Below are 56,997 nucleotides of genomic sequence, written 5' to 3' on the forward strand. Positions count from 1 at the left end.
GCTCGGCGCGCGGCTGGTGCTGGCGATCGTCGACGCCCGACGGCCGGAACAGATGATGCTCTCCACCTACATCGGGGCGTGGCTCAGTGGCGAGGTGCGGATCTGGGATTCCCAGCTCTGTCGGCGAAACTTCAGCGGCACGTCCTGCGAGGGTTTCTACACCCTCACCTGGAGACCGTCGCTGGTGGTGCTGCTCGTGGTCGCCGGCGGGTTGACCGTGTTGGCCTTCGCCGCCTTCCGCCGTCGTGATCTGAACTGAGGGGGCAGCGGCCGCCCGGTGGCGAGAGCTTGCAGCCGGGCGTCCAGCGGTGAAATATTCCTTCACATGACCGCCGCAGCGGGCTCAGCCGACGGTGGAGCCGAACACCTCGTCACGGACGGCGTTCAAGGCGGTACGCAGGGCACCACGCAGGATCGGCTCCTCGGTGAGGCCGGTGGGCACCACCCGCGGCCGGACCAGGGTGATCGCGGCGACCTCCCGCTGCACCCGGTCGGCGAGCGCCGTGCCGCCGGCCTGGCCGACCTCGCCGGCCAGCACGACCAACGGCGGGTCGAGCACCACGCAGGTGCTGGCCACACCGAGCGCGAGCCGGCGGGCCAACTCGTCGAGCATCGGGCCACCTTCGGCGCCGGCCGCGACCGCCGCACGCACCGCGCCGGCGGCGTCCGACGCGGAGAAGCCGTGCTCACGGGCCACCGAGCGCACCGAGTCACCGCCGATCACCTGCTGGAAGGCGGGCTTCGCGCGCCGCGAGACATCGCGTGGGATGGGCGCGCCGGGCACCGGCAGGTAGCCGATCTCGCCCGCCGCTCCGCTGCTGCCGTGGTGCAGCCGCCCACCCAACATGATCGCCAGGCCGACACCGGCACCCACCCACACCAGGACGAAGTCCGCCACGCCCTGTGCGGCGCCGGACTGCGCCTCGGCCACCGCGGCCAGGTTGACGTCGTTCTCGAAGACCACCGGGGTGTGCAGGTCGTCCCGCAGCGCGGCCAGCAGACCGCTGTGCCAGCGCGGCAGGTTGAAGGCGAAGGTGATGTCGCCGGTCTGCGGATCGACCAGGCCCGGCGTGCCGAGCACGATCCGTCGGACGCTGCTGAGCTGCGCCTGGGCGCTGCTGGCGGCCTGCACCACGGCGTTGTGCACCACGCCCACCGGATCGTCGGTGTCCCGCGTCGACTGCTCCACCCGGCCGATGACGGCGCCGGTGATGTCGGCGCACGCGGCCACCACCCGGTCCGGCCCGACGTCCACCCCGACGACGTGCGCGCTGCTCGCGCGTACGGCGTAGAGCTGGGCGTTCGGCCCCCGCCCGCCGGCCTGCTCGCCGACCCGGCTCACCAGGCCACGCTCCTCCAGGCGCTCGACGAGCTGCGAGGCGGTGACCTTGGACAGGCCGGTCAGCTCACCGAGCCGGGCGCGGGTGAGCGGCCCCCGCTCGAGGAGCAGTTCCAGCGCCGCACGGTCGTTGAGCGCCCGCAACAGGCGGGGGGTGCCGGGCAGCCGGGTCGCACTCATGCCACGTCCTCTAGTTTTAGTAAACTTTGCTAACTGTAAACCGACCTGCGAACGGGTAGCCGTAGCGTAACGGTCACCCGGAGGCAGAGTGCTCGGCCAACCCGGCAGGGCGACGACCACCGCGGGTACACGTTCGTATCCACGGGAAGCGAAGGGGGAAATCTCGTGGGGCTCGATCCAGGACTGCGCCGGCTCGCGCTGGGCACGTTGCTCGCCGCGTACCCGGGAGCGGTCCCGCCGCGGTGGGCGGTCGACCTCGTGGCCGACGGCCTGGCCGGGCACACCCTGTTCGGCACGAACGTGCACGACCCCGCGCAGGTGGCGGCGAGCACGGCGGCGCTGCGCGCCGGCCGGTCGGACGTGCTGATCGCCATCGACGAGGAGGGTGGCGACGTGACCCGGCTGGCCCACGCCACCGGCAGCCCCTACCCCGGTAACGCCGCCCTCGGCGCGGTGGGCGACGTGGCGCTCACCCGCCGGGTCTACCAGTCGATCGGCGCAGAGCTGGCCGCGCTGGGCGTCACCGTCAACCTGGCCCCCACGGTCGACGTGAACACCGCCGACGACAACCCGGTGATCGGCACCCGCTCGTTCGGCGCCGACCCGCTGCGGGTCGCCGCACACTCGGCCGCCGCCGTCAGCGGCCTCCAGGCCGCCGGTGTCGCCGCCTGCGCCAAGCACTTCCCTGGACACGGCGCGACGGTCACCGACTCCCACCACGAGCTGCCCACGGTGGACGTACCGCTGGAACTGCTCCGCCAGCGCGACCTGCCGCCGTTCGCCGCGGTCGTCGCGGCTGGCACGCAGGCCGTGATGACCGCCCACATCCGGGTGCCGGCGCTGACCGGCGACGGGCCGGCGACCTTCAGCCGGGCCGTCCTGGTCGACCTGCTGCGCACCGAGTACGGCTTCACCGGCACGGTGATCACCGACGCCCTGGAGATGAAGGGCGCGGCGGTGGCCGCCGGGGGCGTCGGGCCGGCCGCCGTACGGGCGCTGTCGGCCGGCGCCGACCTGCTCTGCATCGGCGCACAGGTCGACGCCGACCTGGTCGAGCGGGTCGCTGCCGAGATCGTCGAGGCGACCGCCGACGGTCGGCTGCCGGTCGCGCGGGTGGAGGAGGCGGCCGGCCGCGCCGCCGCGCTCGCCGCCTGGACCCGGGCCGCCGGCCGGTCGTCGGCCACCCCCGACCCCGATCTGGGGTACGCGGTGGCACGCCGGGCGGTGCGGGTGGAGGGACTGCTCACCGACCTGGACCAGCCGCTGGTGGTGCAGTTGCACACCGAGTCCACGATGGCCGAGGGCCGGGTGCCGTGGGGCCTCGGCCCGCACCTCGACGGTGGACGCGAGATCCGCGTCGTGGCCAGCGAGACCGATCAGGCGGCCGTCCGCGAGCTGGCCGGGGACCGGCCGATCGTGGTGGTCGGGCGGCACCTTCATCGGCTGGCCGGCGGCCCGGAACTGATCGACGCGCTGACCGCCGCGCATCCGGTGACCGTCGTGGAGATGGGCTGGCCGGGAACGTGGCGACCGTCCGGCGCGCGGGCGTTCGTCACCACGTACGGCGCGAGCCACGCCAATGGACGGGCGGCGGCCGAGGCGCTCGGCCTGGCGGGTTGACCCTGCGTTACTGATCGGCTCGCCAACGTCACCGCGCTTCGTCGCAGGTCAAGTCCACTATTCGACACTCCGACCCGACTGCTCGCATCTTGCAGCTTGCAGTTTCGATACGTAGCGTGATCGATATCGGATCGGCGCGTCAGTGACACGGCCGATCGGAGAGAACCGGGGCCTGGGGGCAGGTTGCGGACCGTGGATCCGGCCCGGGATCCACGGTCCGCGCACTGAGCCCGCTCAGCGCGGATACACCCCGTACGACCGCCAACCCCGGTCCGGGAAGCCCGCCGCCTCCGCGACCCGGGCCGAGGCGAGGTTGTCCCTCTCGTGCAGGTAGGTCGGTACCGCGCCCTCGTCGAGGACCCGTCGCGCCGCCTGCGCCACCAGCCGACGTGCGAGGCCACGGCCGCGGGCTGCCGGCACGGTGCCGACGGCAAGCTCGTGCCCGTACGCGTCGTGGCGCTTGATGGCGGCGCCCGCCAGGTAGGCGCCGTCGGCATCGCGCACCACGAGCACCGGCCGGTCGAACAGCCGCAGCCAGGGCGGCAGCCCAGGGATCGTCGAGGCGACCCACTCGCCCGCGTCGGGCAGGGGCGCGGGCGAGAGAGTCCAGCGGAAGGGGCCGTCGTGCACGCAGAAGGCGGGGTGTCCGACAGCGTCGGGCAGTGCGGCGAGCATCCGTTCCGGCGCGCGCTCGATCAGCGCCCGGATCGCGGCTACCCGGTCCGGCGCGACGGAGAGCACCGTGCTCCGGCCGGTGTCCACCGCGAGGGCCGGGCGCAGCCGGCCGTCCCAGGCCGGCAGTGCCCGCCGGTGCGAGGCGACCACATGCAGCCCGGGCCCGGCTGGCCACTGGCCGAGCCAGGAGGCGAGGTGCAGCTGCAACCGCCGGTCGAGCATGCGTACCTCCTGTCGCCCCACACGTCGTGATCACCGTACGCCTGGGCGGCTCGACCGGGCGGACCATCGCGCCAGCGTGGGACACTGCCCGAGATCCGGGAATCAGGTCGCCAGATCGACCGTCATAGGTATTTCCATACCTGGACACCTTTCTCTGCCACGGTATGGGGCATGCCGATTCAGCCGAACGACCGTTTCCACCAGCACACGGCTCGACTCTGGCGAGCGCGGGGCACCGCCGAGGGCACCTTCACCCAGGCGGGGTACCGGGTGGTCCATGCGACGGGAGGACTGCCCTGGGCGGCGCTGAACGAACTGCCCGCCAGCTCCGGCGGGCACGGCCTCAACCGGCGCTGAACACACCGACGCGGCACCTGCGACGAACAGCGTCGGGGACGACACACCGCAGGAGGACCAGCGACGGCATTCGCACACCTGTCGGGTAATTTCTTCGGAGTCCGGCACCCCGGCCTACGACAGGAGAAGCTCCGCGCATGGGCAAGAAGACGATCCACGTCTCCGACTTCACCGGAACCGTTCTGCAGCAGGACGACGAGGTGGTTCGTATCGTCGTCCTGGAGCACCCGGACCTGGTCGCCGGGCCCGTGCAGCTCGACGCCACCCCGGGCGAGGTGGAGAACATCGACGACGCCGCGCTGGACGTGGCGGTGGTCGAGATCCACGACCGGCACGGCGGGGGCGAGCCCCGACGGGTCGTCCTCACCGCGAGCGAGTTCGACGCGATGGCCACCGACGTTCCGATGGCGCAGTTGTTGAAGACTGCCGAGCGGGTCCGCCCGCCCAAGGCCCGCAAGAGCGCCGAAAAGATCGACTACGGCACGTTGGAGCACGCCGGCAAGCCGCACCGGGGCCGCGTCACCGAGGAGGAGGCCCGGCTGGTCCGCGAGCAGCTCGACGAGGTCAACAAGCGGCTCGCGGACGCGGGCGTACGCCAGATCGACCCGACCGATCCGGAGCACGCCCTGCGCTACGGCTTCCCCGAGGCGTCCTGACCCCGGTTCCTACTGCTGAGCGACGGCGGCGGCGAGGGCGGCGGAGAGATCACCTTCGACGGATTCCTTGGTCAGGCCGAGGTCGGTGAGCACTCCGGCGCCGTCCTCCTGCTCCAGCAGGGCGAGCAGGATGTGCTCGGTGCCGATGTAGTTGTGCCCGAGGCGCAGCGCCTCCCGGAAGGTCAGCTCCAACGCCTTCTTGCCGTCGGCGTTGTAGGGGATCAGGGCGGGGACGTCGCCGGTGGCGGGCGGGAGGACGGCGCCGACGGCCTCGCGCACCGCCTCGGGGGTCGCGCCCCGACCGACCAGCACCCGGACGGCCAGGCCCTCCGGCTCGGCCAGCAGCCCGAGCACCAGGTGCGCGGGGCCGATCTCGGGGTTTCCGGCGGCGCGGGCCTCCTCCTGGGAGGCCATCACCACGTTGCGGGCGCGGGGGGTGAACCTCCCGAAGCCGGCGTTGGGATCGAGCGCCCCCGCGTCGCTGGAGCCCTTGGCCACGAAGCGCTTCTGGGCGGCCTGCTTACTGACCCCCATGCTGCGGCCGATGTCGGTCCACGACGCACCCGAACGCCGGGCCTGGTCGACGAAGTGCCCGATCAGGTGGTCGGCGACCTCACCGAGATGGTCGGCGGCGATCACCGCGTCGGTGAGCTGGTCGAGCGCGTCGGTGTGCGTCTTCTTGATCGCCTGGATCAGGTCGTCGAGCTTGACGGGGTTGCTCATCTGGAAAGGTTCGGTCATGCGTCAACCATAGGTTGACGTGCATCTCGTCAACCACTGGTTGACGACATCAGTCGCCGAGATGCCCGCTAGGGTGGGCGCGGCCGCACAGCGGAGGAGGGGCCGGCATGCGTCTGCACGTGGGGTGCGCCATGTGGAGTCACCGGTCGTGGCCGGGGCACTCGCTGCCGTCCGGAGAGCGCCTCCGGCACTACGCCAGTTGGTGCGATGCCGTGGAGGGCAACACCACCTTCTACGCGACCCCGACCCGGGACACCGTGGCATCCTGGGCGGCGCAGACCGGGGCCGGCTTCCGATTCGTCCTCAAGCTGCCCAAGGTCGTCACGCACGAACGTCGGCTCACCGACGCCGACGAGCCGCTGCACGCCTTCCTGGACGCGATCGAGCCCCTCGGCCCACGCGTTCACGCCCTCTGGATTCAACTGCCGGGGTCGTTCGCGCCGGCCGACGTACCCACGCTCGGCCGGTTCCTCGCGCAACTCCCGGCTTCCCATCGCTACGCCGTGGAGGTCCGCCATCCCGCGTTCTTCACCGAGCCCCGCGCGACCCGGCTGCTCGAAGAGACCCTGACCGGGGCGTCGGCCGAATGGATCCCCTTCGACACCACCGCGTTCTTCAGCCGCCCTCCGACAAGTGATGCCGAACGCGACGCCTGGATGAAGAAACCCCGGGTGCCGCTGCGGTCCGTCGCGCTGACCGACCGCCCGATCGTGCGTTACCTGGGCCGCGACGACGACACCCGGACCGTGCAGGGATGGCAGCGTTGGGTCGAGGTCACCGCCGACTGGCTGCGCGAGGGGCGCTCCCCCACCATGTTCGTCCACACGCCGGACAACGCCGACGCGCCGCGGCTCGCCCGGCGGTTCCACGACGAGGTACGCGCCCACGTGCCCGGCCTCGACCCGCTGCCCGAGCCGGTATCCGTCGAACCCCTGACCCTCTTCTGACCGCTGAGGATCACAGCTGACGGTCGAGGAGCGCGTTCAGGTGATGGGCCGTGCTGATCAGCGACAGGTGACTGAACGCCTGCGGGAAGTTGCCGATCTGCTCGCCGGTGGGCGCGATCTCCTCCGAGTAGAGCCCCAACGGCGTGCTGTACGTCAGCATCTTCTCGAACGTCAACTGGGCGTCATCGATCCGCCCGGCCTGGGCGAGGGCCTGGACGTACCAGAAGGTGCACATGCTGAAGGTGCCCTCGGAGCCGACGAGCCCGTCGGGTGAGGCTTTCGGGTCGTAGCGGTAGACGAGGCTGTCCGAGACCAGTTCGTTGTCCATCGCCCGCAACGTCGACAGCCACATCGGGTCGTTCGGCGCGATGAAGCCGACGCCGGGCATCGCGAGCAGCGACGCGTCGGTGATGTCGGTGCGGTAGTGCTGCACGAACGCCTGCCGTCCCGGATGGAACCCCCGAGCCATGACCTGCTCGTAGATGGCGCTACGTTCGGCCGCCCAGCGGGCGGTGTTGGCGGGCCGCCCTCGTGCCCGTGCGAGGCGGATGGCGCGGTCCAGCGCCAGCCAGCACATCATCCGCCCGTAGGTGAAGTCCTGCCGGCCGGAGCGGGTCTCCCAGATGCCGTCCTCGGGCTGGTCCCAGTGGCCGCAGAGCCAGTCCATCAGGCTGGCGGTCTTGCGCCACCCGTCGTACGACGTCATCAGCCCGCTCTGGTCGGCGAGGTGCAGTGAGTTGAGGGCCTCTCCGTAGATGTCCAGTTGCAACTGGCCCGCCGCGCCGTTGCCGATCCGGACCGGCGCCGAGCGCCGGTAACCCTCCAGGTGGCCCAACACCTCCTCGGGGAGGTCCGGCGAGCCGTCGATGCGGTACATGATCTGGAGGGGCACGTCCGCGTCGTGGGCGTCCTGAATGCGCGCTTCGAGCCAGGACAGATACTGCTGCGCCTCGTCGGTGAAACCAACGCTGAGCAACGCGTGCACCGAGAACGAGGCATCCCGGATCCAGGTGTAGCGGTAGTCCCAGTTCCGTGGTCCCCCGATCTGCTCCGGCAACCCCGCCGTCGGCGCGGCCACCAGGGCGCCCGTCGGGGCGTACGTCATGAGCTTGAGCGTCATCGCCGACCGGTCGACCATCTCCCGCCAGCGTCCCCGGTACGAGGAACGGCCGATCCACCGACGCCAGTAGTCGCGGGTCTCGGCGAGCAGTTCGCAGGCCTCCTCGGTGGTGAGTGCCCGGGGTGCGTGGGGGCAGGCCGTCTCCAACAGGACCCCGCCGATGTCGCCGGCGTGCAGCTCGTAGCGGACCGAGACGCCTCCCGCGTCGCGCTGGATCTTTCGCCCGTCGATGAGCCGTTTCGCGTCCTTGAAGGGGGACAGGGTGAGGCTGAGCGTGGAACTGCGAAAAACGTCGCCCTCCGGGTGTACCTCCAGCTCGTACGGATCCCGGCCGTAGTTGAACCGCGGCCGGCAGTCGAAGCGGAACGGCATGGTTCCCCGGACCATCCGGACCAGCCGGATCAGCCGGTGCTGGTCGGTGGCCTGTTCGCCCGTGACGGGCATGAAGTCCAACAGCTCACCCACCCCGTCGGCACTGTGGAAGCGGGTGATCAGGATCGGCGTGCCGGGTAGGTAGAGCTGTTTGCTCGAATACTCGATGCCGTCTGGTGAGAGCTGGAAGTGCCCACCCTTGTCGCGGTCCAGCAGGGCGGCGAAGACGCTGGGCGAGTCGAACCGTGGCGCGCAGAACCAGTCGACAGTTCCGTCCTTGCTGATCAGCGCGGCGGTCTGGAGGTCACCGACCAGGCCGTGCTCCTCGACCCCCGGATATCGCGTGTGCACACTGACCCCCCTCGTCAGGTTGACGGCGACTACCCGGGAAACCGCCCGCTACACGAACGCCGTCTCGACATCCGGACGACGGCGTCGGTGGCCGCCGATAGCGTGACTATTCGACGACATCGATGAGAGGGACCCCGTCGGCAACGTGCTGGGCGTCATGACCAACCCGCACTACCTCGACATTCTCGCCTCACTCCGGGCAGCCTGAGCTCGGCGTCCCCGTTTCCGCCTTGGTACGCCACGAACCAGGCGATCGCCGCGGCGATGCCGGCCTGCACCGCGAGCAGCCCGAACAGACGCAGCCGCCAGGCGCGCGTGCGCAGCGCCCGTTGTACCCGCGCCCGTAGGCGGTCGAACCGGGCCTCCCGGTGGTCCGCCGGCTCGCCGGCGGCCGCCGACTCCTGGTGGGCACACATCCGCGCCGCTTACCCGGCGCGCGGAAACCTATCCCGGCCGCGCCTGTCGCTTGGTACCCATGCTTGTCGACGTCTGCTGTACTCGACAGCGAGGACTGCCTACCGATGAAGGAGGCCCACCATGTCCACCTCCGAGTTCAGCCCCGACGCCCTCCGTACGCTGATCCGCGCCGGCGCCTGGATCGACCGTCCGGACACCAGGAAGGCGGCGGTGCACCTGCTGACCTTCACCAAACTGCCGGACCAACCCGGCTTCGCGGACCTGGTCGAGGTCGTGCAGATCCCCGAGTACGACGACGGCCACGACATCCAGGTCGCGGTGATCCGCGACTGGGCGGCGCTGCTCGCGCTACCGGCGGTCGAGCACCTGTCCGCCGACGATCAACGGCTGCTCGCCCTGGCCGGCAGCCTCGCCACCGGGCAACCGGTCGACCTGGCCGCCAACGCCGCCGTCAAGGACCACGAGCATGCGGCGAAGGTCGCCGAGGCGATGGTGATCGCCGCCGGCTACCACCTGAAGTACGAGGTCACAGCCACCGAGCGACTCACCACGAGGTTCGCCAAGGCCTGACGATCTTCGGGGAAAGGTTCGGCCCCGTCAGGTCTCCCCAGTCTGCCGTGGGTCAATCTCAGACGGCTGTTGGGAACCTGTGCGTCGAGTGGGCCAGCCGAGGAACCGGTCGAACATGTCGCTGGCACACCCAGTGGTGGTGGGGTTGAGCTTGTGCAGGTCATCGATGGCGTCATGTAACAGCCTGGCCAGGTAGAGGAACAGGCTGACCGGGTTTCCGTCGTACTCGGCAACAAGAGCAAGCTTTGCCCGGCCGCACGGCCACGGTTGGCCGCACGCACGGCAGAGCCAGATCGGGCGCAACGGGACGTGCGCTCTTTGCCCGGCGTCGGGGCGTTGGGACTGCGTGGGGCACGGCGACTCATCGCTCATCACGCCTGCTCTCTCGGGCGTGCCGTGTTACTCCGCGACTCTTGCTCTCGAATGTTCCGACCATGTGTCCACACAAACCCCGGTAGGCGCTGGATCCCAGCGCGTCGATGGCGCAGAACTGGCGCATCCCCATTGCGTCACAGAGGGTGAGCTGGATGAATGGTTTAGTGAGGGTCGCGGTGAAGGGAGGCTGCGCATGACGGACAGACGTCGACGCCGGCTGGCCCAGCGCCGCAAGGCGACGGGGCTCAGCCAGGAACGCCTCGCCGAGGCGCTCGGCGTCGACCGCTCCACCGTCGTCCGGTGGGAACGGGCGGAGACCGACCCGCAGCCCTGGCACCGGCCGCGCCTGGCCGCAGCACTCAACCTGTCGATCGACGAATTGGCCGATCTCCTGGCTGATGTTGGCCAGGCACCAGCACCGCCCGATGAGCGTCTCGGCTACGTTCTGCGCAACCCCGGCCGTGTCGATCTGATCGCGGTGGCCTACCCACGGGAGTGCGTGCAGCGCCTCGACGAGCGCTATGACCGAGTGCCTTCGACGCTCCTGCTCGCCGAGACCGGCGAACTACACGGGCAGGCGACCTTCCTACGCCAACACGGCGGCCACGGGCCGGTTCAGCGCGAACTGGCGGCAGCAGTTGCCGAGTCTGCGACGTTGATGGGTCAACTCGTCTGGGACGCCTCACAGCGGCGCGATCATGTCGCCAGCGCCGCCTACTTCGACCAAGCGATCAGCGCGGCGCAGGTAACACGAGACGCGGTCGCCGAGGCCAACGCTCTGCTTCGCAAGAGCTACCTCGCTCTCTACGGCACCAAGCAGCCCAAAGCCGGTATTGCCCTGACCACTCGCGCGGCGTCCGTCAGCAGCAGCGCCAGTCACGTCGTCGCCGGCCTCGCCCAACTACATCGCGCCGAGGCCCACGCGATGTTGAGCCAGGCCAAGGAGTGCTCAGACGCCCTCGGTGCCGCTGAAGCGCACTTCACCGCCCTGGACGCCCGAGATCCCGCCGCCAACATCTTCTGCCCCAGCCATTACGCGAGGCTCGCGGGCTCCTGCTGGCTGTCCCTGAACAAGCCGAACCAAGCAATGCTCGCGCTGGAGGACGCCCGACAACTGGTCGCGGCACGCCGCAAGTCCACCGCCGTCATCCTCGGCAACCTCGCCCTTGGCCAGCATTCTGCGACGCGATGTCGACGCCGCAGCGTCCTACCTGCACCAGGCCATCGAAGTGATCGAGAAGACGCGGGCCGGCGGTGGACTCAACCTCGCTTTCGCCGCCGGCCGAGGACTACGTCCCTGGCGCCACGAGCCCATGGTCCAGGACGTGAACGACCGACTCCTCACCCTCATGAGTTCGTAGGAGCACCGACATGACCGACATCGACCGCGCCAAAGAGGCCGTACGACAACATGTGTGGGATCTCCTCGAACGTGACGGCGCGGCCCCACCCGGAGTGCACGGACATATCCCTGACTTCGTCGGCAAGGAGGAGGCCGCAGCCCGCCTCGGAGATTCCGATGTTTGGAAAAAGGCCCGAGTCATCAAGTGCAACCCGGACCGCGCCCAACTTCCCGTTCGGATACGAGCCCTGCGGGAAGGCAAGCTGCTCCACATGGCGGTCCCGAAGCTCGCTACTCGCCAGCCTTTCTACCTGCTCGATCCGACCCTCCTTGCAGCTCCGATCGAGATTGCGGCCACGAGTACCGGTGCGCCGCAGGTCGCTCCCACCGTCGGCCCCGAAGACATGCTTCCGGTGGACCTCATCGTCTGCGGCAGTGTCGCCGTCAGCCGCCGAGGCGGCGTTCGGGTCGGCAAGGGCGCGGGCTATTCCGACCTGGAGATCGCCCTCCTTACCGACGCCGGACTCGTCACCACCGACACGGCCATAGCCACCACGATCCACCAGACCCAACTACTGGAATTCGAGCTGCCCCACGCCGGCCACGACTTCAGCGTCGACCTCGCCATCACGCCAACCGAGGTGGTCGCATGCGAGCCCGGGCGAGCGAAACCGTCCGGCATCATCGAATCGAGCCTCCGTAAAGATCAGATCGACAGCATCCCCATACTGCGTGCCTGAACGCGTCGACGCGCCCGCTCGACAGGTACGACCCGGCGCGCCAAGGTAGTGACATTGCCTCCAGATGTCATCTGGCCGTCACTGGTTGCTCCTGGGCCTGGGTGAGGCTCTGCCGGTGCTCCAGTGCCTCAGGGATCTCCTCGTATTGAAGCAGGCTGCCGGTCAACTTCAGCAGGTGTTCCTTCGCCTCTTCCGGCGTGGCATAGAAGAACTCACGCCTTTGATTGACCAGATTGACACGCCGGTCGGCCAGCCTCGCGTGCATCTGCGCTTCGATGCCGACAGCGTCTTCGGAGAAGAACAGGGCGTGAACGTCGAAGTTGAACGGCACTGAGGCGTCACTGAGTTCGCGCACCCGGTCCAGTGGATCCAAGCGACGCGTCATCCCGACCTTGACCATCTTCTCGCCGAACGCACCGAGATTGGAGATGACATATACGTAGCCGGCCCTAACGTTGGCTGCCCGCCGGTCGACATCCTGGATCGCACTGTCGATCTGGGACAACCGGCCCTGCATCTGGGCTGCGCCATCGGCATCGCCCTTGGCCTCCAAGGCCGCCATGGCGTTGGCATAGTGCTGACGTTCCTTGTCGAGCCGGGCGCGTTCGCGTTCGATCTCCTGCTGAGCACGTCGTTCTTCGCGGAGCCGAGCCTTCTCCTCGCGTTCCCGCTCCTTCTCCTCCGCCAACTTCTCCTGGTAGTCAGCGGTGAGCTCCAACTCCTCCACCCTCAGCCGGTGGTACCCCTCGGCGATTCGGATGTCCATAGTCTTGCCGAGTTTGGCGATGGTCGCCGCCACCTTCCCCAACCGGTCGACGGCCGAGGCGAGTTTGTACGGCTTCAACCCCCGCACCAGGTTGTCCGCCTCCGCGTTGTAGGCGCGGAGCATGAGCTTCGAGAAGTCCCGAATCATCGCCCTGCCTTCAGCAGCCGAGCCGTTCACCGTCCACCCGGTAGCGGCCTTGACCGCACCGCCGTCCTTCCTGTTCATCGCCTTAATCCGGTCCTGGAGGCGGCTGAGCTGGGGTTGGTATGCAACAGCATCCGACAGGGGATGCCGGTACTGATAGATGCCCGCCTCCTGCAGCAGTGCGGTCTCCTCGGTGACCACGATTTGCTGACGGAGACCGCGCAAGCGCCGATCGAGTTCAGCCTTCTGAGCCTCGCCCTGCGCAGCCTGGTCGGCGACCTCCCGGCCAAGCCGAGCCCGGTGCTGCTCAAGCTCGATCGCAGACAGCACGCCAAGCCGTGTCATCTCCGCGCGAAGAGATGCCACCTCCACTCTGACCTGGTCTAATTCGCGGCGAAGATGCTCATTCTCCGCTGCCAGTTCACGCGCCTTGCCTCGCGCACCGAACAGCGGAATGTCTGGGCTCTCCGCGCTCTGCTGCGAGGCGACTCGGGAAGGCGTAGCAACCTGCGGCACGGCCGGAACCGGGGCAGCCGGAACCGGAGCTGGCAGATCCGGAATCCACAACTGCCACCCGGGCGGAGGAGGACCCCAGGCGGGTTCCGGTTTCCAGCCCGATGGCGGGAGCCACCCAACAGGCGGAGTCGGCCAGTTCGGCGGTGCGTTGAAGCGGTATCCCACTACTACCTCCAGGCTTCACCACGGCCCGACGAAGGTAGCGCCGCAGCCCGCATCGGAAAATCGACGACTCGGGTCGGCAGTTTGAACCATCCAGGTATCCATCGTTAGCCGAGTGGAGATTTAAGTCCGCTTGCCGACAGGAAGAGAGCTTTAGCTGCTTTGGAAGGCGAAGCATCGAGGAAGTTCCCTCGTTCGGCGCACTGCAATGCCCGATAATCCGATCTGCTCGTCAAGCGCAGAGACCTACCGTTGCCCGCACTGTCGGCGACGATGCGAGGTCACTTATGGGCTTCTACCTACGGACCACCCTTAAGGCGGGTCCCTTCCGATTCAACCTGTCACCGTCGGGCGTCGGTGTCTCCGCCGGCGTCCCTGGTTTCCGGGTCGGCACTGGACCTCGCGGCAACTACATCCGCGTCGCGGGTTTCGGCACGAGCTACTTCGGTGGCGGGGCGCCCACTGGGCCCCCGTCCCAGTTACCACCGGCGTTACCGCCCACGGCCCAAGCTGCCGAGATTACGATGCGGGATTTGTCCAGCACGCCAGTGCAGCATCTGATCGCAGCACACCCCTCTGAGTTGATCCATCAAATCCGAAAAGCGGCGCAACGGCGACCACTGTGGCCGTGGGTCGCAGCCGCTGTGGCAATCTTGGCGTTGCTCTCCGCGCCGTATGGCCTTGTACTGCTCGTTCCCGGCCTGCCCCTCACGTGGTGGCTCCGGCAGCGGGATATTGCTCGCCGTTCGGTCGTTGTCTTCTACCAGGTCGACGACGCGCCGGCAGCGAAGTACTCTGATTTCACCGCCAGCAACGGCTTCATAAGCCGTATTCAGCGGGTTTGGCATGTCGAAGCCCAGGGCACCCTAAGCAATCCGTACCAGCGGAAGGTTAACGCCGGAGCCGGAGCTTTGATCCGCCGCAGTACGGGTTCATTGGACTTGGCCGGGCCGCCCGTGCTCGTGACGAACATCGCCGTCCCGAGCTTGCACGGAAAAGAGCGCTCCGTCTACTTCCTGCCGGACCGGCTGATTGTCCGTCACGGCAGACAGTATGCCGATCTCCCCTATTCTGCGGTGAATGCCCATGCACTGCCACAGCGTTTCATTGAAACGGAAGCTCCACCAACCGACGCCCACTGCGTCGGAACTACCTGGCAGTACGCCAACAAATCAGGCGGCCCCGATCGCCGCTTTAAAAACAATAGGCAACTACCGGTCATGCTTTATGGAAGGCTCACGCTCACCGGCCCAGAAGGACTGCTGATGGTTTGGGACTTCTCTCGCCCAGATGTCGCGGCATCGCTGGCCGAAGCGCTCAACCGAATGCGGTAGCCCGCCGAACTGCCCTAGGGAAAGGGGATATTCGGACGAGGGTCGTCGTCGCATCCGGTCTGGGGTAGCCCGGACGCAGCGACGATGGCCTCGACAGCCTCGTCCAGGCTGGTCGTCTCGGGCAGGACGAGTTCGTCAGGCCAGCCCAGGACGTCGTGGGCGGCATACCAGCCGCTCATGTGCTCGGCGGTGAACTCAGTGGCCTGCGGGCGGGTGAGATGCCGGCGCAGGGTCTCGGCCAGCGACACGTCGAGGTAGCAGAACAGCGACCGACCGCGGTGGTCGTCCCGCAACGCGGTCAGCATTCCTCGGTAGAGGCTGGTGTGCATGATGCCTTCCATGACCACGTGGTAGCCGTGGTCCAGCGCGAACCGCACGGTCTGCCCGATCAACGCCGGCGCGGCGCCGCCGGGCTTGTCCCGCTCGCGCAGCAGGATGCGGCGCAGGTAGTCCTGCTCGACGAGTGCACAGCCCCGGCCGTGCCGGCGGCGTAGCTCACGAGCGATGCTGCTCTTGCCCGAACCGGAGTTCCCCCGGATGCAGACGAGGATCGTGTCCGGGCTGCCGGTGGGTTCAGCGAGCACGATGCCTCCTCGGCTCCTTACGTCACTCCCGGATCTCCATCTCGGCCACCGAACCCCCGTCGAAACGGTACGCATGCGTGACGGTGTGATCGACGATTTTCGCTCCGGTCTTGTCGTATACCACCTGATGAACGGTGACGGCAATACGGCCGTCGGCCTCCGTACTGAACGCGGTCGGCGTGACAATGGGTTCGATCTGCTCCCACTGTCGACGCCAGTAGACGCCGACCATCTCCCGGCCGTGGACCACGCCTCCTTCCCAACCGTTGGGCCAGAAGACATCCGGCGTCAGAGCTGCCAGCAGGGTGGGAATGTCACGCTCGTTGAAGGCCGCGTAGAGGTTGGTGAGCACTGCCTTTGCTGGCGAGTCCATCGGGCCAGCATGGCCGGTGGACGAGACCCCACCACGTCCTCTTCGCTGTCGGCAGAAGAGGCGGGGAATTCCATGCCGGCGCAGTCATCGTGCCTGACAGGCTGGCCGGGCAACCTCGGGACCGAGATGATGCTTGTCTATCAGCGTTCTGACACCGCGCCGTCGTTGTCTTCACCTGCTGGCGTGTTGGAGGCTGGGTGCTGCGGGAAGGAGCAGAGGCTTGGGTCAACGGGAGGCGGCGCGACCAGAGCCCCGAGACGCAACAGAGGCATCCTTCAATCGGCTGGCCGCACTCGACGTGTGGCGTCGTGGGCACTTGCTGCAGGAGCAGCTCACCGCGTTCGGATCGGCTCGAACAGCCGCGGAGTTTGAGGCGGCAGAGCTGTACCGCCAACGACAGCATGATGCCGTGGTCGAGGCGTTGCGGGGCACACCGATTCAGGAGCTCCGATCCGTACGGCCGGGTCTGCGAATCGCGCCGAGCCTGGAGCGGCGAGGTTATCGCACAGTCCTGGACGTGCTGCACGCATCGCACGGTGATCTCCTACGACTTCCAGGAGTAGGAAGCCACAGCGCTGCGGCCATAGCCGATGCGGCGCAGGCGATTCGACGCCTTTTCGAGCAGAGTGCCGCAGTGCGCTTGGACGCCGACCGCAACAACCCGGCCGTGGAGCCGCTGTTGCGGGCTCTGTGGGTGCTTCGCATTGTCACCGAGTTGCACGCCGACGGCAGCGCCCGCCTGGGCTCCCTCGCTGACGACCTGGACGACGCACTGCGCAGGGCGAAGCGCGCCACACAGAGAGGCGGTCTGCTGTTCGCTCGGGCAGCCACCAAGACGGCTGCGTGGTCAGCGGTAGCGGAGGTGGAGCGACTGTTGAGTAGTCGCCAAGCAGACGCAGCGGCCGCGCTTCTTGCCCGGCGGGACCAACTGAGCACCCACGCGCTAACCGTCGGCCGGAATGCCCTGTGGGCCGACTTCGCACGCCACGCCGCGGTCTACAACACGCTGCTCGAGCGGGTCAGCGGTAGCACAGCAGACGGTGCGGCTGCGCATGGACACTTACCGCAGGCCCTGCAGAACCAGGCCGGGCAGATCGGGCTGGACCTGAGCAGGTTACGCGTCACGTTGCGCGGCTATCAGGCTTTCGGAGTCCGGTACGCGCTCCTGCAACGGCGTTGCATCCTCGGTGACGAGATGGGGCTGGGCAAGACGATCGAAGCCATCGCGGTCTGCGCCCACCTCGCTGCCGCCGGAGGGCGTCACTTCCTCGTCGTCTGCCCGGCCAGCGTCATCGTGAACTGGCTCAACGAGATCGCATCCCACAGCACGCTGCCCGCCCACCGGCTACACGGGCCGCAGCGCGACGAAGCGATCCGCCGATGGCACGCCGACGGCGGTGTGGCGGTCACCACCTTCGAAACGTTGAGTCGGCTGTCCTTGCCCCAAGATCTCCGCGCCGGAGTCGTCATCGTGGACGAGGCGCAACTGATCAAGAATCCTGCGGCCCAGCGGTCCCAGGCCGTCGCCGCGCATCTCGCCCAGGCGCCCCGAGCGCTGTTCCTGACCGGCACACCAATGCTGAACCGGGTCGAAGAGTTCCGAAACTTGATCCGCTACCTGAACCCTGCGGTGGCAGCCACAATCAACGACACGGACGGATTGGCCGGTGCCGCCAGCTTCCGCCGCAAGGTGGCCAACGTATATCTCCGCCGCAACCAGAAAGACGTCCTCGACGAACTTCCGGACCTGATCGAAGTCGCAGACTGGGTCGAGATGGGTCAGGCAGAGACGCGCACCTACCAGCGGGCGGTCGCGGCCCGGCGGTTCGCCGACATGCGTCGTGCCGCCGTGGTCGCCGACGGATCACGAATGCCTGCGAAGGTGGAGCGCCTGCGCGAGGTCGTCCAGGAGGCCGCGGACAACGGATGGAAGGTCGTGGTCTTCTCGTTCTTCCTGGAAGTCCTGAACCGCGTACGCGTGAGCTTGCAAGAAGGAACGCCGACGTTCCTGCTTTCCGGGACCGTCCCCGTCGCCGCTCGGCAGCAGGTCGTGGACAACTTCAGCGGTACGGACGGCCACGCGGTCCTGGTCAGCCAGATCGGCGTTGGCGGGGTGGGTATCAATCTTCCAGCGGCGTCGGTGGTCGTGCTCATCGAGCCGCAGCTCACTCCGGCACACGAGGAGCAGGCCATCCGGCGGTGCTACCGGATGGGTCAGACTCGCGGTGTACGGGTCCACCGCCTACTGGCCAGAAACACCGTGGATCAGCGGTTGGTGGAGATGCTCGAACGCAAGAGCGCCCTGATCCGCGCATATACCCACGACAGCGTTGCGAAGATGGCTGACCCGTCGGCGACTGACGGCAGCTACGTCGACCACGACCTCCTCGCCGATGAGGCGATCCCGCTCGACCGGCGGATCATCATGGTCGAGCGTCAGCGGCTTGGCCTCGACGAACGGCGGGCGTCCTGACGGCGCGGCGTTGCCGGAGCACGACCTTCCAGGACCGACGACCACCCGTCGCCCGCCAGACGAAACGGCCCCGACCCGGTGCGAACTACCAGGTCAGAGCCTTGATCGTTGGTGCGCCGCCAGGGACTCGAACCCCGAACCCGCGGTTACCAACCGTCACTCCGCCGAGCTTGTCATCGCTAGTCATGTTATTGCGTTGAGCTGCGCAAACGCCGCCTAGCGTCGATCGGGGCTTGTCACTGGTAGTCAACAGTTGGGAAGGGTTTTCGGGGGGTAAACGGGGGGCACCTTGCCCGGTGCCATCAGTGAACGGATGCTGGCGCGGGTTGGTGCCTGAGGGATGCCGCCGACAGAGTTGTCCCGCCGGCTTCGTGATGTCGATCGGACGCGCCCGCGGCAAACTGGGGATCCCCGCCGTGTTTTCGTCGCGCGGTCATTGCCGGATCGTGCAGCAGGGCCAGGAACATTCTGGCTGTCTCGGGGATGAGTGTGCCCTATGGCAGCGAAGCTGGCATGTCACTCAATCGATGGTCTTCGTTAATCAGAGCATGCTGTGATCGCTCCGAGCGGACTTGCGCGGTGGACAGCACCGTTGCCTGCCTGCCTGCCTGCCCACCGCCTGCGTTCTTATGAGACCTCGGCGGCCTCCCGGGCGGTACCAACGACGGAGGACCTGTGAGAAGAAGCGGCGACCTGCGGCCCCGGCCGAAATCCGCTGTGTTGGCCCGACTGCGGATCAGTACCGCGATGATCGTGGTGGCAGCCCTGATCGGCGGCGGGCTGGCGGCACCGGCCCAGGCCGTTCCGGACCGGGCGCCGGCCACGCTGCCCGCCCAGGTTCCGATGGGCCCACTCGGCAGCATGACCGTCGAGGCCGCGGACGATGACATCATCTTCACCCTGGACCTGGGGGAGACGGTCGATGTCGCCCGGGTACGCGAGGCGGCTTCGGAATTCCAAGGCCGCGGCCCGGCGTTCGGGTCGACATTCCAGGCGGAGACCCAGGCGAATCCGCCCGGTGCCACGTACCCGGGTATGGACGCGTGGCCCGACTTCGACGGCACGATCAGCGTGACGGAGGCCGAACTGTCTCTCACGGTCACCAGGCCGGAGGTCCAGACCGATGCCGGCTGGCTGGCACAGATTCTCGCCACCGGCGCCGGCGTCACAGCGCTGATCGTTTCGCGGGCGCTCTGCATCGGGGCACTGGTGGCCATCAGCAGCCCGGCCGTGCTTCCCGTCGCGAAGCCCGTCTGCGCCTTCGTGGGCACGTTCCTGGGCAACCTCACCCGCGGCGGCATCCTGATCGCGGTGGACGGCGGCACGCTGGAGGGAAGCGTCTGGGCACATCTGATCGCCGTGGGAATCATCCAGGCCGCCGGTGCGGCCGCGTGGGAATCCGGCATCGGACTCTGGGCCGAGACCACCCTCCCCGGCTACCTCGCGTGGGTCGGCAACGGCGTCGTCATGCTGGCCACGAAGGTGAGCCGATGGTTCGCGTCCTTCAAGCCCGCGCTGATCCAGGCAGGAACCTGGCTCAGAGAGCGCGTGACCGATGTTCGCAGGGCCGTCGACGAGGTCGGCATGGCCGATGTGCCGCTGAGGGTCATGCCGATGGGGGACTCGATCACGTACGGCGTGGGCAGTTCGACCGGGTCGGGATACCGCTCGGATCTCCACAGCGCTTTGACCGCGCAGGGCGGGCGGGTCGAGTTCGTCGGCTCGCAGCGCTCCGGCCCGGCACCGGAGGCCCACGAGGGGCACTCCGGCTGGCTGATCGGGGGCATCGCCGGCATCGCGGACTCCGTGCTGAGCACTTACCGGCCCAATGTGGTGCTGCTGCACATCGGCACCAACGACATGCACCAGAACGGCGAACCAGCCGGCGCCCCGGGCCGGCTCGGCAGCCTGATCGACCAGATCTTCCGAGCGGCGCCACAGGTGACGTTGCTGGTCTCGACTATCGTCCCGTCCGGCAACTCGGCCACCCAGGCCCGGATCGCCGCCTTCAACCAGGCGGTGCCCGGCCTGGTGGCGACGAGGCGGGCGGACGGCAAACACGTGTATCTGGTCAGCATGAGCGCGGTGACCACATCCGACCTAGCCGACGGAATTCATCCCAACGACGCCGGCTACCGGAAGATGAGCGCGGCGTTCTACAGCGGTGTTCTCGCCGTGGCCGACGCCGGCTGGATCGTGGCACCCGGCGCCGTGACCCCGACAGCCGCCCCGGTCCGGGCGTGGAACTCGCAAGGCGTGATAGCGCCCGGCACGATGAGCCGCGATTCCTACCCGGGCAGCCTGTCGCTCGGCAGCGGCGACAAGGTCCTGTTCGGCGATGTCGACGGTGACGGCCGAGACGACTACCTCGTCAGCCACTCCGACGGCTCGGTGAACGTGTGGGTCAACGGCGGCGCTGGCCTGGACGGCACGATCGCCTGGATCGGACACGGTTCCAGCGGCTTCCCGTACGCTCCGGGCTTCCTGTGGCAGATGGCCGACATGAACGTCGACGGCCGGGCCGACCTGGTGCAGATCAATGCCGAAACCGGCTCCCTGGGCCTGTATGTCAACGGCGGCACCGACTCGCAAGGCCGGTATATCTGGAACTCGCAGGGGCAGATCGCCGCTGGCGTCGGATCGCCCGGCAACCAGATCCGCTTCGCCGACATCAACGGTGACAGCCGGCCCGACTACCTCGACGTCGCGCCGGACAGCTCGGTGCGGGCCTGGCTCAACGCCGGTCGCGGTGTTGGCGCCAGCTGGAACTGGTTCGCGCAGGGCAAGATCGCCGCCGGCGTCGTCTCTCCCGGCAGACAGATCCGCTTCGCCGACATCAACGGTGACGGCAAGGCCGACTACCTCGACGTCGCGCCGGACAGTTCGATGCGGGCCTGGCTCAACGGAGTGCAGGGCACGGACTGGCCCGCTCTCCCGACCGACATTCCATGGCTCCCGCAAGGGGTGGTGGCCCCCGGCGTCGGTTCCCCCGGCAGCCAGGTCCAGCTCGCCGACCTGGACGGCGACCGCAAGGCGGACTATCTCGACGTCGACCCGGTCACCGGCGGCATCCGGATGTGGAAGAACTCCGGCGCGGCCCCCGGCGGCGGGTGGCAATGGGCCTCGCGGGGCTCGGTCGCCACCGGCAACCACGCCCGGGTCGTGTACGCCGACCTCAACGGCGATCGCCGGGTGGACTATCTGGAGGTCAGCGCGGACAGCTCGGTCAAGGCCTGGCTGAACGGCGGCTCCCAGGGCAACGGCGCCTGGGCGTGGAACTTCGTCGGCACGGTCGCCACCGGTGTCGGCGTGCCCGGCAGCAATGTGCGGTTCGCCGACATCAGCGGGGACGGCAAAGCCGACTACCTGGCCGTCGACGCCGACAGCTCGGTCGAGGGGTGGATCAACGGCGGGCCGGGCAACGGTGGTGGTTGGGTCTTCAACTCGCAGGGCATCGTGGCCACCGGCGTCGGGTCCCCGGGCGGCCAGATCCGTTTCGCCGACGTCAACGGGGACGGCAAGGCCGACTACCTCGATGTGGCGCCGGACAGCTCGGTCGAAGCCTGGCTGAGCGTCGGCGCATCCAGCGGCGGCGGTTGGCGGTGGACCTCGATCGACACGGTCGCCGTCGGCGTCCACGTGGCTGGCACCAGCGTGCGGTTCGCGCCGCTCTACGGGACGGCACGGGCCGACTACATCGCCCTCGGCGACAACGGCACCATCGACGTCTGGCAGAACGGTGGTCGTAACGGCAACGGCAACTGGCTGTGGCTGAACGGCGGCAAGGTCGCCGGCGGTGTCGGCAGCCCCGGCAACCAGATCCAGCTCGCCGACATCAACGGGGACGGCCGGGCCGACTATCTCGACGTCAACCCTGCCACCGGCGCCACGCGAGCCTGGACCAACGCCAGCTGACAACAGGAAACGCCCGGCAGCTCGTTGCGAGCCGCCGGGCGTTCTCGTCGGTGGGGCTGGAGCGCGGCGCCGTACAGCAGGGTCGCGAAGGTCATGTGCAGGCCCGACATGGTCGGCCGGTTGCGGGCTACCAGCGCTCCTGCTCGGTGCGGGACGGCGGGGTGTCGGCGGGGCGGCGGGCGCTGCGGCGGGCGAGCCCGACGATGAAGATCAGGACTGTTGCGGCGACGATCAGCAGCGCCACGCGGGTGGAGCGGTGAACGCCGGGCCTGGTCGGCATGACCACGGTGGCGAGTTCTCCCGGGACCGGGCCGACGTGCTGGGGCGGGAGGACCGCGGTCACCGCGGCGTACACGTCGAGGGTGCCGGCGCCCTGCGAGGTCGTCCGTTCCCCGCCGGGCGCGGGCCGCGCGGTCTGCTCTCGAGACCCGTCTCGGCGACGCCAGTGGCGCGCAGCCCGCGCTGAGACCGGCCTTGAATGGGTCACTCCCCACACGTGCCGTAAGACCGTTGCCACCTTGATCGACAAGGAGGCCAACACCGACAGCGCCGCCGCACAGCTCCGCCACGGAAGTAAGGAGATCACCAAGAAGCACTACATCGTCGAGCCAGCCCTTGCCCCCGACAGCTCCCCCATTCTCCAACAGCTCGGGGGCAGGCCGGAGCCAGGCGATTCCGAACCCCGCAACCCTGGCCCGACCCCGACCGGATAGCCAGGGGCAGGTGGCGGCAGGTACGCCTGCCACCCGGGCCTGCCGAACCTGATCGCCCCGGCCGTTAATGAGGGGTTTCGGGGAGGGTTCGAAACTACATAGACAACCATAAAGGCCCTGGCCAGCTTTTGCTGGTCAGGGCCTTTAATTGGTGCGCCGCCAGGGACTCGAACCCCGAACCCGCGGATTAAGAGTCCGCTGCTCTGCCAGTTGAGCTAGCGGCGCTCGCTGACAACGACGAGCACGCTAACACGCCCGCGAACCGGCCCCGGAACCCATCCCCGGTCCGCGTTCAGTGCGCCGGATTGGGCGTGTGCGGCAGCTTGCCGAGTTGCTTCCAGTTCGTCTCGGCGACGTCCACGCCGTAGTGCTTGGCGGCGGCGAGGATGTTCTGGAAGGCCAGGTCGCGGTCTGCGTCGGTGACGCCCTGCACCTGGTCGAAGCGGGCGATGGCGTTGCGGACGTGGCCCGCGTCGGTCATCGGCTCCTTGCGCTTGCCGGGGAAGGCGAAGACGGTCTCCGGCAGCTCGCGCTTGTCCTTGTCGGTCAGGCCGCCGTGCTTCTCGTGGGGCTTCCAGGTCGACTTCATCGCCCACCATTACCCATTTTTCGTCCACACCTACGCCCGAACCGGCTTGATTAAGAGTGTTTAAAGACCCTGTCCGGCACGCGCGGCGAATGCCTACCATACGGCGGCCCGTGACCATTTGGGTCAGCCTGTCGTGTGTTCGTTGGGAGTGACCCGTGTCGTACGAAGGCCCGCCGCCGTCACGTCATCGTCCCCCGGGATGGGCCACCCACAAGAGACTGAGCGTCGCCGCAGGGGTGGCCGTCGTGCTCGTCGTCGCGGCCGGGGCCGTGTACCTGGGCAACGGCGCCGAGCAGCCCGAGCCGTCCAACGCGGCCAACGCTCTCGACTACCCGTCGCCGTCGGCTGGGCCGGCGGAGTCGCACGGGCCGAAGGTGTCGGCCCCCGCGACACCTTCGGTCTCCGCGACTCCGTCGACCGGCGCGACGCCGTCGGCCACTGCCGCCCCGAAGGTCCCCACCACCGGCTGGGTTCCGATCGACGGTGCGGCCTGGAAGGCGCAGGCCGACGCGTACAAGGCGCTGAAGATCGACCCCGCCCCGGCCAGTGTCGGCGACCTTCCAGAGTTCCGGGCGGACTGCCAGTACAGCCACCGGCTGCCGGACGATCCGATCGTCGCCCCCGGCCTCCCGGGCGCCTCACACATGCACTCCTTCGTCGGCAACAAGGCCGTCGACGCGAACACCGTCGGCGGAGACCTGACTAAGTTCACGGCCACGTCCTGCAAGCCGATCCAGGATCACTCCGCGTACTGGGTGCCCACGCTCTACGACAACGCGACCGGTAAGCCGGTCGAGACCACCGGCTTCCGGGTCTACTACCGCTCGCTCGCGAAGAACTCGACCGGCCAGATGCCCATGCCGAATGGCCTGCGCATGATCTCCGGCGACGCCAAGAAGAAGCAACCGACACCGCGCGGCGCGACCGGCCAGTTCTACTGCGCCTTCTACGGTCCCGGCGACCTCGACGGTGTCGCCCGCAGCACCAACGGCAACTGGCCGATCTGCGGCGGGACCGCCACGCTGCACTTCATGCTGCAGTTCCCGGACTGCTGGGACGGCAAGCACCTGGACAGCCCCAACCACAAGGACCATGTGGCGTACGGCAGCGGCGGTACCTGCCCGCCCGGTCACCCGGTTCGGATCCCGGCGATCACCTTCGACATCCAGTACCCGGCCAAGGGCACCCCGGCGGGCTACTACCTCGCCTCCGACAAGGCGGGCAAGAGCGCCTCGTCGATGCACGGGGACGCCTTCGTGATGTGGGACGTCAACACGATGAACAAGCGCACCAAGAACTGCGTCCTGGGACGCAGGACCTGCGACAACTACGGCTACCAGAAGTAGCCGGGGCCGGACCGAAAAGCGGCCCGGCCCCGGCTGACGACCGCCTAGCTACGCAGCGTCCACTGCTGGTTGGCGCCGCCGTTGCACGACCAGAGGATGAGCTTCGTGCCGTTGGCGCTGCCAGCGCCGTTGGCGTCGAGGCAGAGCCCGGACTGGCCGTTCGTGATGGTGCCGTTGGCGTTGATGTTCCACTGCTGGTTGGCCGCGCCGTGGCAGTCCCAGATGATGACCTGGGTGCCGTTGGCCGTGCCCGCCCCCGAGGCGTCCAGGCACTTGTTGCCGTACACCATGAGCTGCTTGCTGGACGTGGAGGTCCACCGCTGGTTGGTGCCGCTGCCGCAGTCCCAGAGCTGCACCTGGGTGCCGTTGGTGGTCGAGGAGTTGGGCACCTCGACACAGCGGCCGGACTGGCCGCCCACGAGCTGTCCGCCCTGCTGGGTGCCGCCGCCACTCTGCTGCCGGACGATGGAGGTCGACTCCGCCGACCGGTTGCCCTGGGCGTCGACGACGTAGAGCCGGTACTCGCCCTGGGTTGACGGCACGGCGATGGACGTGGCGTTACCGGCCGCCCGGGTCATCGTCGCCCCGGCCGTGAAGGTGGTCGTGCCCAACGGGGCCAGCCAGACCGACTTGCCGGCGTCGCCGGTGCTCCGGATCGGGATCGTCGCCGTGGCGCTGGTGACGTACGTGCTGGCCGGCAGCACGTAGTTGGACACGGAGAACCTGCTGGCCGGGATGATGTCCCGGTAGGCGTCCTCAAGGCCGGAGCTCGCCGCGATGCCGTACGCCGCCGCCGGCCAGACGTAGTCGGAGGAGACGAGGATGTCGGCGACCGTGCTGTTCGGCAGGTTCTTGTTCGACACCTTGTTGATCGGGCCGTAGATCTGCGTGATGCTCAGATCGTGCTTCCGACCGAAGTCGTCGGAATTGATCATCCAGGTGACGTTCTTGTCGATGCTCAGGACGTTGTCCCGGAAGGTGATGTACGCCGAGCCTTCGTCGGGGTGCAGGCCGTACTTGTGGCCCGAGGGCACTCCCTGGAGGTAGTTGTTGGTGATCGTGGTCCCGGGCTGGCTGCCCAGCGTGTAGATGGGCGCCGTGTCGCTGAGGCGCTGGACCGTGTCGATGATGTGGTTGTAGCTGATGGTGTTGTTCCGCGCCGTCGTGGTCGGCCGGTTGGGCACGATCGACCCCGATGACCCGTCGAAGTTCCACCAGCCCCAGCCCATCGTGATGCCCGACCAGGGAGCCTTCTCGATCCGGTTGCGCTGGATCGTGAGGGTGTCGACGAAGTACGCCGAGATGGGGCTGTGCCCGTTGAACAGGACCGCGCTGTCGTAGATGTAGTTGTTCTTGATCTCGATGTTCTTCGGCAGTCCCTCGACCTGCGGGAGGTACTTCTCCCGGTTGCTCGACGTGCCGTCTCCGATGTAGACGTGCTGGGGATGACCGACGTCGATGGCGGACCCGGCGATGTCGTTCGTGTAGTTCCCGATCAACTGCGAGTTCTGCACGTCGTTGACCATGCTGATGCCGTCGGCGCCGGTGTGCTGGACCCGGTTGCGTTGCAGAAGGATCCCGTCGGCGTTCTGCACCTGGACGATGCCGGGCGTGACATCTACGTTGCGGTAGTAGTAGACGTGGAAGTTGCCCTTCGCGTACGCCTGCGCGCCAAGGTTGCCCTGCTGCGCCTGCTTGAAGGACGAGCCGGCGACGTTGAACAGGTTCCAGTCGGAGTGCTGCACGGTCAGGCCGGAGAACGTGATGTTGCGGGCGTGGCTGGTGGTCGAGGCGCCGGCGACCCGCAGCACGGTGGTGACGTTGTTCGGCGCGTACACCGACGCGTTCGTCATGTCCTCGGAGCTGGCCTTGTAGTAGTAGACCGTCTTGGTGCCCTTGTCGAAGAAGAACTCACCGGGGGCGTCCAGGAACTCGTACGCGTTCATGAGTTTGTGGCTGCCGCCGACCTGGGCGTTGCCGTTGAACGCGCCCTGCGCGATGGCCGCGCCCGGCTGCTGGAACAGTGCGACCCGGTTCGAGCCGTCGGTGGTCACCTGACGGACGCCCACGATGGCCGTGGTCCAGGTCGTACCCGTCTCGATCTCGATGTCGTCCTGGTTGCGGGGGATGGCGGGGAAGTCGCTCTGGCTGTACTTCGCGCCGTCGCACTGGGAGCCCGACTCCCACGCCCAGGACGCCTGACCGGCGGTGACGTTGTACGTCCCGTAGCACCCCGCCGAGCTGACGGTCTTGGTCGCCATCTGCGCCCGCTTGTCGTTGACGTACAGCGTGCGCAGCTTGGTACTGCGATCCAGCGGCGCCTTCCAGATGTTGCCGCTGTGCTGGGTCCATCCGGTGACCGGGACGCCGCCGTCGAGGATGGGGGTCTCGCCGGGATAGGCGGCGTAGCTGATCCGGTACCCGTTGGTGCCGGAGTCGCTGGCGCCGAACTCGACGGTGCTGGTGACCGGGTATCTGCCGCCACGCAGGTAGACGTTGATGTCGCCGGACATGTTCGCGTTCACAGTGCGAACGACGTCCCGCGCGCGTTGCACCGTCTTGAACGGTGCCGCCTGCGTGCCGGCGTTGGAGTCGTTACCGTCGGGGGCGACGTAGTACGTCTCCTGAACCGCGGCCGAGGCGGGCGATTGACTGATCACCACGGCCGGCAGCGTGGCGGCGACGAGCGCCGCCGCGAGCAGTGCCGTGCGGGTGGTGGATACGGCTGGTCTCACGTGCTGTCCTTTCTCACTTGTCGTCGACGTTGGCGCCTGGGACGTGCATCGAGCGACAAGCAGGGAACAGCGACGCCACCAAGGATCGGCGGGGGGCGCGTGGTGCGGCCCGGCCGCACTCTTTTGCCAATCGCTACGAAGTCTTGGGCGGAGCGTATGTCAGACGTGTGACGAATGCAATACGAGATTGGGTCCCATCTATGTCTAAATGCCTATCAAAAGCGCAAAGCAGGCGAGCGACACGAGGCTTGATCGCCGATCATCCGATGAATCTAAAATCGGCTCGGGCCGGGGCGCAGCAACACCCCGGCCCGAGCCGTCCGGATCAGCGCAGCGAGAAGTCCGCCAGCCGCAGCGGAGAGTCGAACACCAGGTAGACGTCGTGGGTCCCGGCAACCCGGGCAACCTCGGCACTGACGCTGACGTACCGGTAGTCGTCGCCGGTGCTCGGCACGGTGGCCGTACCGAGCAGTCGGCCGGTGGGCGAGCCCAGCCGAACCTGGATCGTGCCGGCGCCCGCCGAGGCCTTGGCGACCCGCGCCGTGAAGGTGTGGCCGCCCGGACGCAGGGCGGACTTCCCGAAGGAGATCCATTGACCGGCTGCGGTGACGCCCACGGCCGTACCGCGTACCTTCGTCTCGTCGACGAGCCGGACCCCCGCGTACCCGTCGAAGTTCTCCGCGCGGCTCGTCCGGGTCAGGTCCCGGGCCGGGATCGTCTCACCGCGGACCGTGACCGCCGTGCGGGCCCGGACGTCCGTGGCGCTCGCGCCGACCATCAGGTCGTACGCGGACGACTCGACCACCCAGCGACTCCGGGTGACGTCCCAGTTCGCGAGGTCGGCGGCGCGCACCCGCAGCGTGACAGTGCGGGTCTGCCCGGGGGCGAGGTCCACCCGCTGGAACGACCTGAGCGCCCGGATCGGCGTCTTCACCCGCGAGGTGCGCTGGTGCGTGTAGAGCTGCACGACCTCGGAGCCGGCCCGGCTACCGGTGTTGGTCACGTCGACGCGGGCCGTGATGGTGCCGTCCGCCGCGACCGAACGGCCGTCCGCGCGGAGCTGGCCGTACCGGAACCCGGTGTACGACAGTCCGTGGCCGAACGGGTAGAGCGGCTTGTCGGCGCTGTAGAGGTAGGTCTGATCGGACGAGATGATGTCGTACTCCAGCAGGTCCGGCGGTAGTTGCCGGTCCGAGCGGTACCAGGTCTGGGTGAGCTTGCCGGACGGGTTGCGGTCGCCGAACAGGACGTCGGCGAGGGCGTGACCCGTCTCCGCGCCCGCGTGGGTGGTCCACACGATCGCCGGCACATGCTCCTGCTCCCATCCGATCGTCACCGGGTAGCTGGTCTGCAGCACCAGCACCGTCCGCGGATTGGCCTTCGTCACGGCCTTGACCAGGGCCTCCTGACCCGCGCTCAACGCCATCGAGGTGCGGTCGTGCGCCTCGCGCCCGTTGATGAACGGGTTGCTGCCGACGACCAGGACGGCGGTGTCGGCCGCCTTGGCCGCCGCGACGGCACGGTCGACCCCGCTACTGATCACCTCACGCTGGAAGTGGGTCGCGTCCGCCGCGCTGGACGCGCCGAGCTTGAGCGCGCCGTCGTCGCCGACCGTGACGTACGTGTTGACGCCGAACCAGCTCTCCGTCGTCTCGTAGCCGGCGTAGCGCAACGCGACCGTCCCGTCGGCCTGCGGTTCCAGCGTGAACTGCTGCTGGACGTACCAACCGTTCGGCTGCTCGTCCCGGGTGACGAACGGCCCCCAGTTGTACCCGAGGTAGCGGCCGTTGGCCGCGTTGCGCAGCGTCACCACGTTCTGTCCCCAGTCGACGCTGTCGAACTGGGCCGCGAGTGAGGCGTCGGTGCCGGTGGCGGCGACCGGGTCCGCGTCGGTGGTGCCGGTGGCCGTCACGTACCGGCCGGTGGACGGGTCCTTCAGGGCGATCCGGTCCGCCCCGTCGAGCCCGTCGACGCTGGCCGAGCTGCCCAGCCGCTCGCGGATGCCGTCCAGCGCGGTCACCTGGTACGGCAGGTCGGCGCCGTACCAGTCGGTGTAGAGGGTGTCGGCGAGCGGACCGAGCACGGCCACCTTGCGGGTCCGGGCCGGGTTCAGCGGCAGAGCCTGCCGCGAGTTCTTGAGCAGCACCATCGCCTCGCCGGCGGCCTGACGGGCCAGCCGCTGGTGTTCCGGGCTGTTGATGACGTCCGGGGTGATGCCGCCGTACCGGCCGCCGCCCGGGTCGAACTCGCCGAGTCGGAAGCGCAGGTTCAGGATCTCGGCGATCCGGGCGTCGATGTCCGCCTCGGTGAGCAGGCCGCTGGCGAGGGCCTGCTTGATGGCGGTGACGGTCGGCTGGGCGTTGGTGTCGTCGGTGATGAAGCTGTTGAGGCCAGCCTTGACGATCGCGGCGTTCCCCTCGGCCTGGGTCGGGTAGTACCCCTGCGAAGCGACGAGGTTGTTCGGCGCCCACGCGTCCGTGACGTTCATCAGGGGCTGCTCGGTCCAGCTCCGTACCACCGTCGCCAGGTCCGGATCCACGGTCGCCGGGCGGCCGTTGACCAGGTTGTACGAGGCCATCACGCCGGTCGCCGCGTCGGCCGCGATGGCCGGCTTGAAGGCGGCCCGGTCGTACTCGTTGAGCACCCGCGGCGGGACGTTCGACGAGGTGACGTCGCGCCGGACCTCGTTGTTGTAGGCCAGGTAGTGCTTGAGGGTCGGCGCGCTCTTGAGGTGGTCCGGGTCACCGCCGGTCATCCCCGAGCCGTACGCGGTGGAGATCTTCGCGGTGAGCAGCGGGTCCTCGGAGTAGCCCTCCTCGTTGCGACCCCAGCGTGGGTCGCGGAGCAGGTTGACCACCGGTGCCCAGAGGTTGAGACCCCAGACCCGCGGGTTCTGCGCGTGGTAGCCGCGCGCCTCGTCACCCACGGCCGACCCGACCCGCTGGATCAGGTCCGGGTTCCAGGTGCTCGCCATGCCCACCGGCTGCGGGAAGGACGTGCCGCGGGCCTTGACCACCGCGCCGCTGTTGTCGATGTCGGTCGACCAGGCGACGCCGTGCAGCGCCTCGGTGCCGGTCTTGAACAGGCCGATGCCCAACCGGGGAACGGCCGGCTGGTACTGGTGCAGCCAGGAGATCTTCTCGTCCAGCGTGAGCCGGCCGAGCAGGTCGTCGACCCGGACCTGGACGGGCAGGTGGGGGTCACGGAACGGGTAGGTGGGGTCGGCGTGTGCCGTGCCGGGGACGGTCGGCAGGACGAGCAGGGCGAGCGCGAGCGCGGTGATTCCGCGCCGAAGGCGCCACTTCCGCATGCGGTTCTCCTCATGTCGTACGACAGGCGCGATTCAGCGCCAAGACCGGCGTGGCCAGGCTCGACACCCGGCTGACGGGCCTGAACGACGAATCGTCGAAGCGCTTCGACGACCCGGCCGCGTAACCACGGCCATGAATGTGGTGATCGCGCAACTATAGAAGCGCGCCAATTGATGGGCAAGGCCGGACGCTCGCGCGCCGAGCCCGCGACGAGTCCATCCGTTCCGGTGGCAGGTAGGGTCGACGCCGAGACCCACGCGCCGATCCAGGGGGACGTCACCAGGTGAGCGCCCATTCCATGGTGTTGTTCGTGCTCGCCGCCGTGGCGGTCATCGTCGCCGTCCGGTGGGTGGCGTCCCGTACCGGCCTGCCGGCGGCCGCGCTGCTGCCGCTCATCGGCATCGTGTACGCGCTGCTACCCGGCCCCAACATCGGCCTCGACCCGGAGCTGGTGCTCATGGTCGTGCTGCCGCCGCTGCTCTACAGCGCGGCATTGGACTCCTCACTGCTGGACATCCGCCGGAACCTGCGCATCGTGGTCAGCCTCTCGGTGCTGCTGGTGCTCCTCACCGGGCTGCTCGTCGGCCTCGGGTTCCACCTGTTCGTCGCGGGCGCGACCCTGGCCGCCGGGATCGCGGTCGGCGCCGCCATCGCCCCGCCCGACCCGGTGGCCGCCCTCGCGGTGGGCCGCCGGGTCAACCTGCCGCCGAAGATGGTCACGATCATCCAGGGCGAAGGGCTGCTCAACGACGCGACCGCGCTGACGATGCTCAGCGTCGCGGTGGCCGCCGCCGTCGGTGGCACGTTCTCGTTCCCCGCCGCCGTGGCCCAGTTCGTGCTGGCGGCGGTCGGCGGGGTCGCCGTCGGCGTCGCCGTCGCCTGGGCGAAGCGACTGGCCCGACCGCTCACCGCGGACCCGCTGCTGTCCAACGCGATCTCGCTCGCGACACCGTTCGTGGCGTACCTGCTGGGCGAGGCGTTGCACGTCTCCGGCGTACTCGCCGTGGTGATCGCCGGGCTGATCGTCGGCCACCAGACGCCCCAGGTCGGGTCCGGGGCCGCCCGACTCCAGACCAGCGCGGTGTGGCGCCTCGTCGACTTCCTCCTCGAAGGCTTCGTCTTCCTGCTGATCGGCCAGCAGCTTCCCGAGGTCGTCAAGGGACTGCGCCAGTACGACACGTCGACGATCGTCATCGCCGTCGCGGTGTCCGTGGGCGTGGTGCTGCTCCTGCGTCCCGCGTGGCTGGTGCTGACCCAGTCGCTCCCCCGGTCCCTGCACACCCGCCTCGGCGGCATCTCCGAGCAGGACGACGCCGACGAGCCGAACACCGCCCGGCAGGTGGCGCGGGCCGACCGCAACGCCCGCCGACTCAACTCCCGCGAGGTGGTGGCGCTGAGCTGGTCCGGCACGCGCGGCGTCATCAGCCTGGCCGCGATCTTCACCCTGCCGCTGACCACCGACGACGGGTCGCCCTTCCCCGATCGTGACCTGCTGCTGTTCTGCACCTTCGTGGTCGTGCTCGTGACGCTCGTCGGTCAGGGTCTGACCTTCGCACCGCTCGTGCGGATGCTCGGCCTGCGCGCCAACGAAACCGACCAGGCCCGGGTACGCAACGAGGCCCGCTCCGCAGCGGTCGAGGCGGCTCTGACCCGTCTCGACGAGGTCGCCGCCGCCGAGCCGGACAGCGCAATGGCCGTCAACACCACCCGTACCCAGTTGCTGGCCCGCCTCGCGCGTTACCGCGGAAGACTCGACCTGCTCGAACAGAGTGGATCGACGGAGATCCCCACGTCACCGCAGTACGAGACGGCGCTGCGGGTCCGCCGTACCGCGCTCGACGCGCAGCGCGAGGAGTTGGTGCGCTGGCGCGACTCCGGGCGGCTGCCGGACGAGGAGCTGCGGGTCCTGGAACGGGAACTCGACCACGAGGATCTGCTGCTCCCCAAGCGGCAGTAGGTTCGCACCGACGGGGGCGCACCAGTGGTCGGCCAACGGATCCGGACCTCGCCCGGCCGGCCCGACTACGACCCGGCAGCGACCGGTGGCATCGGCCGCACGGACGCCTCGGTGGCCAGCCGCGCGGCCTACCGCTCATCGAGGTACGCCGTCACCCGCGCGTCCTCAGCCGGCGTCAGTGTCGTCCGGCACAGGTAGCGGGGCTGCTGGTCTGCGCAGTCCAGACGGTACGCCTCCCGCATCCGAACGGCGTGCCTGATCGCCGTCCACGGCAACCGCAACGCCGCATGGGCGGTGTGCCACTCGATGGCGTCCGCGGTGAACACGTACCGCACTGGCGCGCTCAACTCGGCGTGGCGGCGCAGGTACGCCGCGCCGTTGATCAGCCCCGCAATGAACCAGACCACCCCGAACGGTAGGCCGAACAGCCCGGCGAAGAGCCAGCCACCATCGGCCGTGAACGTGCCGAGACTCGTGATCGACAACAGCAGGCCCGAGATGACGAACAGGAAACTCAGCCGCCGCAGATCCCGTCGCAGCAATCGCGTGTACCGGACGTCGGGAGTGACCAGCAAGTCGAACCCGTCCCTGACGCCCGCATCGTCCAGCTTCTCGTCGCCCACCCCGTACTCCGACCGTCGTCGATACCAACCGCGAAGAACCTAGACCCGTGCCGCCCCACGAGTCGATCGGTGGCTGCTCAGCAGCACGCCGCCCGGCGTGTCGCACCGCTCAGCAGCCACCGATCACCGCAGCGCCAGCGTGACCCGGCCGGTCGCGGGCCCGGACGGGTCGACCAGCAGGGTGTACGCGCCGGAGGCCGGCAGCGTGGTCGGCCCGATGTCACCGGCTCCGTTGATCACACAGCCGCTGGTGACCAGGCTGCCGTCGGGGCGCGCAGCTCCAGCACACCGCACTGGTCGGGCAGGGTGGCGGCGGTCGCGGTCACCGTCACCGACGTGCCGGCGGCGGCGGTGAACCGGTAGCTCGTCACCGCTCCGGGCCGGTCGACGGTGGCGACGACCGGCGGTCCGCCGACCGTGATCGTCGCGTCCCGGTCGCGGTTGGTGACCAACCGCAGTGTGGTCGTGCCGGTGGTGCGTCCGGTCGGATCGACCACCACTGTGTACGTCCCGTCGGCGGGCAACAGCGTGCCGTCGATCTCGCCGACACCGTTGATCACGCAGCCGCTGCTCAGCAGCCGGTCTTCGGTGTCGCGCAGTTCCAGCGGGGTGCACTGGTTGGGAAGTGTGCTCGTGGGCACCTCGACGAAGACTCGCTCGCCCTGCTGCCCGGCGAACCGGTACCGGGCCGCCGCGCCGGGCTGCTCCAGGGTCGCGGTGACCTCCGGGCCGTTCGCCTGCAGCGTGCCGTCGACGTCCCGGGCCACGTACACCCGGACGGCGGCTCGTCCGGTGTCGCCGGGGGCGGCGGTGACCCGCACGGCGTACGTGCCGGTGGTGGTGAGGTCGGCGCGGTCGATGTACCCGACGCCGCCGATGGCGCAGCCGGCTCCGAGCAGCCGGTCGGTCGGGTCGGTGAGCACGTACGGCGAGCAGCGGTCCGCGATCCCCGGCGCGGTGACGTCGACGAAGACGGCATCGCCCGCGCGACCCGTGAACGTCAGCGGCTCGCCGCCCGGCGTGAGGCTGGCCGTCGCGATCGGCACGGCGCTGATCGGCGCGCCGGTCGGCGGGGCGATCCGTTCGGTGGTGGCCCCGGCGACGGCGAACTCACCACGCCCGCTGACGGCGACGTCGAAGACGCAGTCGGCGAGCGGGCCGGCGGCGGTGACGCCGGCCCACCGGCAGATCCGTTCGGCGGCGGCACGCCGGGCCGGGTCGAGGTCGGCGACGGTCACCTCCCGCTCCGGGAAGGTCCGGTCGGTGAACGTACCGGTGTCCTCGCCGTCGCCGTACGCGAACAGCGAGCGGTCCTGGGTGAGCCGCCAACTGTCCGCGTACGACGGGTAGAGCGTCGCGAACGGCACGGGCTGGGCGAGGGCCGCGCCGCCGGCGGGGGCGATGTCGTCGGCCGGGTCGCCGTCGAAGTCGCCGAGCAGGCCGCGTACCTTCCCGGCCCGGCCGTCGGCGAGCCGGACGAGCACCCGGTAGCCGTAGCGGCCGATCTGGTCCACCGCCGCCGCCGAGCCGTCGGGCCACGTCACGTCGTACCCGTCGGTCTCCCCGGTGTCGGACGGACGGCGGGTGAGGTTGCCGCCGGCCAGGTCGGTCCGCTCCGGTGGCGCGGCGACCGGCGTGCCGTCGACGTGCACCCGGGTGGCGCCGTCGGTGAGGGTGAGCGCGACGCGATGGACGCCGATCCGGAACGCGACCGCCGAGTTGACCGAGGCGGACCGGGAGCCGGTCATCGGCGACTGCCGGACCTGGATCTCCAGCGGGTCACCGCCAGTGGCGGCGACCAGGGTGAACTCGCCGACGGCCTGGAAGTCGTAGGCGACCCGGTCGAACGTGACCAGGTGCGGGTCGCCGTTGGTGCCGCCGCAGTCGGCCCCGTCCTCGCAGAGCTTCACCGGCCCCTTCGGCGGGGGCGTCTTCTTCGGCGGCTTCTTGCACTCGTCGAGGCTCTTCGGCAGCGGCTTGCCCTTGTAGTCCTTGCGCGGCGGCAGGCCCTTCGCCGCCCGGTAACGGTTCTCCGCCAACGTAGCCCGCACCTCGGCGGTGGGAATGCCGGTGCTCCCGCACTCGCCCGGCGGCACCGCGTCGCGGGAGATGTCGTCGGCGTGGTTCAGCTCGTGGTAGAGCGCGGCGCAGGGATCCCGGGCGATCCCGTCCTCGTACGGGTCGGTGGAGGTCGGGTTCCAGGTGACGGTGGACGAGCCCTTGCCGTCGGGGCTGTCCGGCGTCTCGAACGCGCCGGAGCCGCCCGGCGTGGGAATGATCCGCACCTTCGGGCTCTTCTTGTCCTTCAGCCGGGGCAGGATCCCGGACGGATCCCCGCCCGGCGCGGCGAACCCGCTCAGACAGCCGTCCACGGCGGCCTGGAAGTCGACGCCCTTGATCGGCACGCCGGAGGTCGGGTCGACCGTGTAGTCGGCCCGGGCCGGGCGGTCCCCACCGCCGACCAACGCACCGACGGCCACCAGCAGCAGGACCACGGTGGCGGCGGTCGGCCGGCGGCGTACGCGCAGCAGGATCACCAGCGCGGCCAGGAGCAGCACCAGCAGCACTGCGCCGACGACCGGCCAGAGCCAGCGGCGACCGGACGTACTGCCGTCGCCGACCGTGAACGTGGTGCTCCGCAGGGCCGTCGCGCCCGTGCAGGGGTCGACCGCGCCGGTGACCGGCAGTGGTACGTAGCCGGCCGTCACCTCGTACCGGCCGGGAGCGCCGACCGGCCAGAGCGAGTCGAGACCGCCGCCTTCCCCGGTGGCCGCCACCGAGCGGAGCACGACGTCGCCGGGAGCGTCACCCAGCCGGATCCCGGTGAGCGTCACGATCGCGGTCGCACCAGGCTCGACAGTGGTCAGACCGGCGGTGGCCGCCGCGGCGATCCCGTCGTCATGAAAGCTGCGGGCGAGCGTGGGCGTGAGATCGCGCCCGTCCCGGCGTACCCCGGTTATCTGGACGGTGCCGACGGCCGTGGTGGGCAGCGCGCACGCCGACGCGGTGGAGTTCGTGACGGTGAGGTCCAGACGGACCTGGTCACCGGCGCGGTAGTCCGCCTGCCCGGGCCGCAGGGCCAGGCCGAGGCCATCGACGTCGGGCGCCGCGGCGGCGCTCGCCGCCCCGGCCACCAGGGCCGTCACGAGTACGGCGAGACCGGTAGCCGATCGCAGCGTCCACCTCATGGTGGGGACTGTAAGGGCGCGCGGACGGGATTCCCGCGCTCTGTCGGGGACCGGTCGCTGCGGGGGAGGTAGGGCCTGATGGTCGCCCCCGACCGGTACGGTGGCCGGATCGAATCACGTCGGTCCCGCCGGCCGGCACGGGTCTTGGGGAGGGTGTGTGACGTCCAGAGCTGCCGAGATCGCCGCCGAGCAGGCGTATTTCGATGCGGCGGCGGCGCACCGGGAGCGGCGCCGCGACGACCTGCGGGACCTGCCGTCCGCCGCGGCCCACGCCGGCGCGGCCGCGCATCTGCGCCGGTACGCCGACGCGGCGCAGCGGGCGTTGGGCGCGGCCGACGAAGCGGTGGCGTTCGGCCGGGTGGACGCCGAGACGGGCGAGACCCGGTACGTCGGACGGCACCTGATCCGGGACGCCGAAGGCGAGGTGCTGGTGGTCAACTGGCACGCCCCGGCCGCTGCGGGCTGGTTCGAGGCCACCCCGGAAAACCCGGCGGGGGTACGCCGCAAGCGCGCCTTCGTCTGCGCCGGGAGCACGATCGAGGAGATCACCGACACGATCCTCACCGAGATCGCCGAGGCGGTGGACGCACGGTTGCTGGCCGATCTGGCCCGGGGACGTACCGGCAGCATGCGAGACATCGTGGCCACCATCCAGGCCGCCCAGTTCGCGCTGATCCGCGCGCCGCGCGACCAGGTGCTGGTGATCGAGGGCGGTCCGGGTACCGGCAAGAGCGCGGTGGCGCTGCACCGGGTGTCCTGGCTGCTGTTCAACCACCGCGAGGACATGTCGGCGGCCGACGTGCTGGTGGTCGGGCCGCACCCGACCTTCGTCCGGTACATCGGCCAGGTGCTGCCGACGCTGGGTGACGACGGGGTGGAGCTGCGCGACGTCGGCCGGCTCGGCACGGACGTGCCGCGGGGCCGCACCGAGCCCGACGCGGTCGCCCGGATCAAGGGCGAGGCCCGGATGGCAGATCTCCTGGCCCGCGCACTGGACGCCCGGGTGGGCGCTCCGGACCCGGCCGAGCGGCTGCTCGTCGATGGCCGGTTCGTCACGCTGCCCGGTGCGGAGGTCGCGGAGGCGCTGGCCATGGCGCGGGCGGCCGACCTGCCGTACGCGGGCCGGCGCCGGCTGCTGCGGGACCGGCTCGCCGCGCTGGTGGCTACCCGGGCCGGGGTCGCCAGGGCCGGGGCGGACGCGGTCGGCAACCTCGTCGAGCGGCTCTGGCCCCAGCAGACCCCCGCAGTCCTGCTACGCGGTCTGCTGGGCTCCAACGCGCGGCTGCGGGCGGCCGCCGGCGACGAGTTCACCCCGGCCGAGGTAACGGCGCTGCACCGGCGCGGCGCGGACCGGCTGTCCCACGAGACCTGGTCGGCGGCGGACCTGCCGTTGCTGGACGAGCTGGCGCACCTGATCGACGGGCCGGGCCGGCGGTACGCCCACGTGGTGATCGACGAGGCGCAGGACCTGTCCCCGATGCAGTTGCGTGCGGTGGCGCGGCGCAGCGCGACCGGGTCGCTGACGGTGGTCGGCGATCTCGCCCAGTCCACCGGTAACTGGGCCCGTGACTCGTGGGACGAGGTGCTCGCCCACCTGCCGACCGTTCACCCGGCAAGGATCACCCACCTGCGGTACGGCTACCGCGTACCCCACCAGGCGTACGCGACGGCGGCGCCGCTGCTGCCGGTGGCCGCGCCGGGCGTGACGCCGGTGGAGGTGGTCCGGGACGGTCCGGCGGAGACCGGTGTGCACCGGGTCGGCCCGGCCGAACTGCCCGGCCGGGCGGTAGCCGTGGCGCGGAAGCACGCGGAGGCCGGCCGGTTCGTCGGGGTGGTCTGCCCGCCCCGGCAGCGCCGGCCGGTGGAGGCAGCGCTGGCCGCCAACGGCATGGCGTGGAGCAGCGCCGACCGGGGCGAGTTGGGCGGCGCGGTCAACCTGATCAGCCCACAGGAGGCCAAGGGCCTGGAGTTCGACGCGGTGGTGGTGGTCGAGCCGGTGGAGATCGTGGCCAGCGACGAGCGGGGCCACCGGCTGCTCTACGTGGCGCTGACCCGCACCACCGGATACCTCGACATCGTCTGCACCGGCGAGCCGGTGCCGTTAGACGCCCCGGTCCGCTCTCGCCCGCCGGTGGACGGCGAGCCGGACGCGGCGTTCACCCAGCGGGAGGCGCGCCGGCTGGCCGAGCACCTGGCCGGTCAGCTGCGCGGAGCCGCCCCGCCCGAATTCTGGGCCGACGTGCTGGCCGAGGTGCGGGCGACGCTGCTGCCAGAGGGCGCGGTCAGCTCCGCGGAGCCGGCGGACGGCTGACGGCGGCCGAGTCGAGACGGCGGCCAACCGTCCACTGGAGAATGTCGTGCTCGATGTCGGCCTTCTTGGCCTTGCTGGGCACCGCGATGCCCAGCTCCCGGGCCAGCGCTCGAAGCTTCACCACGGTGAGCTTCAGATCGGCGAGGTAGCGTGCGCCGGCCGCCCGATCGCCGATTCCCGCGAGGTCGGTACGAACCCGTTCGGTGTCCAGCCCAGCCGACGTCGAGGTGGCAGCCGGCCGGGCCGCGGGTCGGGCCTTGTCGACCACGGCCAGCTTCGCGGTGCCGTCGGCCAGCGCGACGATCCGGTCGGCGGGCAGCGCGCGGACGAACTCCGCCACGCGCAGGAGTACGGCATGAGCGAGGTCGGCGGGGTCGGTCACCGGTGGTACTCCTTCTAGGGGCGGGTGCGGGCCAGGAACTCGCTGGCCAGCTGCTGCAGCTCGTACTGCACTTTCTCGTTGGCGTTCGGCACCAGAACGGCGGGTAGCCGCCGTTCACCGGCGGTGCCGAACAGGCTCTTGTTCTCCCGGATGGTTTGCCGGAACACCGGGACCTCGAGGCTGTCGGTGTGCGCCATGTAGTTACGGGACGCCGTGATCGGGCCGCTCCCGGCGTACTGGATCATAGTGAACACCACGCCCAGGTACTGCGGGTCGATGGTCGGCCCGGGTGCGGCGACCCGGTTGAAGTCGCGGACCAGTTCGGACACCTTGCTGCGCAGGTAGTCGATGCCGAGGGTGGACAGGTAGTCCGGCTTCGCCGGGGTCAGGATGTGGTCGCTGGCCACGATGCCGGTGCGGGTGACCATCGTGAAGTTGGGCGCGCAGTCGATCAGGATGTCGTCGTAATCGGCGAATTCCTCGGCGCCGAGCGCGTCGGCCAGCGACCGGTGCAGCGGCAGAAAGTGCGGGCTGCCGTGCTGGAAGCGGGAACCGCCGAGCGCCGCGGCGATGTCCAGGTCGACGTCGACGAGTTGCAGGTGGGAGGCGACCAGGTCGAGCCGGCCGCCGTCGGGCAGCAGCGCGTTGACCGGCTCCGGGGTGAGCAAATACGGGTGCAGTGGGTCGGTGGGTCCGTCGGCCAACAACGAGCCGTACCACTGAAGGATCGTCTTCTCGTACGCGAGGTTCCGCTCCCAGTCCTCCGCCGAGTAGAACGAGAAGGTGAGGCTTGCCTGGGGGTCGAGGTCGACCAGCAGGACCCGGCGACCGCGGGCGGCCAGCTCGGCACCGATGTTCGCGGTGATCGTGGTCTTGCCGACGCCGCCCTTGTAGTTGATCACGGACGTGATGCTCATTCCGATTCCCGCATCGAACCATCTTCGCAGCCCGGGCCTCGACCAGCGAGGGGGTGCGCAGCGCGTACGTTCGCTCCCGGTCATCGCGGTCGGATACGGCCGGAGTCACGGACACCGGCACCGCTGTCGGTCCGATGTCGCCGTTGACCACAGCCTCGACGCCCTGACCGGCCCGACGTCGAGCGGTGTCGGGCCGGCGTGAGGGCCGCGAGCCGTCACCAGGGCACCACACCGGCGTCCTCGAAGAATCCGCCGGTAGGGCCCCCGTCGGGCAGTGTGGCCAGGTGGATCGCGGTCGCTGCGCCCTGCTGGGGAGTACGCAAGCCACGGAAGCCATTGAGGTCGGTGGCGACATAGCCCGGGCAGGCGCAGTTGATGAGGATGTTCGTGTCTGCCAGTTCCCGGACGTACTGAAGGGTCACCGCGTTCAGGAACGACTTGGAGGGCGCGTAGGCCACAGCGACCGGACCCGTGGAGGTCTCACCACCGGGGCCGGACTGTCGGGTCAGAGAACCGACGCTGCTGGACATGTTCACGATGCGCGGCGAGGCCGACCGGCGAAGCATCGGCAGCATGGCGTTCGTCACCCGGATGACGCCGATGACGTTGGTCTCCACCACAGTGCGGATGACGGCCGGATCGACACTGCTTGGCTGCTGCGGCCCGCCCCCGGTGATTCCGGCGTTGTTGACCAGGGCGTCGAGGCGTCCGGCCCGTTCGGCGATGAGATCAGCCGCGGCGGCGACACTGGGATCGTCGGTGACATCCAACGGGACGCCGAAGGCGTCGACGCCCGAGTCCCGCAGCCGTGCCACCGCCGCGTCCCGCCGGGTCTGCTCACGCGCCCCGACACCCACGCTCCAGCCCAACGCACCCAGGCCTGCAGCGATCTCGTACCCGATGCCCTTGTTGGCCCCGGTGACCAGGGCGATCTTCTTGTCACTCATGTCTTCGACTGTGAGTCAGGGCCGGTGAACCGTCCAAGACCACCTGAGTCACGGGCGATACCCGCACGGTATCGCCGCGCCTCAGTGCCCGGCTAGGCTCTACAGGTGGAGACACGCGAGCTGCGGTACTTCGTCGCCGTGGCCGAGGAGTTGCACTTCGGCCGAGCGGCGCAACGCCTGGGCATAGCCCAGCCGCCATTGTCGCGGGCGATCGGTCAGCTCGAACGCCGTCTGGGTGCCGCCTTGCTGAAGCGGGACAGCCGGTCGGTGACACTGACCGAAGCCGGTGCGGTCCTGCTGCACGAGGGACGAGCAGCGCTGGACGCTGTGGAAGCCGCCGAACATCGCACCCGCCGCGCCGCTCTCGCCGTCACCGGTCAGGCCGGGGTCGTCCTGGCGACCAAGGCTGGAGCGTCGAGCGAGTTGCTCGCGAAGCTGCTGGACGCCTACGCCACCGAACCTGGATCGGTCGACGTCGACGTGCTGCTGTGTGGCCCCGGCGAACAGGAACGACTGTTGCGGACCGGTCGTGCCGATGTCGCGATTCTTCACCACCCGTTCGACGACCTGAGCGGGTTCGACACCGAGGAACTGTTCACCGAGGGTCAGGTCGCCATCCTCCCGGCCGGCCATCCCCTCACCACTCGCCGGAGTTTGCAGCTGAGCGAGGTGACCGAGCTGCCCGACCTGCCGCTACCGCGCTGGCCGGGGAATGACGGCACCTATCCCGACGGTCCAGGTCCGGAGGCACAGAGCCACTCACAACTTTTGCAACTCACCTCCCTTGGCCGGACCTTGCTGGTCGTGCCGGACTCCGCCCGATCCCAGCTGAAAGATGATCTCGTCGCAGTGCCGATCGTGGACGCGCCGGAAGTCACCACGGTCATCGCCTGGCCCCCGCACAGCCGTTCCCGAGCCGTCGCTGATCTTGTGCGAGCGGCACTGCGCCTCTAGGACATCGCACCTCGTCGCACCGACGTACGCGAAAAAGGCCCCGACCCGGTAAATCAACCCGGTCAGGGCCTTACTCGTTTGGTGCGCCGCCAGGGACTCGAACCCCGAACCCGCGGATTAAGAGTCCGCTGCTCTGCCAGTTGAGCTAGCGGCGCTCGTTCGGCAACGGAGAGAACATTAGCACCCTGCCGAGGCGGGCTCCAATCCGGTTACCCGACTCCCCCCTTCGGTCGAGCTTAACGGGCATACAGCCACAAACCAGCCTTCGGGCCTGGGACGGGGGCGTGGGTCGGGCCACTGATGCGGCACGATGTCCGCCAGGTACGCGAGAACAGAGGTGGGGATGGCACGGTTCACGCGAGCCGGGGCGGTGGTGGGCGCTCTGACTCTGGCGGCGTCGCTGGCACTGACCGGGTGCGGCGACGAGCAGAAGAAACCGGAATTCGTCGGCGGGACGTCGGCGGATGCGGGTACCGCACCCGACTCGGCCGCGCCGTCGACGAGCGGCGAGCCCAGCGCGCCCAGTGGGCCGGCGCTGGCGCTGAGCCCGGCCGACGGCACGAAGAACAAGCCCGTGAGTACGGAGATCAGCGCCAAGCTGCCGAGCGGCGGGAAGGTGTCCGCGGTCACCCTGACCGCGGCCGGCGGCGCGACCGTGGAGGGCAAGCTCCGCGCCGACGGTTCGGCGTGGGTGCCGTCCGCGCCCCTGAAGTGGGGGACGAAGTACACGGCCACGGTGACGGCGAGCACGCCGGATGGCACGAGCAGCCAGGGCACCAGTTCCTTCACCACGATGGCCAAGCCGAAGTCGACAATCGGGTCCGGCCTGTACCTCTTCGACGACAAGAGCTACGGCATCGCGATGCCGGTGGTGACCGAGTTCCACCCGGGCATCCCCAAGAAGGACCGGGCGGCGGTGCAGAAGCGGATGTTCGTCAAGACCGACCCGCCGCAGCCGGGGGCCTGGCACTGGGTCGACAACGGCACGCAGGCGTACTACCGGGCGCCGGAGTACTGGAAGCCGGGCACCACCATCAGCGTCCGGATCGCGTTGGCCGGGGTACCGCTGAGCAACGGCAGGTACGGCGACATCGACCGCAAGGCCACCGCTAAGATCGGTCGGTCGTTGGTGATGAAGGTCGACAACGCCACGAAGAAGATGTCGGTGTACGAGAACGGCGCGCTGACGCGCACCATCCCGGTGAGCCTGGGTAAGAAGAGCACCCCGTCGTCCAGCGGCACGATGGTCGTGATGGAGAAGAAGGAAGCCACGGTCTTCGACACCCGTGACGATCCCGATCCGGCCAACCGCTACGTCACCGACATCCAGTTCGCCCAGCGGCTCACCTGGGGCGGCGAGTACATCCACGCCGCGCCCTGGTCGGAGCACGTGCAGGGACGGCAGAACGTCTCGCACGGCTGCGTGAACGTGTCGACGGCCAACGCCAAGTGGCTGTTCGAGAAGACCCGGATCGGTGACCCGATCACGATCAAGGGCACCGAGCGCAAGATCGCCGCCGGCAACGGCTGGACGGCGTGGAGTCTGAGCTGGTCGGAGTTCATCAAGGGCAGCGCGCTGCCGGTGCCCAAGGGTGGATCCGGCGCGGCGCTCTGAGCGTCCGGCGTCGTCGCGCCGACCCTGCCAATGGCACGGGTCGGCGCGTACCCTTGCACTGCCCGCGACGTGACGACGGCGGCGGCGGCGGAGACCCTTCGGCTTCGGCAGGAAGACGAACCTCAATCACGAAACGCCGGATAGTAACAAAAATCCGACATCGTGTACGGCGTGTTCCTGCCCACCCTCGGCAACCAGGACCGGTTCTGACACGTCTCTAAGAGACGATGGGTCAGCGACCACGACTGTGAGGACATCATGCGAGCTAGCCAGGACCAGCTGATCCGGCCCCGCGGACGACGCCGCGTGCTCGCGGCGGGGCTCCTCGCCGTGGCGTTGGCCTTCACCGCCGCCTGCACCGACGGCAACGGCGACGGTGGCAAGCCGTCCTCGTGGCAGGGCGGGGCCGAAACCCCCGCGCCCAAGGCGTCGGCGACCATCGCCGAACCGGCGGCCGACGCCAAGGACGTCCCCGCCTCCACCGGCATCACCTTCACCACGAAGGACGCCCAGGAGACCGCCGTCGAGCTCAAGGACGCGGCCGGCAAGGCGGTCAAGGGGACCCTCGCGGCGGACGGCAAGTCGTGGTTGCCGAGCGAGGCGCTGGAATACGGCACCGCCTACACCGCCACGGTCACGGCCACCGGCGACGACGGTCGGCCGGCCACCGCCACCAGCACCTTCACCACGATGGCCAAACCCGACAAGCAGATCCGGGTGAGCAGCTTCCTCGGCGACAACCAGCAGGTCGGTGTCGGGATGCCGCTGATCGTGAAGTTCAGCCGGGACGTCCCCGAGGACTACCGCGACGACGTGCAGCGCCGCATGACGGTGACCTCGACGCCGGCCCAGCCGGGCATCTGGCACTGGGTCAGCCCGACCGAGGTCCGGTACCGGCCGAAGGAGTTCTGGAAGGCGAACAGCAAGGTCTCGTACCGCGTCCAGGCGGGTGGCCTGCCGATGGGCGACGGCTACTACGGCCGTGCCGACCTGTCGGTGGACATCAAGATCGGCCCGAAGTTGCTGATGACGGTGGACAACAAGACCAAGCGGATGACGGTGACCCGCGACGGCAAGGTGATCAAGACGATCCCGGTCAGCCTGGGCAAGAAGAGCACCCCCTCGTCCAGCGGCACCATGGTCGTCATCGAGAAGCTCCGCAAGACCGTCTTCGACACGTTCGAGGAGCTGGGCCCTGAGGACGGCTACCGCACCAAGATTGACTTCGCGCAGCGCCTCACCTGGGGCGGCGAGTTCATCCACGCGGCCCCCTGGTCCGAGGGCCAGCAGGGCAGCGTCAACGTCTCGCACGGCTGCGTGAACGTGTCGATGGCGAACGGCGACTGGCTGTTCAAGAACACCGAGGTCGGTGACCCGATCACCGTCAAGGGAACCGAGCGCAAGCTTCAGAACGGCAACGGCTGGACGGACTGGAACATGAGCTGGGACGAGTACGTCAAGGGCAGTGCCCTGCCGTACGACCCGGACGCCCCGGCGGCCCCGGACGCCGCCAGCACCCCGTCGCCCACGCCGACCGCCTGATCCAGACCGACACCGGCTTCGAGGAATCCGGGGTGTCCCCTCAGCGGGGACACCCCGGATTCCTCGAAGCGGAGTGATCAACCCCTGCGACGACTCAGGCCCCCTCCGAGGAGGGGGCCTGAGTATTGGGGTGACTGATGGGAATTGAACCCACGACAACCGGGACCACAACCCGGTGCTCTGCCAACTGAGCTACAGCCACCATGCCTCCGACACTCGGTCTGTCGCCCCGGGCGTCGTGCGGACCAATAATAGCCCCACCACCGCGCACGGCGTCCAGCGGGTTCCCCGCCGGCCGAGCGGCGCCGGATCAGAGCTCGGCGGCGATGCTCTTGGCGGTCTCGACGTCCGGGCCGGGCAGCGGCACGAAGATGGTGCGCCGGTAATACTCCAGCTCGCGGATGCTCTCGCGGATGTCGGCGAGCGCCCGGTGCGCCAGGCCCTTCTGCGGCTGACCGAAGTACACGCGGGGGTACCAGCGGCGGCAGAGTTCCTTGATCGACGACACGTCGATCATGCGGTAGTGCAGGTGCGCGTCGAGGCGGGGCATGTCCCGGGCGATGAAGCCGCGGTCGGTGGCGATCGAGTTGCCGCACAGCGGCGCGGTACGCGGGTCCTTCACGAAGGTCCTCACGTACTCCAGCACCCGGTCCTCGGCCTCGGCCAGGGTGACCGCCGACCGACGGACCTCCTCGGTGAGGCCGGACTTGGCGTGCATCGTCTGGACGATCTCCGGCATCGCCTCCAGCGCCGCCTCGTCGGCGTGGATCACCACGTCGACACCATCACCGAGCACGTTGAGGTCAGGGTCGGTGACCAGCGCCGCGACCTCGATCAGCTTGTCACTGCCGAGGTCCAACCCGGTCATCTCACAGTCGATCCAGACGAGGAGGTCAGCCACCGGGACAGCCTACGCGCAGCCCACGCCCCGCTGCTGCGCGCTCCGGAGGGGGTGGACCGCTAGGGTTTCTCAAGTGCCAGCCGAACCCATCGCACCGCCCGCCGTCACCGACGACGACCCCGGTGGCCGTACGGTCCGTCGGCTGGTCGCGATCGTGGCGCTGGTCGCCGTGCTACCGGCGCTCTACCTGCGCAATCTGGTGCACAACTTCTTCGATCTGAAGATCTACATGTCGGCCATGGACTGGTGGACGTCCGGTCACCCGCTCTACGACTACGTCCAGCCGGACCGGGTGCAGGGTGAGTTGTACTTCACGTACCCGCCGTTCAGCGCCCTGTTGTTGTGGCCGTTCGGACTGCTCCGGCTCGGCGTGACCGTGACGATCTTCACGGTGCTCACGGTGGCGGCGGTGGTGCTGACCACCCGGTGGCTGGTGATGCCCGTGATCGCCCGGCATGGCCTGCCCCGCACGTTCACCGTGACGGCCGCCGTGCTGCTGGTGCTGGCCGTGGAGATCACCCGCGAGACGATCACCCTCGGGCAGATCAACATGCTGCTGGTCGTGCTGATCCTGGCGGACCTGCTGTTCGCCGTACCGCAGGCGCGGCGCTGGGCCGGGGTCGGTGTGGGGCTGGCGACGGCGCTCAAGCTCTTCCCGGGCATCTTCATCGTGTACCTGCTGGCCACCCGCCGGTGGCGGGCCGCCGCGGTGGCGAGCGTGACGGCGGCGGCGGCGACCCTGCTGGCGGCGGCGGTCGCCCCCGGGGACTCCTGGCGGTTCTGGACGCAGGAGCTGTGGAACACCGACCGGGTCGGACGCACCGACTATGTCGGCAACCAGTCGGTCTTCGGTCTGCTGAGCCGGTTCACCGCGCCGGAGAAGCCGGACCGGTTGCTGTGGTTGGTGATCGTGGCGGCGGTGGCCGGCTACGGGCTATGGCGGGCTGCCCGGGCCGCGCGGGCCGGTGACGCGTTGACCGGCCTGACCCTGACCGGTCTGGTCGGTGCTCTGATCAGCCCGATCACCTGGACCCACCACATCTACTGGTTCGTGCCGGCGGTGGTGCTGCTCGCCGACGCCGCGCTCAGCGCGAAACGCCCGGACGAGGCACGCCGGCGGTGGTGGTCCGCCGCGCTCGCCGTGGGCACCACCGCCGTGATCGTCTACGGCGTGGTGACGTTCCAGAAATGGGGTACGGCGCCGGTCCGCACCCATGATCCGGTCGACTTCGTCCTGCAGAACCCCTACGTCCTGCTCAGCCTGCTGTTGCTGGTGGCTCTGCCGGTGCGCGCGTACCGCCCGGTCCGCGTAGAGGAAAATTCGCGCCAAATAGACACAAGTCCCCAGTAATGTCCATCGCCGCTAATCTGGACCCATCTAACTCAAGCGTCGCTCGGGTAGCACCGCTCCCCCGGTGAGAGTGGCCCTTCGCGTCGGCAGCGCGAAGGGCCACTTGCCACGTCAGTCCTCCGGCGTCGGCCGGGCCGGCTCCGCGCCGATCGCCGACCGGGACCACTCGGACGTGCCGGAGCCGACCGGCGCGAGCTGTCGCACGGCCGGCACCGACCTGACGGCATGGGGATCGCGGGCGCCCAGGCCGCTGAGCGACGTGACCCCGAGCCGGCCGGCGAGGACCGACACCTGGTCCGGTTCGACCACGAAGACCACCTCACGCGGACGCGGTGGGCGCAGCAGGAGCAGCACCGCGCACGCCACCATCAGCACCCCCGCCACCAGCAGTCCCCAGGCGACCGGGCCAACCCAGCCCGCCCGCAGCTCGGCGCGCAGATCCAGCGTCAGGTCGGCACGGCCGTCCGGGCGCATCACCACCAGGCTCATCGGCTCGCCCGTGAGGTCGTCGGCGCTCCACTCGATGGTGCCGATGCCCTCGCGTACCCAGAACGGAAGGCCCAGCGGCGGGCGGACCGCATCAGCGGCCGGGGCCACGGGTGGGACCGCGGCCTCCGTACGGACCGGCAGCGGACCCCGGGCCAGCGCCACCCGGCGGACCGAGGCGTACGGCACGGACTCCAGCCAGTGGCGCACCTCGGCGGTCGGCGCGAGCCCCACGAACGCCGGGCCGTCGGGCGTCCGGGCGTCGAGCCGCACACGGGTCTGCGTGCCGCGCGCGAAGGGCGCCTCCCGCCGCAGCAGCCGGTCCAGGTCGGTGACCACGACCGCGTGGCCCGGTGTGCGGACGGTTTCGAACCGGGCGGCGTAGGCCCCACCGGGATCGGCGTGCCGGGCGACCAGCCACAGCCCGCCGCCGGCGAGCAGCGCCGGAATCCCGATGACCAACAGCAGCATTCCGGCGATCGCCCGCACGAACCGCATTCGCACTGTCCCCCTCCGTAGCCAGATACCCGGCCGACCTTACCGACGTACGCCCGCTGATCAGGGGATATCCACCGCACGCCCGCTCCCGGTCCCGGGACGCACGCTGGCCCGCCGGATTTTCCGGCGGGCCAGCGGGTGAGCGACGGGATCAGGACTTGGCGGCCGGCTCCCGACGGGTCCGGGCGAACGCGAACCCACCCAGCACCAGGCCGGCCAGGCCGGTGACGAGGCCGGCGACGCCAAGACCGATCGCGGCGCCCACGTTCTCGTCGTCGTCATCGTCCTTGTCGGCGACGGCCACGGCGGACGGCGCGGCGGCCGAGGCCGACGGCGCGGCAGCCGTGAGGGTGAGCACCGGGGCGGGCTTGTCCGGCTCCTCGCCACCCGGCTGCGGCTCGTCGATCCAGCGCGACACGTTGCCGTCGGAGTAGGTCTGGAGGGTCTTGAAGACCATCTTGTCGAACTGCGGCAGCGGCCCCATCGAGACCCCGAACTCCTGGAACTGCCCCGGCTTGACCGCGGCGTCACCCGTGGCCGTCCAGGTGATCTTCGAGACCGCCTCGGTGAGCTGGCTGCCGTGCACCTCGATCGGCGGCTCCACCTTGCGCTTCTCGGTGGCCACCGTCCAGCCGGGCACCGGGATGGTCGACACCGAGCCGACCGGGGCGTTCTCCGGCAGCACCACCTCGAGCTTGGTGGTCGAGGCGGTGTCGCTCTCGTTCGGCACCCGGAACGCCACCCGGGCGTAGCCGCCCTGGGTCGCCTCCTTCGGGTTCACCGTGACGTGGGCGGAGGCCGGCCCGGCGAAGCCGAGCACGGCGGTGGCGACGGCGGTCAGCGCCAGGGCGGCAGCGGCGGATGCGGTACGCCGGAGTCGGGTCATGGGTGTCGTGGACCTCTCTAACGGATGGGCACGGTGGCGGTCACCGTGGCCTGGTCGATGTCGGTCGTGCGAGCGGTGATCTTCAACTGCCACTCGCCGGCGGCCGGCAGGCTGATGTCGCCGTACGCGTGGTTGTCGGTCAACGGCAGCAGCGGCACGTCGATCGGCTCGATACCGGCCGACGGCAGCGCGGCGGTAGCCCGCCACTCCACCACCGGCAGCGGCAGGTTGTCCTTGCTGTAGGCGTACAGGTGCACCGAGTTGTTGCCCCGCTCGGCCGGGCTCAACTCGACCTGCATCGAGAAGAGCGAGCTGTTCAGGGTGGTGGAGAAGAGGCCGGCCGAGACGCCCGAGGAGTCGGCCGCCGCCGTACGGGCGGGCGGGGTCTGCACCAGGGTCGCGGTCACGGCCAGCACCACGGCGGTGACGGCCAACTCCACCAGGACCGCCCGGCGCACCGGCACCGGTCGCTGCGCGGCCACCCGCCGACGGACCAACTGCCGGGAGTACGCGGCCACGGCGATCACGATCGCGAACAGCCCGATCTTGGCGAGCAGCAGCCGCCCGTAGGTGGTGCTGAACAGCGCGTCGAGGGTCGCCACCTCGATCAACGCCTGCACGGTGCCGGCCAGCAGCAGGGCCGAGACGGCGAGCGCCGCCCAGCGCGACCAGATGGGCAGGATCGCGCTCAACTCGCGCTCGTCGGCCTGGCGCAGCAGGAAGACCGCGAGCATGAGCAGGCCGCCCAACCAGACCGCCATGCTGCCCAGGTGGACCGCGTCGACCACCACGGACACCGCCGGCGCCGGGGAGGCCGCCGGGTGCCCGGCCAGCGGCCAGGTCAGCAGGGCCGCCCCGCCGAGCACCGCCAGGATGATCGCGTCGGTACGGCCGGCCGGACGTTCCAGCAGCGGCCGTAGCAGGAACGCCGCCGCGGCCAGCAGGCCGAGCCGGACCAGGTGGGCCGCGCCGAAGGTACTGCCGAAGACGCTGCCGAACCCGGCGCCGGTCACGTCGAAGAGGCCACCACCGGCGGTGTAGGGCACCTGCAACCACAGGTCGGCGAGAGTGGCCAACGCCGTCAGGCCGAGACCGGCCCAGGCCAGCCGGGCGGGCCCTCGACGCGAGAGCCGCCGCGGCCAGAGCGCGGCGAGCACCAGGACCGACCCGACCAGCAGCACCAGCCCGGCGTACCCGAGGAACCGGGCCACCTTCACGGCGGTGCCCACCACCGGGTTGGCGCGGCTGTCGTTGCCGGAGTCAACCGGCGGCGTCGAGGGCGCGCCGACCGAGTAGGTGAACGCGCCGGAGACCGGGTGGCTGTCGGCGGAGATCACCCGGAAGCTCACCAGGTAGGTGCCACGCCCGGCGGCCGGATCCACCGGAATGGTCACCACCGAGCCCGCGAACGACGGCTCACCCCGGTCGGCCCGGGAGCCGTCCGGAGCGATCACCCGGACCTTGTCGGGGACCTTGCGGACCGACTCGCTGAAGGTGAGCACCACCTCGGATGGGCCGTTCGGCACCACTGAGGAGGCGGCCGGGCTGCTGCTGGACAGCACCGCGTGGGCGCTGGCCGGGATGGCTGGCGCGATCAACAGGGCGACGACGGTGACCAGGAGGCCGGCGGCGGCGGCCAACCGGGCGGCCCAGCGGCGGGGGGCGACAGTCATGCCTGCCATGGTCGCCGACCCCAGTGGATCTCGGCGAACCGAGTCGGGCGAACGGCTCAATTCCGCTCAGCCGCCATCGCCGCGCGGGAGAGGTCGCGTGTCATGAGCAGGTAGTCGGTTGACGACGGGGAAAAGTTCCCGACGTGTCGCAGACCATCCAAGGGCCGAAGGACCCTGACGCCACGCCCGACGCCGCGTAACCTGGTTTGTCGTGATCCCCGTCCCGCGCGACACCGGCCCCGCCGGCCCCACCGGTCCGTCCGGTGACGCCGGCCCGGACCCGGCAACCGAGTCGGCCCTGATCGCGCGCGACGGCGACCCCACCGCCCAGGCGGTGTTCGTGCGGTTGACCCAGGCCGAGGTCTGGCGCTTCACCGCCGCCCTGGTCGGCCCGGACAACGCCGACGACCTCGCCCAGGAGACGTACCTGCGGGCGTTCAAGGCCCTGCCAGCGTTCGAGGGCCGGTCCAGCGCCCGCACCTGGCTGCTCGGCATCGCCCGGCGCGCCTGCGCCGACCACCTGCGCACGGTGATCCGCCGACGTCGCCTCGACGAGCGGCTGGTCGCGAACGCCCACATCGACCGTCCGCACCCCGACCACGCCGGGCAGCTCGGCGCCGACGACCTCGTTCGGCGGCTGAGCCCCGAGCGACGGGCGGCGTTCGTGCTCACCCAACTGCTCGGTCTCTCGTACGCCGAGGCCGCCACCGTCGAGGGAGTGCCCGTGGGCACCATCCGGTCCCGGGTCGCCCGAGCCCGCGACGAGCTGGTCACGGCGGTCGACGACGCCCGCACCGGCTGAGCCGGGAACTTCCGGCTGAGACGGGACGACAAATGAGCGTGACTGCACCCCCCACGCGGTTCGGCCGTTGGGCGGCTGTCCGGCCCTGGCTCGGCACGGCGGCCCGCCTCGGCCTCGCCGCCGTCTGGCTCGTCGCCGGGGCGTCGAAGGTCGGCGACCTGGCCGCCTCGGGTCGGGCCGTGAACGCGTACCAGGTGCTGCCGTACGACGCCGCCACGGTAATCGGGGCGGCGCTGCCCTTCGTCGAGCTGGCCCTGGGCGTGCTCCTGCTGCTCGGGCTGGCCACCCGGCTCACCGCGGCGATCTCGGCCGCGCTGCTGCTGGTCTTCATCGCGGGGATCTCCTCGGCCTGGGCGCGTGGCCTGGCCATCGACTGCGGCTGCTTCGGCAGCGGCGGCCAGCTCGCCGAGGGGCAGGCCCCGAGTTACCTCCCGGAGATCCTGCGGGACCTGGGATTCTTGGTACTGGCCGGATTTCTGGTGATCTGGCCGCGTACGCCCGTATCAGTGGACGGGTGGCTGTCCGCCGAACCCGCCGTGGAGGACGAGGATGAGTAGTCGTAAGGGTCAGCGGGACGCGGCCCGGGTGGTCCGCGAGCAACTGGCCCGCGAACGACGCAGTCGCCGCACGATCTGGGTGTCCGCCGCCGCCGTCGCCGTACTGGTCATCGCCGGCCTGATCGGCTGGGGCGTCTGGTCCAGCCAACGCTCGGACAGCTTCACCACGCCGCCCGGCGCCAACGGGCCCGGCACCGGCATCGTGACCGGCGGCGGGCCGGTCACCGTCGACGTCTACGAGGACTTCCTCTGCCCGGTCTGCAACCAGTTCGAGCAGAGCAGCGGCGCGACGTTGGAGCAGTTGGCGTCCGAGAACAAGGCGAAGGTGGTGTACCACCCGGTCGCCTTCCTCAACCGCTTCTCCAGCACCGAGTACTCCACCCGCTCGTCGGCCGCGTCCGGCTGCGCGGCGGCCGGCGGCAAGTTCCGCGAGTACGCCAAGGCGCTCTTCGCCAAGCAGCCGCCCGAGGGCAGCGCCGGGCTCAGCGACGACGAACTGATCGACATCGGCGTCGGCGTGGGACTGGACCAGGGCTCGTTCGGCGGCTGCGTGAAGGACGGCACGTACAAGACGTGGTCCGAGCACGTCACCGAGGAGGCCAGCCGCAGCGACGTCACCGGCACGCCCACCATCCTCGTCAACGGTCAGCCACTCGCCGACCGCACCCCGCAGGGCCTCACGGCAGCCGTGGCGGCGGCCGGCAAGTGATCCGTACCGTCCTGGCGCGCGCCGGCCTGATCGCCGCCGCCGCGTGCGCGGCGACGCTGCTCGGCGCGGTGCCCGCCGCCGCACACGGCGCGGACGCCCCGGACGGCACCGACTACCGCGCCCGCGTCACCGGGGTCACGCCGGCCCGGCCCGGTCTGACGGTACGGGTCATCGAGGCGGGCGCACGCCTGGAACTGACCAACCGCACCGGCCGGGCGGTCGAGGTGATCGGCTACTCCGGCGAGCCGTACCTGCGGATCGGTCCCGACGGTGTCTTCGAGAACACCCGCTCCCCCGCCACGTACCTGAACCGCACCCTCGCCGGTGACACCGCGCTTCCGGCCGACGCCGACCCGGCCGCCCCACCGTCCTGGCGGCGGGTCGACGACGGGGCCACGGTGCGCTGGCACGACCAGCGCGCGCTGTGGCAGGAGTCGACGCCACCGGCGCAGGTCCTCGCCGCCCCGGAGCGCGAGCACCGCGTCCGGGACTGGACGGTGCCGCTGCGCGACGGCACCGACCCGCTGACGATCGGCGGCACCCTGGACTGGGTGCCGCCGCCGGACGCGTACACCTGGTGGGCGGTGAGCATCGTCGGCCTCCTCGCGGTGGGCGCGCTCGGCCTGTTCGCCGCCGCCTCCACCGCCGGCGCGCGGGCGCTGGCCGTACTCGGCGCGTTGCTCGTCGTCGGCGGTGCGGTCGCGGTCGCCTATCCGGTGGGACGGGAGATCGACGCGGGCGCCCAGGGGGTCGGCGGGGTGCTGTCCGGGCTGCTGTCCGGGCAGATCTGGTCGCTGCTCACCGGCCTCGGCGCGGTCGCCGCCGGCTGGTACGCGCTGCGCCGCCGCCCGGCAGCCGACTTCGCGGTGGCGCTGGCCGGGGCGTGCCTGGCGCTCTTCGCCGGGGTGTCGAACGCCGCCGTGTTCGCCCGGTCCGTCGCCCCGGTGCCCTGGTCGCCCGGGGTCGCCCGGGTCATGGTGGCGGCGTTCCTGATCACCGGCGTCGGCGCAACAGCCGCCGGCGTCCTACGCCTACACGCGGCCTCCCGGGCCGCCGCCCTCACCCCCACCCCCTGACCTACCGCGATCTTGCAGTTTCTGTCGCCGAAGTACCGGCATTCGCGGCATTTGCCGGGACGGCAAGTGCAAGATCGCGGGACAGGGGTGCGGGGGTCAGAGGGGCGGGGTGAAGCCGTACGGGAGCTCCAGGCGGTGCTTCGCCAGCAGTGGGGCGTCACCGAGCAGCGTGCGGGTTGGGGCGTCCGCTGCGATCCGGCCGCCGTCCAGGATCACCGAGCGCTCGCACAGCTCCGCCGCGTAGGGCAGGTCGTGGGTGACCATCAGCAGGGTCACCGGCAGGCCCCGCAGGATCTCGGCCAGCTCACGGCGGGCCGCCGGGTCCAGGTTCGACGACGGCTCGTCCAGCACCAGGATCTCCGGGTGCATGGCCAGCACGGTCGCCACCGCCACCCGGCGGCGCTGCCCGAACGAGAGGTGCTGAGGGGCTCGGGCGCGGTGCTCGCTCATCCCCACGGCGGCCAGCGCCTCGTCGACCCGGGCCGCCAACTCCGCCCCACGCAACCCCAGGTTGGCGGGCCCGAACGCGACATCCTCCGCCACCGTGGGCAGGAAGAGCTGGTCGTCCGGGTCCTGAAAGACGATGCCCACCCGGCGGCGTACCTCGGCCAGCGTCGCCCGGTCCGGAGTGACCGACAGGCCGCCCACGCTCACACTGCCCTCGGCCGGGGTGAGAATGCCGTTGAGGTGCAGCACCAGCGTGGTCTTGCCGGCGCCGTTGGGCCCGAGCAGCGCCACCCGGTCGCCGCGCGGCACCGCCAGGTCCACGCCGTGCAGCGCCACGTGCCCGTCCGGGTACGCGTACCGGAGGCCACGAACGTCCAGCGAGAGGGCGGTCTGCACGACCCCGATCATGTCAGCACGACGGCGGTCGCGGCGATGGAGGCCGCCACCACCGGCACGGTCGCCGCGACCAGCCACTGACCGGCGGTCGCGGCACCGTCGCCCTGCCACACGGCGGGCATCCGCCCGGTGTAGCCCCGCGACAGCATCGCCAGGTAGACCCGCTCACCGCGTTCGAAGGCGCGCAGGAACAGCGCGCCGATGCCGGCGGCGAAGCCACGTAGCTGCCACAGGAAGCGCGGGTCGTCGCCCCGCGAGATGCGCGCCACCCGCATCCGCCGCGCCTCGCCCACCAACACGTCGAGGTAGCGCAGCATGAACGTGGCGATCTGCGTGAGGATCTGCGGGCAGTGCAACCGGTCCAGCCCGACGATCAGGTCCCGGGTGGTGGTGGTCGCGGCCAGCAGCAGCGACGCGAGGACGCCGAGGGTGCCCTTGGCAAGGATGTTCCACGCGCCGTGCAGGCCGTCCTCGGACAGTCGCAGACCCAGCACCTCGACCCGCTCGCCCGCGCCGAGGAACGGCAGCGCGACCGCGAACAGCACGAACGGCACCTCGATCAACGCGCGGCTGAGCAGCCAGCGCGGCCCCACCCGGGCCAGCGCCGCCACCAGCGCCACCAGCAGGGCGTACGCCCCGAAGGCCCAGAACGCCGCACGCGGGGTGGCCACCACGGCGATCGTGAAGACCACCATCGCCACGATCTTGACCTCGGGTGGGAGCCGGTGCACCGGCGAGGCCGACTCGCGGTACAGCACGTGCCCGTGACCGGCGCCCATCGCGTACCCCCTGCTCAGTCGCTTGTGCCGGTGCGGCCGTGCCCGGCGGTGACCGCCGCGCCCTCGGCGGACGTGCCCTCGTCGCCAGTGGCCGGCGCGGTGTCCCGGCGGCGCAGCAACCAGAAGCCGCCGAGGCCGATCGCGAAGGTCACCAACACGCCGAGCACCCCGGAGAGACCGGTCGAGAGGAAGCTGTTCTCCACGCCCCGCACGCCGTAGTTTGCCAGCGGGCTGTCGCCCAGCTCGTGGTCCTTGGCCTGCTGCGCCGGGCAGCTGCCGCCGACGATGTTGTCGTCGGCGTCAACGGTGCAGCCCTTGAGCAGGGAGGAGTCCAGCCCGTCCGGGTGCGACGAGGCGTAGTTGCTCACGACGCCGGCGAGCAACAGGGCGACCAGCAGGCCACCGGCCAGAAAGGCCCAGGAACGGATCTTCACCGGACACCTCCGGTGACCGGGACGGCGGGGGCGGTGGTCGGGGTACGAAGGGACCGCAGCGCGTACACCAGGTCGGGGCGGACCTTCGCGACGGTGAGCACGGTGGTCGCGGTGATCAGACCCTCGCCGATGCCGATCAGCACGTGGACGCCGGCCATCGTGCCGGCCAGGCCGGCCAGGTTGTTGCCCAGGTCGGTGGTGCCGCCCAGCCAGTACTCCACGACGAAGCCCTGGGACGCGACCACCACGCTGACCAGAGCCGCGACGAACGCGGTCACCGCCAGGCCCGCCCGCGTGCGGGGCAGCACCCGCAGCAGCACCGAGATCAACAGGTACGCGGCGGCGGTGCCGAGCAGCGCCATGTTGGTGATGTTGAGGCCGAGCATCGCCACCCCACCGTCACCGAAGATCAGGGCCTGTACGACAAGGACCACGGCCACGCAGAGCGCACCGACCCACGGGCCGACCAGCATCGCGGCGAGCGCACCACCGAGCAGGTGACCGCTCACACCCGCCGTGACGATCGGAAAGTTGAGCATCTGCACGGCGAAGATGAACGCCGCCACCAGGCCGGCCATCGG

At 69.9% G+C, this 56,997-nt stretch carries 47 protein-coding genes, 4 tRNA genes and 3 pseudogenes (2 of these 54 cut by a window edge); 24 read left to right on the forward strand and 30 right to left on the reverse strand.

The features are described from left to right. Window positions 1-259, forward strand: the 3' portion of a protein-coding gene (locus ACLQ25_RS06705) for an ABC transporter permease subunit (RefSeq protein WP_425730023.1). Its footprint begins 755 nt before the window's first position; the window shows 259 of its 1,014 coding nt (coding positions 756-1,014); the start codon falls outside the window, past its left edge; the stop codon is at window positions 257-259. A gap of 84 nt (window positions 260-343) precedes the next feature. Here the strand turns inward: ACLQ25_RS06705 and ACLQ25_RS06710 are convergent, their stop codons facing one another. Continuing rightward, window positions 344-1,519: an ROK family transcriptional regulator gene (locus tag ACLQ25_RS06710; RefSeq protein ID WP_425730024.1), complete on the reverse strand. Its 1,176-nt coding sequence runs from the start codon at window positions 1,517-1,519 to the stop codon at window positions 344-346. Window positions 1,520-1,684: 165 nt separating this feature from the next. Here ACLQ25_RS06710 and ACLQ25_RS06715 point away from each other — a divergent pair, with 165 nt between their 5' ends. Further along, window positions 1,685-3,139 carry a glycoside hydrolase family 3 protein gene (locus ACLQ25_RS06715; RefSeq protein WP_425730025.1) on the forward strand — a complete coding sequence of 485 codons (1,455 nt, stop codon included), beginning with the start codon at window positions 1,685-1,687 and terminating at the stop codon, window positions 3,137-3,139. Window positions 3,140-3,373: 234 nt separating this feature from the next. Here the strand turns inward: ACLQ25_RS06715 and ACLQ25_RS06720 are convergent, their stop codons facing one another. Beyond that, on the reverse strand, window positions 3,374-4,036 hold the full coding sequence (locus tag ACLQ25_RS06720) for a GNAT family N-acetyltransferase (protein WP_425730026.1): 663 nt from the start codon (window positions 4,034-4,036) through the stop codon (window positions 3,374-3,376). 171 nt (window positions 4,037-4,207) lie between these two features. Here ACLQ25_RS06720 and ACLQ25_RS06725 point away from each other — a divergent pair, with 171 nt between their 5' ends. Further along, window positions 4,208-4,393, forward strand: coding sequence for a DNA repair protein (locus ACLQ25_RS06725; RefSeq protein ID WP_425730027.1), 186 nt, complete (start codon window positions 4,208-4,210; stop codon window positions 4,391-4,393). Between the two features lie 137 nt (window positions 4,394-4,530). Further along, entirely contained in the window at window positions 4,531-5,049 is a 519-nt protein-coding gene (locus ACLQ25_RS06730; protein WP_396801574.1) for a hypothetical protein, read from the forward strand. Window positions 5,050-5,058: 9 nt separating this feature from the next. Here the strand turns inward: ACLQ25_RS06730 and ACLQ25_RS06735 are convergent, their stop codons facing one another. Then, window positions 5,059-5,790 (reverse strand): Clp protease N-terminal domain-containing protein, encoded by a 732-nt coding sequence (locus tag ACLQ25_RS06735; RefSeq protein WP_425730028.1) that lies wholly within the window; start codon window positions 5,788-5,790, stop codon window positions 5,059-5,061. Window positions 5,791-5,921: 131 nt separating this feature from the next. Between ACLQ25_RS06735 and ACLQ25_RS06740 the strand changes: the two genes are divergently transcribed. After that, complete coding sequence (locus ACLQ25_RS06740; RefSeq protein ID WP_425730101.1) at window positions 5,922-6,737, forward strand: DUF72 domain-containing protein; 816 nt, start codon at window positions 5,922-5,924, stop codon at window positions 6,735-6,737. Between the two features lie 10 nt (window positions 6,738-6,747). Here the strand turns inward: ACLQ25_RS06740 and ACLQ25_RS06745 are convergent, their stop codons facing one another. After that, on the reverse strand, window positions 6,748-8,580 hold the full coding sequence (locus ACLQ25_RS06745) for a glycoside hydrolase family 15 protein (RefSeq protein WP_425730029.1): 1,833 nt from the start codon (window positions 8,578-8,580) through the stop codon (window positions 6,748-6,750). A 155-nt stretch (window positions 8,581-8,735) separates the two neighbouring features. Further along, on the reverse strand, window positions 8,736-8,996 hold the full coding sequence (locus ACLQ25_RS06750) for a hypothetical protein (protein WP_425730030.1): 261 nt from the start codon (window positions 8,994-8,996) through the stop codon (window positions 8,736-8,738). A gap of 121 nt (window positions 8,997-9,117) precedes the next feature. Between ACLQ25_RS06750 and ACLQ25_RS06755 the strand changes: the two genes are divergently transcribed. Then, window positions 9,118-9,567, forward strand: coding sequence for a hypothetical protein (locus ACLQ25_RS06755; protein ID WP_425730031.1), 450 nt, complete (start codon window positions 9,118-9,120; stop codon window positions 9,565-9,567). 27 nt (window positions 9,568-9,594) lie between these two features. Here the strand turns inward: ACLQ25_RS06755 and ACLQ25_RS06760 are convergent, their stop codons facing one another. Then, window positions 9,595-9,939 (reverse strand): hypothetical protein, encoded by a 345-nt coding sequence (locus tag ACLQ25_RS06760; RefSeq protein ID WP_425730032.1) that lies wholly within the window; start codon window positions 9,937-9,939, stop codon window positions 9,595-9,597. A 196-nt stretch (window positions 9,940-10,135) separates the two neighbouring features. On the opposite strand from ACLQ25_RS06760, the gene ACLQ25_RS06765 reads away from it, so the two are divergent. Together ACLQ25_RS06765 and ACLQ25_RS06770 are read left to right on the forward strand one after the other, a co-directional pair. Then, complete coding sequence (locus ACLQ25_RS06765; RefSeq protein ID WP_425730033.1) at window positions 10,136-11,317, forward strand: helix-turn-helix transcriptional regulator; 1,182 nt, start codon at window positions 10,136-10,138, stop codon at window positions 11,315-11,317. After that, window positions 11,314-12,024: a 5-formyltetrahydrofolate cyclo-ligase gene (locus tag ACLQ25_RS06770; protein WP_425730034.1), complete on the forward strand. Its 711-nt coding sequence runs from the start codon at window positions 11,314-11,316 to the stop codon at window positions 12,022-12,024. The genes ACLQ25_RS06765 and ACLQ25_RS06770 overlap by 4 nt, the downstream gene beginning before the upstream one ends. 67 nt (window positions 12,025-12,091) lie before the next feature. On the opposite strand, the gene ACLQ25_RS06775 is transcribed toward ACLQ25_RS06770, so the two are convergent. After that, window positions 12,092-13,450, reverse strand: coding sequence for a DUF4041 domain-containing protein (locus ACLQ25_RS06775; protein ID WP_425730035.1), 1,359 nt, complete (start codon window positions 13,448-13,450; stop codon window positions 12,092-12,094). 449 nt (window positions 13,451-13,899) lie between these two features. Here ACLQ25_RS06775 and ACLQ25_RS06780 point away from each other — a divergent pair. Together ACLQ25_RS06780 and ACLQ25_RS06785 are read left to right on the forward strand one after the other, a co-directional pair. Then, window positions 13,900-14,022: pseudogene (locus tag ACLQ25_RS06780) on the forward strand (DUF4236 domain-containing protein); the annotation flags it as partial. 123 nt (window positions 14,023-14,145) lie between these two features. Then, entirely contained in the window at window positions 14,146-14,946 is an 801-nt protein-coding gene (locus ACLQ25_RS06785) for a hypothetical protein (RefSeq protein WP_425730104.1), read from the forward strand. Window positions 14,947-14,960: 14 nt separating this feature from the next. On the opposite strand, the gene ACLQ25_RS06790 is transcribed toward ACLQ25_RS06785, so the two are convergent. Continuing rightward, the gene (locus tag ACLQ25_RS06790) at window positions 14,961-15,530 is read right to left on the reverse strand and encodes a kinase (RefSeq protein ID WP_425730036.1); all 570 of its coding nucleotides are present in this window, start codon (window positions 15,528-15,530) and stop codon (window positions 14,961-14,963) included. 22 nt (window positions 15,531-15,552) lie between these two features. Beyond that, window positions 15,553-15,903, reverse strand: coding sequence for a nuclear transport factor 2 family protein (locus ACLQ25_RS06795; RefSeq protein WP_425730037.1), 351 nt, complete (start codon window positions 15,901-15,903; stop codon window positions 15,553-15,555). A 316-nt stretch (window positions 15,904-16,219) separates the two neighbouring features. On the opposite strand from ACLQ25_RS06795, the gene ACLQ25_RS06800 reads away from it, so the two are divergent. Next, complete coding sequence (locus ACLQ25_RS06800) at window positions 16,220-18,376, forward strand: DEAD/DEAH box helicase (RefSeq protein ID WP_425730038.1); 2,157 nt, start codon at window positions 16,220-16,222, stop codon at window positions 18,374-18,376. Between the two features lie 109 nt (window positions 18,377-18,485). On the opposite strand, the gene ACLQ25_RS06805 is transcribed toward ACLQ25_RS06800, so the two are convergent. After that, a tRNA-Thr gene (locus ACLQ25_RS06805) sits at window positions 18,486-18,583 on the reverse strand. Between the two features lie 468 nt (window positions 18,584-19,051). On the opposite strand from ACLQ25_RS06805, the gene ACLQ25_RS06810 reads away from it, so the two are divergent. Continuing rightward, entirely contained in the window at window positions 19,052-22,291 is a 3,240-nt protein-coding gene (locus ACLQ25_RS06810) for an FG-GAP-like repeat-containing protein (RefSeq protein WP_425730039.1), read from the forward strand. A 127-nt stretch (window positions 22,292-22,418) separates the two neighbouring features. Here ACLQ25_RS06810 and ACLQ25_RS06815 read toward each other — a convergent pair whose 3' ends face one another. After that, window positions 22,419-22,634, reverse strand: a complete 216-nt coding sequence (locus ACLQ25_RS06815) for a hypothetical protein (protein WP_425730040.1) — start codon at window positions 22,632-22,634, stop codon at window positions 22,419-22,421. A gap of 94 nt (window positions 22,635-22,728) precedes the next feature. Here ACLQ25_RS06815 and ACLQ25_RS06820 point away from each other — a divergent pair. Continuing rightward, a pseudogene (locus tag ACLQ25_RS06820) lies at window positions 22,729-23,004 on the forward strand (site-specific integrase); the annotation flags it as partial. A gap of 149 nt (window positions 23,005-23,153) precedes the next feature. Here the strand turns inward: ACLQ25_RS06820 and ACLQ25_RS06825 are convergent. Then, window positions 23,154-23,229: transfer RNA gene (locus ACLQ25_RS06825), tRNA-Lys, on the reverse strand. Window positions 23,230-23,296: 67 nt separating this feature from the next. Further along, the gene (locus ACLQ25_RS06830) at window positions 23,297-23,593 is read right to left on the reverse strand and encodes a DUF6582 domain-containing protein (RefSeq protein WP_425730041.1); all 297 of its coding nucleotides are present in this window, start codon (window positions 23,591-23,593) and stop codon (window positions 23,297-23,299) included. A 245-nt stretch (window positions 23,594-23,838) separates the two neighbouring features. Between ACLQ25_RS06830 and ACLQ25_RS06835 the strand changes: the two genes are divergently transcribed. Continuing rightward, the gene (locus tag ACLQ25_RS06835) at window positions 23,839-24,939 is read left to right on the forward strand and encodes a DUF1996 domain-containing protein (RefSeq protein ID WP_425730042.1); all 1,101 of its coding nucleotides are present in this window, start codon (window positions 23,839-23,841) and stop codon (window positions 24,937-24,939) included. Between the two features lie 44 nt (window positions 24,940-24,983). Here ACLQ25_RS06835 and ACLQ25_RS06840 read toward each other — a convergent pair whose 3' ends face one another. Both ACLQ25_RS06840 and ACLQ25_RS06845 read right to left on the reverse strand, forming a co-directional pair. Further along, entirely contained in the window at window positions 24,984-27,674 is a 2,691-nt protein-coding gene (locus ACLQ25_RS06840; protein ID WP_425730043.1) for an RICIN domain-containing protein, read from the reverse strand. Window positions 27,675-27,999: 325 nt separating this feature from the next. Next, window positions 28,000-30,984 carry a glycoside hydrolase family 3 C-terminal domain-containing protein gene (locus tag ACLQ25_RS06845; protein WP_425730044.1) on the reverse strand — a complete coding sequence of 995 codons (2,985 nt, stop codon included), beginning with the start codon at window positions 30,982-30,984 and terminating at the stop codon, window positions 28,000-28,002. A 299-nt stretch (window positions 30,985-31,283) separates the two neighbouring features. On the opposite strand from ACLQ25_RS06845, the gene ACLQ25_RS06850 reads away from it, so the two are divergent. Continuing rightward, window positions 31,284-32,942: a Na+/H+ antiporter gene (locus ACLQ25_RS06850; RefSeq protein ID WP_425730102.1), complete on the forward strand. Its 1,659-nt coding sequence runs from the start codon at window positions 31,284-31,286 to the stop codon at window positions 32,940-32,942. 128 nt (window positions 32,943-33,070) lie between these two features. Here the strand turns inward: ACLQ25_RS06850 and ACLQ25_RS06855 are convergent, their stop codons facing one another. Together ACLQ25_RS06855 and ACLQ25_RS06860 are read right to left on the reverse strand one after the other, a co-directional pair. After that, entirely contained in the window at window positions 33,071-33,565 is a 495-nt protein-coding gene (locus tag ACLQ25_RS06855; protein ID WP_425730045.1) for a hypothetical protein, read from the reverse strand. A 236-nt stretch (window positions 33,566-33,801) separates the two neighbouring features. Then, complete coding sequence (locus tag ACLQ25_RS06860) at window positions 33,802-36,753, reverse strand: VWD domain-containing protein (RefSeq protein WP_425730046.1); 2,952 nt, start codon at window positions 36,751-36,753, stop codon at window positions 33,802-33,804. A 157-nt stretch (window positions 36,754-36,910) separates the two neighbouring features. Here ACLQ25_RS06860 and ACLQ25_RS06865 point away from each other — a divergent pair, with 157 nt between their 5' ends. Next, window positions 36,911-39,064: a HelD family protein gene (locus ACLQ25_RS06865; RefSeq protein WP_425730047.1), complete on the forward strand. Its 2,154-nt coding sequence runs from the start codon at window positions 36,911-36,913 to the stop codon at window positions 39,062-39,064. On the opposite strand, the gene ACLQ25_RS06870 is transcribed toward ACLQ25_RS06865, so the two are convergent. The 3 genes from ACLQ25_RS06870 to ACLQ25_RS06880 all read right to left on the reverse strand — a co-directional run bounded on the left by ACLQ25_RS06870 (window position 39,036) and on the right by ACLQ25_RS06880 (window position 41,310). Further along, on the reverse strand, window positions 39,036-39,446 hold the full coding sequence (locus tag ACLQ25_RS06870; protein WP_425730048.1) for a hypothetical protein: 411 nt from the start codon (window positions 39,444-39,446) through the stop codon (window positions 39,036-39,038). The two genes, ACLQ25_RS06865 and ACLQ25_RS06870, sit on opposite strands and share 29 nt — an antisense overlap. Window positions 39,447-39,460: 14 nt before the next feature. Next, the gene (locus ACLQ25_RS06875; RefSeq protein WP_425730049.1) at window positions 39,461-40,363 is read right to left on the reverse strand and encodes a ParA family protein; all 903 of its coding nucleotides are present in this window, start codon (window positions 40,361-40,363) and stop codon (window positions 39,461-39,463) included. 215 nt (window positions 40,364-40,578) lie between these two features. After that, window positions 40,579-41,310, reverse strand: coding sequence for an SDR family oxidoreductase (locus ACLQ25_RS06880; protein ID WP_425730050.1), 732 nt, complete (start codon window positions 41,308-41,310; stop codon window positions 40,579-40,581). A gap of 105 nt (window positions 41,311-41,415) precedes the next feature. Here ACLQ25_RS06880 and ACLQ25_RS06885 point away from each other — a divergent pair, with 105 nt between their 5' ends. Continuing rightward, window positions 41,416-42,264 carry a LysR family transcriptional regulator gene (locus ACLQ25_RS06885; RefSeq protein ID WP_425730051.1) on the forward strand — a complete coding sequence of 283 codons (849 nt, stop codon included), beginning with the start codon at window positions 41,416-41,418 and terminating at the stop codon, window positions 42,262-42,264. Between the two features lie 79 nt (window positions 42,265-42,343). Here ACLQ25_RS06885 and ACLQ25_RS06890 read toward each other — a convergent pair. Then, window positions 42,344-42,419 (reverse strand) — tRNA-Lys (locus ACLQ25_RS06890). A gap of 188 nt (window positions 42,420-42,607) precedes the next feature. Here ACLQ25_RS06890 and ACLQ25_RS06895 point away from each other — a divergent pair. Next, complete coding sequence (locus ACLQ25_RS06895; RefSeq protein WP_425730052.1) at window positions 42,608-43,879, forward strand: Ig-like domain-containing protein; 1,272 nt, start codon at window positions 42,608-42,610, stop codon at window positions 43,877-43,879. Window positions 43,880-44,137: 258 nt separating this feature from the next. Further along, complete coding sequence (locus ACLQ25_RS06900) at window positions 44,138-45,421, forward strand: Ig-like domain-containing protein (protein WP_425730053.1); 1,284 nt, start codon at window positions 44,138-44,140, stop codon at window positions 45,419-45,421. 126 nt (window positions 45,422-45,547) lie between these two features. Here the strand turns inward: ACLQ25_RS06900 and ACLQ25_RS06905 are convergent. Both ACLQ25_RS06905 and orn read right to left on the reverse strand, forming a co-directional pair. Continuing rightward, window positions 45,548-45,623, reverse strand: a tRNA-His gene (locus ACLQ25_RS06905). Between the two features lie 108 nt (window positions 45,624-45,731). Then, window positions 45,732-46,322, reverse strand: a complete 591-nt coding sequence (orn, locus tag ACLQ25_RS06910) for an oligoribonuclease (RefSeq protein ID WP_425730054.1) — start codon at window positions 46,320-46,322, stop codon at window positions 45,732-45,734. Window positions 46,323-46,395: 73 nt separating this feature from the next. Between orn and ACLQ25_RS06915 the strand changes: the two genes are divergently transcribed. Further along, on the forward strand, window positions 46,396-47,673 hold the full coding sequence (locus ACLQ25_RS06915; RefSeq protein ID WP_425730055.1) for a glycosyltransferase 87 family protein: 1,278 nt from the start codon (window positions 46,396-46,398) through the stop codon (window positions 47,671-47,673). Between the two features lie 120 nt (window positions 47,674-47,793). Here the strand turns inward: ACLQ25_RS06915 and ACLQ25_RS06920 are convergent. The 3 genes and pseudogenes from ACLQ25_RS06920 to ACLQ25_RS06930 all read right to left on the reverse strand — a co-directional run. After that, window positions 47,794-48,129: pseudogene (locus ACLQ25_RS06920) on the reverse strand (hypothetical protein); the annotation flags it as partial. A 679-nt stretch (window positions 48,130-48,808) separates the two neighbouring features. Then, entirely contained in the window at window positions 48,809-49,543 is a 735-nt protein-coding gene (locus tag ACLQ25_RS06925; protein ID WP_425730056.1) for a YcnI family protein, read from the reverse strand. Window positions 49,544-49,560: 17 nt separating this feature from the next. Beyond that, window positions 49,561-51,225, reverse strand: coding sequence for a copper resistance CopC/CopD family protein (locus ACLQ25_RS06930; protein ID WP_425730057.1), 1,665 nt, complete (start codon window positions 51,223-51,225; stop codon window positions 49,561-49,563). A gap of 202 nt (window positions 51,226-51,427) precedes the next feature. On the opposite strand from ACLQ25_RS06930, the gene ACLQ25_RS06935 reads away from it, so the two are divergent. Genes ACLQ25_RS06935 through ACLQ25_RS06950 form a run of 4 tightly spaced genes read left to right on the forward strand, consistent with a single transcriptional unit; the run spans window position 51,428 to window position 54,360 of the window. Beyond that, window positions 51,428-52,018 (forward strand): sigma-70 family RNA polymerase sigma factor, encoded by a 591-nt coding sequence (locus ACLQ25_RS06935; RefSeq protein ID WP_425730058.1) that lies wholly within the window; start codon window positions 51,428-51,430, stop codon window positions 52,016-52,018. A 32-nt stretch (window positions 52,019-52,050) separates the two neighbouring features. Next, window positions 52,051-52,575 (forward strand): MauE/DoxX family redox-associated membrane protein, encoded by a 525-nt coding sequence (locus ACLQ25_RS06940; protein WP_425730059.1) that lies wholly within the window; start codon window positions 52,051-52,053, stop codon window positions 52,573-52,575. After that, complete coding sequence (locus ACLQ25_RS06945; protein ID WP_425730060.1) at window positions 52,568-53,284, forward strand: DsbA family protein; 717 nt, start codon at window positions 52,568-52,570, stop codon at window positions 53,282-53,284. Before ACLQ25_RS06940 ends, ACLQ25_RS06945 begins: the two co-directional genes overlap by 8 nt. Continuing rightward, the gene (locus ACLQ25_RS06950) at window positions 53,281-54,360 is read left to right on the forward strand and encodes a hypothetical protein (RefSeq protein ID WP_425730061.1); all 1,080 of its coding nucleotides are present in this window, start codon (window positions 53,281-53,283) and stop codon (window positions 54,358-54,360) included. Before ACLQ25_RS06945 ends, ACLQ25_RS06950 begins: the two co-directional genes overlap by 4 nt. Before the next feature lie 96 nt (window positions 54,361-54,456). On the opposite strand, the gene ACLQ25_RS06955 is transcribed toward ACLQ25_RS06950, so the two are convergent. The 4 genes in view from ACLQ25_RS06955 to ACLQ25_RS06970 are tightly spaced (at most 14 nt apart) and all read right to left on the reverse strand, a layout consistent with a single transcriptional unit that may run on beyond the window. Continuing rightward, window positions 54,457-55,215 carry an energy-coupling factor ABC transporter ATP-binding protein gene (locus ACLQ25_RS06955; RefSeq protein WP_425730062.1) on the reverse strand — a complete coding sequence of 253 codons (759 nt, stop codon included), beginning with the start codon at window positions 55,213-55,215 and terminating at the stop codon, window positions 54,457-54,459. Further along, window positions 55,212-55,982: a cobalt ECF transporter T component CbiQ gene (gene cbiQ / locus ACLQ25_RS06960; RefSeq protein WP_425730063.1), complete on the reverse strand. Its 771-nt coding sequence runs from the start codon at window positions 55,980-55,982 to the stop codon at window positions 55,212-55,214. The genes ACLQ25_RS06955 and cbiQ overlap by 4 nt, the downstream gene beginning before the upstream one ends. A gap of 14 nt (window positions 55,983-55,996) precedes the next feature. Then, window positions 55,997-56,416, reverse strand: a complete 420-nt coding sequence (locus ACLQ25_RS06965; RefSeq protein WP_425730064.1) for a PDGLE domain-containing protein — start codon at window positions 56,414-56,416, stop codon at window positions 55,997-55,999. Next, window positions 56,413-56,997, reverse strand: the 3' portion of a protein-coding gene (locus tag ACLQ25_RS06970; protein WP_425730065.1) for an energy-coupling factor ABC transporter permease. It continues 135 nt past the right edge of the window; the window shows 585 of its 720 coding nt (coding positions 136-720); its start codon lies beyond the right edge, outside the window; the stop codon is at window positions 56,413-56,415. Before ACLQ25_RS06970 ends, ACLQ25_RS06965 begins: the two co-directional genes overlap by 4 nt.

The organism is Micromonospora sp. DT44, from assembly GCF_049841635.1.
GTDB lineage: Bacteria > Actinomycetota > Actinomycetes > Mycobacteriales > Micromonosporaceae > Micromonospora.

Coding starts and splice junctions, on each gene's coding strand:
- ACLQ25_RS06710 (WP_425730024.1), bottom strand. CDS start 1,519: ATGAGTGCGACCCGGCTGCCCGGCACCCCCCGCCTGTTGCGGGCGCTC.
- ACLQ25_RS06720 (WP_425730026.1), bottom strand. CDS start 4,036: ATGCTCGACCGGCGGTTGCAGCTGCACCTCGCCTCCTGGCTCGGCCAG.
- ACLQ25_RS06725 (WP_425730027.1), top strand. CDS start 4,208: ATGCCGATTCAGCCGAACGACCGTTTCCACCAGCACACGGCTCGACTC.
- ACLQ25_RS06730 (WP_396801574.1), top strand. CDS start 4,531: ATGGGCAAGAAGACGATCCACGTCTCCGACTTCACCGGAACCGTTCTG.
- ACLQ25_RS06735 (WP_425730028.1), bottom strand. CDS start 5,790: ATGACCGAACCTTTCCAGATGAGCAACCCCGTCAAGCTCGACGACCTG.
- ACLQ25_RS06740 (WP_425730101.1), top strand. CDS start 5,922: ATGTGGAGTCACCGGTCGTGGCCGGGGCACTCGCTGCCGTCCGGAGAG.
- ACLQ25_RS06750 (WP_425730030.1), bottom strand. CDS start 8,996: ATGTGTGCCCACCAGGAGTCGGCGGCCGCCGGCGAGCCGGCGGACCAC.
- ACLQ25_RS06755 (WP_425730031.1), top strand. CDS start 9,118: ATGTCCACCTCCGAGTTCAGCCCCGACGCCCTCCGTACGCTGATCCGC.
- ACLQ25_RS06760 (WP_425730032.1), bottom strand. CDS start 9,939: ATGAGCGATGAGTCGCCGTGCCCCACGCAGTCCCAACGCCCCGACGCC.
- ACLQ25_RS06765 (WP_425730033.1), top strand. CDS start 10,136: ATGACGGACAGACGTCGACGCCGGCTGGCCCAGCGCCGCAAGGCGACG.
- ACLQ25_RS06770 (WP_425730034.1), top strand. CDS start 11,314: ATGACCGACATCGACCGCGCCAAAGAGGCCGTACGACAACATGTGTGG.
- ACLQ25_RS06795 (WP_425730037.1), bottom strand. CDS start 15,903: ATGGACTCGCCAGCAAAGGCAGTGCTCACCAACCTCTACGCGGCCTTC.
- ACLQ25_RS06830 (WP_425730041.1), bottom strand. CDS start 23,593: ATGAAGTCGACCTGGAAGCCCCACGAGAAGCACGGCGGCCTGACCGAC.
- ACLQ25_RS06845 (WP_425730044.1), bottom strand. CDS start 30,984: ATGCGGAAGTGGCGCCTTCGGCGCGGAATCACCGCGCTCGCGCTCGCC.
- ACLQ25_RS06850 (WP_425730102.1), top strand. CDS start 31,284: ATGGTGTTGTTCGTGCTCGCCGCCGTGGCGGTCATCGTCGCCGTCCGG.
- ACLQ25_RS06860 (WP_425730046.1), bottom strand. CDS start 36,753: ATGAGGTGGACGCTGCGATCGGCTACCGGTCTCGCCGTACTCGTGACG.
- ACLQ25_RS06875 (WP_425730049.1), bottom strand. CDS start 40,363: ATGAGCATCACGTCCGTGATCAACTACAAGGGCGGCGTCGGCAAGACC.
- ACLQ25_RS06880 (WP_425730050.1), bottom strand. CDS start 41,310: ATGAGTGACAAGAAGATCGCCCTGGTCACCGGGGCCAACAAGGGCATC.
- ACLQ25_RS06895 (WP_425730052.1), top strand. CDS start 42,608: ATGGCACGGTTCACGCGAGCCGGGGCGGTGGTGGGCGCTCTGACTCTG.
- ACLQ25_RS06900 (WP_425730053.1), top strand. CDS start 44,138: ATGCGAGCTAGCCAGGACCAGCTGATCCGGCCCCGCGGACGACGCCGC.
- ACLQ25_RS06925 (WP_425730056.1), bottom strand. CDS start 49,543: ATGACCCGACTCCGGCGTACCGCATCCGCCGCTGCCGCCCTGGCGCTG.
- ACLQ25_RS06930 (WP_425730057.1), bottom strand. CDS start 51,225: ATGGCAGGCATGACTGTCGCCCCCCGCCGCTGGGCCGCCCGGTTGGCC.
- ACLQ25_RS06940 (WP_425730059.1), top strand. CDS start 52,051: ATGAGCGTGACTGCACCCCCCACGCGGTTCGGCCGTTGGGCGGCTGTC.
- ACLQ25_RS06945 (WP_425730060.1), top strand. CDS start 52,568: ATGAGTAGTCGTAAGGGTCAGCGGGACGCGGCCCGGGTGGTCCGCGAG.
- ACLQ25_RS06955 (WP_425730062.1), bottom strand. CDS start 55,215: ATGATCGGGGTCGTGCAGACCGCCCTCTCGCTGGACGTTCGTGGCCTC.
- cbiQ (WP_425730063.1), bottom strand. CDS start 55,982: ATGGGCGCCGGTCACGGGCACGTGCTGTACCGCGAGTCGGCCTCGCCG.